Here is a 57671-nt window from a genome sequence, read left to right as displayed (position 1 = left end):
CCATACACAACCGAGGCCCAGAAGAAGCTAAAATCTGGGTAATGCCCACCCTTTGGTTTCGTAAAACTTGGTTTACCGGCAATGAGTCTTTCATGCCAAAGCTGAAAAAGGCAGATACCAACACCATAAATGCCTTCACGCCTAAACTTGGAAATTACACCATTACCTTTGATGGGGAACCTGAATTGAAGTTTTGTGACAACGAAACCAACCGAGAGCGGATTTACCATATTGGGAATGAAAAGAAATACCTCAAGGATGCCATCAATGATTATGTAATCTCAGGGGATGAGCAGCATCTGAACCCAAGAGACTTTGGCACTAAGGCATCGGCTATCTATCAAATCACCATCCCTGCAGGGGAAAGTCGAGCAGTGACCCTAAGACTTCAGCCGCAGACCAGGGACAATACTATAGCACAAAGTGATGACATTCTAGCGAAAGCAAAGCAGGAAGCGGATGTTTTCTATGCAAACCTGCAAGAAAGAGTGGTAGATGAAGACCTGAGAAACATCCAGCGTCAAGCCTATGCCGGCATGATGTGGTCCAAACAATTTTACTATTACGATGTGGAGCGCTGGCTGGAGGGCGATCCCGGAAGGTATGTGCCTCCTGTGGTGCGAAAAAAGGGCAGAAACAGCAACTGGAAACACCTGCAAAACTATGACATCATCTCCATGCCGGACAAGTGGGAATACCCTTGGTATGCAGCATGGGATTTGGCATTTCATTGTATACCCATCGCTAGGATAGATCCCGAATTTGCCAAGGACCAGCTCCTGCTCCTGCTCAATGAATGGTACATGCATCCAAATGGGCAGATCCCGGCCTACGAGTGGAACTTCTCCGATGTCAACCCGCCTGTACACGCCTATGCAGTACAGCGGGTGTACCAGATTGACAAAAAGGCCAATAACGGAGTAGGAGATCAGGAATTTCTGGAGCGTGCCCTCCACAAACTGATGCTGAATTTCACCTGGTGGGTCAATCAAAAAGACAGTGACGGCAAAAACATCTTTGAAGGTGGATTCCTGGGACTGGACAATATTTCCGTCTTTGACAGAAGTCACGCGCAGAAGTATCACGGCAAACTGGAGCAGGCAGATGCCACCTCCTGGATGGCCATGTTCTCCCTGAACTTGCTGAGAATTTCCCTGGATCTTTGCGAGTTCAATACAGTTTATCAGTTCACTGCCACCAAGTTTCTAGAGCATTTTCTGTACATCGCCGGGGCGATGAGCAATATATCTGAGGAGCACATTTCACTTTGGGATGATGAGGACAATTTCTTCTTCGATGTCTTTCACCTACCGGGCAAAGACCCGCGTAAGATGAAAGTGAGGTCTATAGTGGGTCTTATTCCACTTTTTGCTGTAGAACCGATCAGAGAGGATCTCTTTGCGAAGCTTCCTGAGTTCAAAAAGCGCCTGGATTTTTTCCTGAGAGAAAAGCCAAAACTGGCAGCTTTGGTGTCCAGCTGGATACAGCCAGGCTACGAAAAGCGTAGATTATTCTCTTTGCTCCGTGGTCACAGAATGAAAAGCGTACTTCAGAAAATGCTGGATTCTGATGAATTCTTAAGTGAGTACGGCATACGCTCTCTTTCAAAGTACCACGAGAAAAATCCATACACCATGCGAATAGGTGGAGATGTGCTGTCCATCAAATACACGCCTGGAGAATCAGACACAGTGATGTTTGGAGGCAATTCCAACTGGCGGGGTCCGATTTGGTTTCCCATCAACTTCCTGCTCATAGAATCACTCCGAAAATTTGATTTCTATTACGGAGGGGATTTTTCCATAGAATACCCAACTGGATCCGGACAGTACATGACTATGGATATAATCGCCAAAGAGCTGTCCCTCCGCTGCATGAAGATCTTTATGCGGGATGAAAATGGGAATAGACCGGTTTTCGGCCCAAATAAAAAGTATCAGGAGGATCCGCATTTCAAAGATCACATCTTATTCTATGAATATTTCCATGGAGACTCTGGCGTTGGGCTGGGAGCCTCCCATCAGACAGGATGGACGGGATTGGTAGCGGAGCTAATCCATAAATACTACAAAGTAAGAGAAGATAAACACCATGATTCTAAAACCCTTTTTAGAAGCTAGCAGAATAGAGGCTGGGTGTGATGAAGTAGGCCGAGGCTGTCTGGCTGGACCAGTGGTAGCAGCAGCGGTTATTTTGCCGCCAAACTATAGCAATGCCTGGATCAATGACTCCAAAAAACTGGGCAAAAGACAGCGCGAAGACCTGATCGAGGAGATCAAAGAAAAGTCACTGGCCTGGAAAGTAGCAGAAGCCAGCGTGGCAGAAATCGACCAGATCAATATTCTCAACGCTTCTTTTCTCGCCATGAGCAGAGCAGTCCAAGGACTGTCCATCCAGCCAGAGCATCTATTAATCGATGGCAACCGGTTCAGGTCTGACTTGCAGATCCCTTTTACCTGTGTCATTAAAGGTGATGGAAAGTTTGCCAGCATAGCAGCTGCATCTATTTTGGCAAAGGTGTACCGGGATAAATTCATGGAAAAGCTGGCCGAAGAGTTTCCCCATTATGGCTGGGAGAAAAACGCCGGCTACCCCACTAAAGCACATCGAACAGGCATAGAAACCCATGGGGATTGTATTTGGCACCGGAAGAGTTTTAAGCTGTTGAAAGACCAATTATCCTTGGATATTTGACAGTAGTAAAGGATTTCCCTACTCCCCAATCCCCTATCATAATCTTATAAAGCACAAAAGCAATGAACTGGATATTTTTGATCATAGGAGGCTTATTTGAAGTAGCCTTTGCCTTTTGCCTGGGACAAGCCAAGGAATCCATTGGCACTGCCAAAATTTGGTGGTATGCAGGCTTCGTGCTCTGCCTCGCGATTAGTATGAGCCTCTTGATCAAAGCTACCCAGACCCTGCCCTTAGGCACGGCTTACGCAGTATGGACTGGAATTGGCGCTGTAGGCACAGTCCTAGTGGGTATTTTTATTTTCAGGGAATCAGCCGAATTCTGGAGACTCTTTTTCCTGGCCACCTTGATCGGCTCTATTATTGGGTTGAAAGTAGTGAGTCATTAGACTCTTTTTCTTTATTTTCATCTATTAACTCTGCTCCTGGGTCTCCATCCACCCCATATTTCTTTTCCAAGTCGTATTTGGTACATAGCTCATCCAAATTGGTATTGACCAAAATATCAGAAGTCCCCGCTCCCATCCCCATAATCGTACGCATGGCATCCTGTGTGGTGGAACTTAGCGGAATCACATCATCCTTACGCACATGATAGATATTACCATTGGTAGGGTTTGGCGCAGTAGGCACAAAAACCGTTACATACCTATCCTGAATCTGATCTGTCACAAAGCCCGTCATCATCGTTCCTGTTTTGAATGGATCAATGAGCACTACTTCAGAAAAAGGCAGTTTTTTAACTCCAATGAATTGGTAAACGGTCTGATGAATCAGACTATAAAGGGGAATTCTTGAGAGGTATTTTCTTTCGAAAGTTTTGAAATACACCTTCCCTACCCTATTGCGCACCACCACACCGATTAGAAATATAAACGCACAGAAAATTCCAAATGACAGCACATTGATCAGCCAGTGTGGGCTGTCCGCACCACCATCTAGCAATGTGCTCAGCGGCGAAACTATTTTGAAAATAAAATTAAAAACTACCGAAAGCAGAATAAGGATAATCGTCAACGGAAGCAAAATCAAAAATCCCTGTATCAATGTATCCAGGAAAAAACCTCGTTGTTTTTTGGCTTGGGGAGTAGGTGCTAAGTTGGCTTCTGAGGGCATGGTCTAGTTTGGTTGGTATAGCTTTTCCACCATACAAACTGTGGAAGATTTAAGGTATAGGTTCAAAACCGTACCAACTCAGAAATCCCCTCTTGCTTCAAATTCAGGTGGAATCTTCTATCATTCCACTCTCCATTCGGGGATAAAAGACCTCAACTTTTGCACAAAAAAAGCTGACAGCAAACCGTCAGCTTTTTACTTTTATTGGTGATTGCACTACTTTTTCTTTTCTGGAATTATTCGCTCAAAGGTCAGTTTCCCAGCCCCCTCTCCATCACTGATAGGCTCTAAAACTAACTTATCCTCTTCCAAGGACACGATTTTTGCTTTTCGGCTGCTCTTCCCATCAAAAATGGTCAATACATTATCGGGACTGATTTCAATCTTGGCCCGCTTTTGTACCACATCCCGATTTTGGTAATCATTGTAAAACAAACTATCGCCTTCCACAAATTGGTACACGGTGTTTTCAAGCCTGTTTTTGATTTTGTAATCTAGATCAGCTTTCATGGCTGGGCTGGAATTCTGAAAGCGGGGAGAATTTTTAAGACGAGCTATAGCCTCAAAGTACACCAGCTGCCACTTGCCAAGTAATTCCTCAATTTGCACCGGATTTCCCTGAAGGGATATCGCCAAAAGTAAGGTCGGGATGATAGAAAGATTCATGATGGTGTTTTGGCAATTATTCTGCCAAAAAACAGAAACAGCCAGCTATTGAACCACTTTTGAATCTAAAAATGGCAACCACTCCTCAGCCTGTCTTTCCGCATAGTCCACTAGGAAGTAGGCAAGACTGGGCTTGAAGGGCTCCATCCGCAAAGTAAGCCCGGCCTGCTCAGGCGTCTTATCGCCTTTATTGACATTGCAGCGATGGCAGGCAGTGATCAGGTTCATCCAGTTGGTTTTGCCGCCCTTGGATCTGGGCACCACATGGTCTATGGTCAGTTGCTTTCTGCTGCCGCAATACTGGCACTCTCCCCCATCCCTTCGAAATAGGTTGTTTCTGTTGAGCAAGACGCCACGATAAGGAATATTTTTGTAGGCATTCAGGCGGATCACAGCAGGATAATCGAAACTCCGGCTGACGGTGCGGATCTGTAGCAGTTCATATACCGAAAGGCAGTTGGCTTTCTCCAAAAGTAATAGCACGATGGCTTTTTGTGGCGAAACCACTGCCACAGGAGAATGATCCAAATTCAACACCAATACCCGTTTTTCCATGGTTCAATTTAATATCGATCGAGTTTCCATCTCCACCTGTTTATCCCTGCTTCTTCGTAGAAATGATTCCCACTCACTCAGATCCGAAACTTTGATTTTATTATCCATCCAAAGCACTTCTTCAGCTCCTAAATACAACGCATACTTAATCCGCTGAGAATCTAATTGTTTGAAAATAAATAAATCACCCGGTAAAGCGAGTTCTGCTTCGATTTTTCTTCCAGGAATTTTTCCTGCCGGCAAAGAATAGCCTGCAATAGCAAACATCAGTTCAAACCCCTGATGCTCATCCAGCCCAAAAATACTCCGTCCTCCGGCCTGATAGGGAGCATTGATGTACTTGATGGCGATATCGAGCAGCTGGCTACGGTTGGCTCTCACGGCGTGGCTTCTCACCGAGCCGGTAAATCCTATGTGGTCTTGCCAGTTGAACAGCTCTAAATCTGAAAAATGCAGCCTACTGCCGGGGAGTAAATAAAGATTGGTCCCCATGTACTCAATCGCTGCAATGGGGCTGGTGACGATCTGAAAATCAGTGTTGAGGAAATTCTGGTAATCGGAAGCGGGGATTTCCTTCAGTGTCTGCGCACATATCCATCCACCTAAGCCCGTGTCTTCATGTAAAATCCTGAACCAACCCTGATCGGGAGTCACCGCTAAGACCTGGTAACACTCCCCAAAAAGTAACTGTGTAATCAGTGCGGAATCGAAGGTTGGCCGGCGATAGACGGGGAGCATAGTCTGCCGGCAGATCCCATAAGCATCAATCAAAGGCCATTCGCTGGATTTCTCTTTTTGCATCTTTTTCTTTCAGATCCTGTCGTTTATCGTGAGACTTTTTGCCTCTACCGAGAGCAATTTCCATTTTTGCCATTCCCCGGTCATTGATAAATATACGAACAGGAATGATAGTCAGCCCCTTTTCCTGCGACTTAGTTTGGAGTTTCTCCAGTTCCTTTTTATTCAAAAGCAGCTTTCTGTCCCGAATCGCCACATGATTATAGCTCGCAGCCATGGAGTATGGCGCAATATGCATTTGACGTACATACAACTCCCCTTGAAGGAAAATACAAAAAGCCTCAGTCAAAGACACTTTGGACTCTCGTATGGACTTAATTTCTGTGCCTTTCAGCACCATACCGGCCACGTAGGTGTCTACGAATTCAAACTGAAAACTAGCTTTCCTGTTTTTTATATTGATGACTTTGTCAAACTTATTATCCTTAGCCATTTTTAAAGTTTCATTTTAGCTAGGGGAGCGACATCCAAGGTCGAAAATTCCCCCTTTAAATATTTGTAATGTGCTGCCATGGCGATCATGGCCGCATTGTCTGTACAATACTCGAATTTTGGAATGTACAGGTTCCAACCTATTTGGGCTGCCAAAGTAGTCAGACTTTCTCTCAATCCTGAATTGGCGGAAACACCCCCGGCAATGGCAATCTCACTGACCCGGGTTTCCTTCACGGCCTTTTTCAGCTTAATCAGGAGCATTTCTATCAGGGAGTATTGTATGCTGGCGCAAAGGTCTGCCAGGTTTTCCTCAATGAATTTTGGGTTTTCCTGAAGCTGGTCACGCAGAAAATACAAAACCGCAGTTTTAATCCCGCTAAAGGAATAATCCAACTCTGGCATTCTGGTGATGGGAAAAGCAAAAGCCTTCGGATTACCATCTTTGGCATGCTTGTCTATCAGCGGACCACCCGGGTAAGGAAGCCCAAGCAATTTGGCCGTTTTGTCAAAAGCCTCACCCACAGCATCATCCCTGGTCTCTCCTATGACTTGCATATCCAGGTGGCTTTTTACCAATACCAACTGCGTATGTCCTCCACTTACAGTCAGGCAGATAAAAGGGAAGTTGGGTTTGGGATCATCTATGAAATGGGCCAAAATATGCGCCTGCATGTGGTTCACTTCTATCAGTGGAATTCCCAGCGAAAAAGCGAAAGATTTGGCAAAGCTGACCCCTACCAGTAGTGAGCCCAATAGACCTGGTCCTCTGGTAAATGCAACAGCGGAAAGCTGGTCTTTGGTAATCCCTGCGGACAAAATCGCCTCTTGCACCACCGGAATGATATTTTCCTGATGTGCTCTAGATGCAAGTTCAGGAACCACCCCTCCATATTTTTCGTGGACAGATTGTGTGGCGACGATATTATTAAGTACTTTGCCATCAGCTATCACAGACGCTGAGGTCTCGTCGCACGAGGATTCAATTGCTAGAATAAAGATATTGTTGGTACCCATTGGAAAAGAACGCGAAAGTTACGGATTTTTTGCACAAAGCGTTTCGGATTCTACTTTGGGTAGTCTTTTCCCTGCTCATGCTTTTGATTGTTTTGGCCTTGGCTCTCCAAGTCACTTGGGTTCAAAACAAGACCATTGATACCATAACAGGTATTCTGAACAAAGATTCCAAATTCCACACCGAAATTGGAAATATACGACTCACCTGGTGGGATGCGCTGGAGCTGAACGAGGTACAAATCCTTGATCACCGGGATAGCCTGATGATAGGGGCTCGAAAACTCACCGCGGATTTTGACCTGCTCTCTGTATTGCCACCGGGAGATCCCACTCTGAATGCAGTACGCGTGGAAGAAGCCCAGCTCCATCTGGCAGTGCATGAGGGGGATTCTGTCATGAACATCAATCTTTGGGTAGAGGAGCTCACCGACCTCTTCAGCACAGGGTCATCTAACCGAAAGGGAGCAAATTTCTACATCAATGAAGTGGCGCTTCGCAATTCGGAGGTAAATATTATCAATGAAAATACAGAGCCCATCACAGATGGTGTGGATTATGCAAAGCTGCGTTTTGGAAACATCACACTTAATGCCAATAATTTCAGCGTAGAGCAAGGAGAGATTGGTGCTGAAATCAAATTACTTACCGGCGTAGAGCAAAGTTCAGGACTGGAGATTCAGGAACTGGTGACCGATTTGACTTTTTCCCCAGAGTATTTGGAATTTGACCGACTTAGCCTGAAAACCAAAAAAAGTCACATCAAAGACTTTCTTCGATTTGAATATGCCTCAGTGGGTTCATTTTCCGATTTCGTAGATAAGGTGGTACTCATCGCCAATATGGATGAGTCTAAAATTGACCTGGGTGACCTCAAGCTTTTTGCCCCTAACCTCCCGGATATTGATGATCAGATTTACCTCTCTGGCAAAGTAACCGGGCCGGTTTCAGACTTTAAATCCGATGAGTTTTTAGTACGATTGGGTGAGAAAACTGCGCTTTTTGGCGCGTTTCAGTTAGATGGCCTGCCAGATGTAAATGACACTTACATCAACCTTTCCCTGAAAAACTCTACCATCCTGGCATCCGATCTAGGCCCTTATTTGAAACAGGAGCAAGAAGTACAAATCCAAAAGTTTAACACCATTCGACTTACCGCAGACTTTGCAGGCTACCTCCACCGGTTTGACACCAATGGAGAATTCAAAACGGCTATAGGGGATCTTATCGGAAGGCTGCGATTTGAAAAGGTAAACGAGCTACCTATCATCGTCTCAAACATTACCCTAAAAAACCTGGATCTGGGCGTATTGACCGGCAACAGGGAGCTTTTCCAAAAAGTAAGCCTTCAAGGAAGAGTGAATACAGAGGGAAATACACTTGAAAATATACTCGTAGATGTAGATGCCAACGTATCCAAATTTGGCTTTAATCACTACAACTACAGCAACATCGACACAGACGCCACCTATGGCCTGGATCTTTTCCGTGGCAATCTCAGTATCGCAGATCCCAACTTAAAAATGGACGCCAGAGGATCCGTAAATCTACGAGCATCTACAGACTCCGTTCGCTTAAACCTACAAATCGACACCGCCTTTTTGGACTCCTTGCATTTTGCTGAGCGTGCGTCATTTATCAGCGGAAAAATCGATGTCGACACCAAAGGCATAGATCTAGACGAAGTGCAGGGAATAGCTAGGTTTAGGGATGTCTCGGTAGGCTTTGAAGATCGCTTTCTAGAAGTGGGAGATTTTTACTTCCAATCCCTCTTTGCCGGAGGCACGCGGACCATGTCGGTGAATTCAGATTACCTGGTGGCAGCAGCATCTGGACAGTTTGACCTAAAGCAAATGGGAAGTGATCTGGAGATCCTTTTGCAACAGTACATTTCCATCATTATAAATGAAGAACAGCCCATTGCGGACCTGGAACGGAATTTTTCAGAAACCTACAATCTTGATTTAAATCTTCGGTTGATTGATATAAACCCCATCGTACAATTACTCGAACCTGATTTGTCATTTTCCAAAAACACCGTGCTGGAAGGGGCATTTTATCAAACAAAGGAGAATACTGTATTCAATTTCTTTACCAGCATAGACACCCTGATCTACCAGGGAAACACTGCTCGGGACATTAATATTGACTTCAACACCTCCAAACTGATCAACAGTCCGGATATTCTGGCTTCCTTCTACATCTATTCCAAAAACCAACAACTGGGTAAATCCCTGGAATTTACCAATCTGGGATTTGAAGCGATCTGGGATCAAAATGAGGTGGATATGAACTTTACCTTAGATCAGGATTCTACTCAAAGTGCGGCCAGAGTGGATGCATTTGCGCGGTTTTCCGCTAGTAATACGGAGCTGGTGTTTGAACCCTCTTCGCTGAAAGTTTTGAACAGAGAATGGCAATTTGATCCGTTGAACCAAATCACCATTACTCCAGGAGAAATAGCTGTGGATAGTTTGAAGCTATTCAGCGAAGGTCAGTCTATTTCCCTACAGGGGAAAATAAGTGAATCCCCGGAAGAAAAACTCATGCTGGCGATAAAGCATGTCAATCTCGACCTGCTAAATACGCTTTTGCCGCAGGACTTTGACGGAACTACGGATGGGCAAATCGTTTTTCAAAATTTATTCAATTCACCCAAAATCCAAGGCAACGTCAATCTAGATCAAGTAGCGATCAACGATTTCCCGATTGGAGACATGCAGGGAGATGTGGATCTGAATACCGATAGGCTTCAGCTTTCTCTAGTCAATAGAAATGAGGAGCGGGAATCCATCAGAGTAGAAGGCTACATCACCGTACCTGAGCAGGAAATATTCATAGATGCACACCTGAACGAGGCCAGCCTGGTCATAGCAGAGCCATTCCTGTCCAATTACATTTCCAATCTGGGTGGTACCATCAAGGGGGACATGGCCATCCGGGGTACTACTTCCAATCCGGAAATCGATGGCATAGGCACACTCAATCAAGGCAAGCTCACCGTCAATTACCTCAAAACCACCTACCTGCTAAATGGAAACATCCTTTTCAAGCCTCAGCAGATCAGTTTTCAGGAGGTGGATCTGCGAGATCTGTATAACAACCGAGCCACTCTTACCGGTGGAATCAACCATAATGGCTTCAACAATATCAGATTTGACATGAAAGCTGACATGGAAAATCTACAGGTGATGAACACATCTGAAAGAGACAACGAAACATTTTTTGGTACGGCCTTCGTCACCGGCAATGCAGAAGTAGTGGGCACTACTACAAATCTGGATATCAATGCCCGGGCTACCAGCCAGCCGAATACCCGGATTTTTATTCCTTTGACAGACAATAGTTCCCAAACCCAGGAGGACTTTATCCACATGATCAATGTGCAGGATACCGTGAGAATCCAGGAAATAGCGGATGAAATTAATCGCTTGGAAATAGAAAATGTACGGATGAATTTCGTCTTGGACATCACACCGGACGCCTATGCAGAAATCATCATTGACCCTAGAACTGAGGAGAAAATCTCCGGTCGTGGCCGTGGAGTTTTGACTATGAATGTAGATACCCAGGGCAACTTCACTTTGAACGGCACCTATGAAATCACGGAAGGACTCTATAACTTCTCACTTTACAATGTGCTCAAAAAGGAATTCAGGATCAAGCCCGGCGGCAGGATCACCTGGTATGGAGACCCGTATGAGGGCATCATGAATATCTCTGCCGAATACCAGGAATCCGTGTCCCTACAGCCTTTACTCGCGAGTACAGTGACCACCAATACAGATCAAAACACCGGTTCAAGTAGGCGCTACCCAGTCAAAGTCCTACTCAATCTAGAAGGTGAACTACTCTCTCCTGACATCACCTTTGGCTTTGATTTTACCGAATTCCCAAGTAGTGGTGAGGCTCAGACTACCATTTCCTCCTTTCAGAATAGAATAGCCAATGATGAGCAGGAAATGAACCGACAGGTATTCTCAGTCATCATGACTCGATCATTTTCGCCAGAGGGACAGTTTTCCGGTGTGTCCAACTTCTCTTCAAGTCTGGGCCAGCTGCTTTCTTCACAGCTCAATTCCTTTTTGGGACAGGTGGATAAAAACCTGGAAATAGACCTTGACGTGGCCAGTCTGGACCAAAACACCCTGGAAACCTTCCAGCTCAGCGTGGCCTATACCTTCTTGGATGGCCGATTGCGCGTATCACGGGATGGGGGATTTACAGACAATACCGGAAATGCCAGCGCTTCATCCATCATAGGAGACTGGCAGGCTGAGTACATGCTCACCGAAGAGGGCGTATACAGGATCCGGATTTTCAACAGAAACAATTTCAATACCTTCACCTCTCTTTCTCTCTCCGAAAATGTCTCTACCTACGGAGTTGCGCTTTCGCAGAATGTGTCCTTCAACTCATTTTCTGAGCTGTTTAACAAAATCACCCGTAAGAAAAATGAAAAGCTGATCATCAACGATTCAGATGACTACCTCAGGTATCAACGCAGTGAGGAAGACTGGAAGGAAATCAACTTGGACAATATAGAAAACAGACTTGATTCACTCAATCAAAACCGTCCCATAGAAATCCCTCAAAACCGAAGGGATTAGTCTCTAGAAACGGAAGGCAAAACCCTTGGATCAAGTAAACAATTTCATGCCGCGCAGACTTTTAACCCTATGGCGAAAAAACAAAAAATAATCCTATTCTGGTTTAGAAGAGATTTGAGACTCCAGGACAATACCGGACTGTCCCAAGCACTAAAACAACACGAAAATGTACTGCCCCTATTTATTTTTGACACAAATATTCTTTCCAAACTTGAAAGTAAAAAAGATGCTCGTGTTGCATTTATTCATGATCAAATCAAGGAAATCCACAATTCATTAGGAGAAAAAGGATCCTCGCTCTTAGTGAAAACCGGTGCTCCAATAGATATCTTCGATGAGCTGCTGGGGGCCTATGATATTCAAGCGGTATTTACCAATAGTGACTATGAGCCTTACGCTAAAAAAAGGGACGAGGAAGTTAAAAACAGGCTTGAAAACGAGTCCATTCCTTTTCACACCTTCAAGGACCAGCTAATATTCGAACCGGGTGAAATACTGAATGGATCCGGCGAATTTTACAAGGTCTTCACCCCTTTCAGCAAGGTTTGGCTGGACAAGTTCAACTCCACAACTATCCAGCTTTCTGATAACCCAAACTGGAAAAACCTTTTTAAAACCAAGCCCTTTGACTTACCAAGCTTAGGGGATATTGGTTTTGAAAAATCGGAGCTAGAAATCCCCAATAATAGCCTTGACAAAAACCTGATCAAGGAGTACGATCAGACCAGGGATTTCCCTGCCAAAAATGGTACTTCTAGACTAGGAGTTCATCTGCGCTTCGGTACCCTTTCCATTCGCAAACTGGCACTAGAGGCAGCAAAGCTGAACTCCACCTATCTGAATGAATTGATATGGAGGGAGTTTTACATGATGATTTTGGCCTACAATCCCCAGGTGGTAGATGAGGCATTTAAACCCGCTTATGACAGGATTCCATGGAGAAACAATGAGGAGGAATTTAAAGCCTGGTGCGATGGCAAAACAGGCTATCCCATAGTGGATGCTGGGATGCGTGAGCTCAATACCACAGGCTATATGCACAATCGGGTACGGATGGTGGTCGCTTCATTTCTCACCAAACATTTACTCATAGACTGGAGATGGGGAGAGGCCTATTTTGCCAGCAAACTACTGGACTACGAGCTGGCCAGCAACAATGGCGGATGGCAATGGGCTGCGGGAACAGGCACAGATGCCCAGCCCTATTTCCGTGTTTTCAACCCATACTCCCAGCAGGAGAAATTTGATAAAAACTGGAAGTACATCAAAAAATGGATTCCAGAAATAAATAGCGAGAAGTACCCAAAACCCATCGTAGATCATAAATTTGCAAGACAACGAGCAATCGACACCTATAAATCAGCCCTTGCAGAATGAACATCGGAGACAGAGTAAGATTATTACACGGGAAGGAAGAAGGAGTAATCCGCAAAATATCCTCCAGCGGAAGAATTGAGATAGAAATCGAAGACGGATTTATTATCCCGGCTCTCAAAGCCGAAGTCGTACTCATACACGAGACTGAAAAAAAGCACTTTGGCGAAAAGGAGAACCCCGAACCCGAGATCCCTTCCCCTACTCCCATATCGGCACCGAAGGACCAAGGGCTTTATCTGGCTTTTATCCCAATAAATGACCAAAACCTCAGCCTATACCTGATCAATGACAGCAAGCAAGCCTATCTCGCGCATGTATCTGAGGTATTTGGCGCAAATCAACGTACGCTCTTTGCGGCAGCTTTGAATGCCGGGGAAGCCAAGAAATTTGACGATAGATTACTAAAGGAAATGGACGAATGGCCAGCTTTTTTGCTTCGCTTCATCCCCATTCATAACAGATTGGAAAAAGCCATTCCTGCTTTTGAGCGGCAGCTGAAAATGAAGCCTACTCAGTTTTTCAGGCATTTGAGCAAGGCCCCTAGACTGGACAAGACGGCTTATTTATTTGCTCTAGAGCAAACTACCAAGGAACTGGACATCCGCGCGCTGAATCAGGAACTGGAAGAGCTTAACCCCAAATCTGCTCCCATCAAAACGGTCAAACCTGGTAGAAACATTGACCTGCATATAGAAAAACTGGTAAAAGACTCCCATGGAATGAGCAATTCGGAGATGCTGAGAATCCAACTGGACACCTTCGAAAAAAATCTCGACCAGGCCATGGCTTCCGGAATGGACGAAATCACTTTTATCCACGGACTGGGAAATGGCGTGCTGCGCAAAGAAATTCACAAGTGCCTAAGCCAAATGCAAAATATTAAGTACTTTCAAGATACTCAAAAAGACCAGTGGGGCTACGGTGCCACTTTGGTCAGAATCTCCTGATCCATGTCTACCCAAGTATCTCCCGTCTTCCACCTTTTCGAAAAGCAGCATTTGGAGGCTAAGGCTTTGTTTTTGGCCTTGGGAAAGCAAATCAAATCTAAGAAGGCCATTGAGCTTTCTGAGAAAATGGATTTTTTGGAGCTCTATGCTGAGTTGATGGCCAAAGTGCACTATGACAAAGAGGGGATGCAGTTTGAAATTCTTTCCGATTTCAAAAAACTGCAGCGAAGCCTCAAAAAAGTCCTGCACATTAAACTGGCCGAGCGAAATCTGGACGAAAGAGAACTGAAAACCGGCGTCAAATACAATAGCTATAGACTCCATCTGGACAAGTACAAGAAGCAGCTTTACACGCAGACCTTTGATCTGGTGGTAGGCTCTACCCTGAAAAGCTGGGAAGAGCTTTATCAAAAAACCAAAAGCGCCAGTAAGGGAATCACCCCGCTCACGATTAATACCTCTGTGAGCAAACTCATACAGGAAGAACTGGAATTTATCCAAATTGACCTGAAACAAAACATGGAAAGCAAGGTCTTCAAGGAGGTTTTTGAGGGATTGCGTACCATCATAATGCTGGAAAACCTGCTGATCTATTTAGGCTTCAATCCTATTTTTGTGGAAAGCATTCACCGGGAAATCCATCAACTCAAGGAAAACCTCAAACCATGGTATTCCAATCACCTCGCATTGCAATCACTAATGCACTTTATCAGCGGAAAGGAAAATCTCTCCAAAAAATATCAGGAGCTGGCAAAGACGCTAAGAGCCGACAAGAAAGCCCTTTCTGCTGATGTAGGAAAGCAGGCGCATGCACTTTTTGATAAGATTTTGGTCTGAAAAATCCTCAGAGCTCCATCACCTTATGCTCATCCCAATTCAAATAAACCCGATCCCCTATCTCATATTTTCGCTGGGGATCATCTACTTCCCAGACCAAATCGGAGTCTTTCAGTCGGATCTGTAAGGAATTAAAGTGAACCAAAAACCTGGAATCTACCACATGTCCCAGCAGTCCTCCTTTGGTTCTTAGCCTGATATCTGCCGGGCGGACATAGCTTCGGTCACGCTCTGGAATTCTATTGATCGCGCTGAAAAGCCTTGCGACATACTTTGATTTTGGAGCTTCGCAAAGCTCCCTGGAAGTACCTTTTTGTACCACTTTGCCCTTTTGTAGAATAATCAGATTGTCCGTCAAGCGCAGCGCATCGTCCAAATCATGAGTTACAAAAATCACCGTAGTCCCCATTTCCAGGAAAGTCTCCTTAAGCTCAGCAATCAATCCCTGCGTCTGTATGGTGTCCAATGAAGAAAAAGGCTCATCTAAAAGCAAAATATCCGGTTCCACACTCATTGCCTTGCCTATGGCTACTTTTTGCTGCTGCCCACCGGAGAGCTGTCTGGGCATCCTGTCCCTGTACTCTTTCAGGCCTAGTATTTTTAGGAGCTTTTCCACCCGGTTTTTGGCATAGCTTTTCTCGTAATGAAGCAAGGGACGTGACAGGTTTTCCTCCACGGTGGAATTAGGGTATAGGTGAAAATTCTGATGGATCAGTTTGATCTCATCGTACCCTGAAACGATTTTCTGATTGGGGTTTAGTACAGGATTCCCGTCCAAAAAAACCTCCCCTGAATCTTGTACTTCCAGACCAGCCATGATTCTGAGCAGGGAGCTTTTGCCTGAGCCGCTTTCCCCTACTATAGCCAGGAAATCCCCTTGATTTAACTCCAGTGAAAATGGATGTAAGGCCACTTGCTCATCGTAGGATTTACTGATTTTCTGTACTGAAAAATAGCTCATGAATTGATTTCTGCTTGGAGTTTTTTAGGAAGGGAGGCAAAGATAAGTTCATAAGAATGATCTGCCAATTCCATAATAAGCTGATCAGGCACATTCCCTAAGGTACTTACAGAGTTCCACAGCTTTTTATTCATATGAAATCCCGGCGTAATGCCATCATATTGCTCCCTAAGCTCCACCGCACGCTCCGGATCACACTTGAGGTTAATATATCCAAACTCAGTAATAGAACAAATGGAAAAGATTTTACTGCCCACACGAAAGCACAAAGCATCCTCATCAAAAGGTGTATCCTCGGTCACACCGGGCTTGGCCAGGCAGTACTCACGATAAAATTCTAAGGTCATATCAGAGGGGTAAAGACAGGATAAAGAAAGGACTTGAAAGATACTGAAAAAATGAGATCAGCTTTTGCCAGTTGCTTCATTTCATTAAATTCAGCCCAAATTCAACCTGCATTTCCCCATATGAGCTTACTGAGACGCCTTTGCTATGCTGTTTTTTTCATGGCCATTTTCTCCGCTTGCCAGTCTTCTTCAATCACCAAGCTTCGTAAAAGTGATTTCGAAAAAGACATAGAATTAGTCACCAGCAAGGGCAGCATAGTTTTGCGCTTATATGATGACACTCCGCTGAGTAGAAATAACTTTCTCACCTTAGTCAAAAACGGACTGTACGACAGCATACAATTTCACCGGGTAATCAAAAGCTTTATGATTCAAGCTGGTGAACCACTAAACGAGGAGGCTCTGGACAGCAAGAAAAAATCACATGGAATCCCTGAAGTAATCCCCGCGGAAATCACCTCTACGCATTTCCATAAGAGAGGAGCTCTCGGAGCCGCCAGAATGGGTGATGATGTGAACCCCAGCCGAAATGCCAGCTCCATTCAATTTTACATCGTTCAGGGGAAAAAATTCACCGATGGCAGCCTCGATCAAGCCGAAGAAAGGGTCAACAAGCAAATAGCTTACAATCAGGTAATCAATGATCCTGCAAATAAAGCCCTATTTGAGCAATTGCAGGAATCACAAAACAGCCGAACTACATCGAGCCAACAAACCTACACTGACCTAAAGAAAAATTTAGAAAGGCTTACAGAAGAGCGGCTCAAAACCATGGAGCATTTCACCTATTCCGCTGCTCAAAGAGAAACCTACAAAACCGAAGGTGGGGCTGCACATTTGGATCAAAATTATACCGTTTTTGGAGAAGTGATATCGGGGATGGAAATTGTAGATGAAATCGCCGCCGTTCCCACCAACTCACGAGATAAGCCTTTGGATGATATCCTGATTTTATCCACTCATTTGATCAAGAGACAAAACCCCTGAGGTGTTAATCCACGCTCTGGGTCTAGTTTTCTTGCCTAGGCCAACCCTGTAAACTGCTTTGCTATGAATACCAAACTAATCATGACTTCCAGTGCGATTTTGCTTTGGGCTGCAGGATTGATTTTGACATTTACACCTGACTTTGTGCTGAAACTATTATCTCTAGCAGAAAGTCCTGCTTCCATGGTGGCGTTTCAGGTTATCGGTGCACTTTATTTCGGTTTTGGAATGCTAAACTGGATGAGCAAGGGCGGGTTGATAGGAGGAATTTATAATAGACCCATAGCGATCGCCAACTTTAGCCACTTTATGATAGCTGGATTTGCGCTTATCAAAAACCTGTCTGCAAATCCTGAATCCTCTCCTGTGCTTTGGGGCGCAGGAATCATCTACAGCCTATACGCCGTATGTTTTGCCATAATAGTATTTAGGCATCCATTACCTAAACAAAGGTAATCCTTACCAAGTAAATCCCTTAGGCTCGCTACCAAACCTCAACACCACCTTCTTTGTTAGCCTTCTAATGTGACTTTCGGCACGGAAAGCCGTAGAAAAAAACCTCATATTTGCAGCATGGAAAAATACATCAAAGCGATTTCGGACGGCTACTATGGCTATTGGAATTACTTGATCAATGAAATCCTGAACCCTTCCTGGCACAACTATTTTTATTGGCTTGTAGGGGCTTCTCTGGTGATCTGGCTGATGGAGATTGTTTTTCCCTGGAGGAAAAACCAAGCCCTGATCCGGGAACATTTTTGGCTGGATATTTTCTACCTTTTTTGGAATTACTTTCTATTTGCGCTGGTCGCCTATAATGCACTTTCCATGGTAGCCGTGGAAGCTTTCAATGACTTCCTAGGGCTTTTTGGTATCACCAATATCGTAGCTATCAAGGTTGATCAGCTTCCGCACTGGGTGCAGCTCCTCATTATATTTGTGGTGCGGGATTTTATGCAATGGTCGATTCACTGCATGTATCACCATGTGGGCTGGATGTGGGAGTTCCACAAAGTCCATCACAGCACGCGGGAAATGGGGTTTGCCGCTTTGCTAAGGTACCACTGGATGGAAAATGTGATTTACCGGACATTGGAATACATTCCTCTGGCAATGATTGGCTTTGGGATTACAGACTTCTTTATTGTACACATTTTCACATTGGTATTGGGGCAGCTTGGGCATGCCAATCTGTACATTCCACTCGGCCCATTTCGCTATGTGATCAATGGCCCACAAATGCACCTTTGGCACCATGCCCGGGAGCTTCCAGAAAGCCATCCTCATGGGTTTAATTACGGGATTTCCCTCAGTCTCTGGGACTTCCTTTTCCGAACTAATTATTGGCCCTCTGACGATGAAAACCTTCCTGTAGGGCTACCAGACGAGGAGAAATTTCCAGAGGATTTTGTAGGACAAACCTTAGTCCCTTTCAAGCGTATTTTTGCCAAAGGCACAAAAAAAACCAGTGAGGAAAACCCCACTGGCTCTTTACCGAATCAGCCTATCAATTGATTTCTATATATTTAGAATCTACGGTTTCGTTGATGAAATAAACTTTCTTTCCCCCATAGGTGCCAGACTCATAGTTGTAAGCAGCTGCCTGAAGTATTCCTGTGGAAGTAGCTTTGATTCCGCTCAGATCGGATGCTGTAAATGTGACCGAAGTGGTTTTTGATTCCTTGGTTACCACGGTATTTCCGTCAGAAAACACCCAAAGTATGTTCTGGCAATTACTCGGCACAGACTGAATTGATACCGTGACATCCCCGCTTCTGCTGAAAGATTCACCCACGGTAGAAGCAAAAAGCACCTGTCCGGGCATTTTGGTAGAAGTGGTATGTGAGAAGGCAGCAAAGCCGTTACCACCGGCAACTTCCCAGGAATTATCCTGTCCTGAAACGATGTCGTAAGAGAAATCCGTAGGATCACTGATATAGGCATTTCCTCCAGGCACGGTCAGTGCTTTGGCATTAAGCTTCACCTCGCCTACGCTCACCAGGCTTCCTCCCACATTCCCATCAAAAAATGAGGCTGATGCCACATCTATTGCAATTCCACTTACGCCGGGCACAGAAACTCCCCCGGGCACATTAGAATTCACCTTTATAGCAGCCAAGACTGCATTTGCATCATTCGGCACATCAGGGGTAGGATTAGCTTGTGACTGCGTCTGAGGCTCATCATCACCGTCTGAGCTACATGCGGAGAAAAATAAGGATGCAACAATAGCAAGCATCCAGAAGTTTGGTTTAAATAGTTTCATAGCTTTTTTATTTAAAATTCTCTTCAAAACTACTTGCAAAGCAATGCTTTGACCATACGACATTTGGCGTATTTTAGATTCTCCTACTTTTCGCGCTAAGCTGCTAAATCCTGATTAGCATCGCTAATTTGCAGCAATTGTGGTTTTGGGTATATTCGTGTCCATGGAAAGTTTAGTCGCTTTTACCCTATCTGTGTTTACGGGATTTATCGCCATCATGAATCCCATCGCTAACGTGCCCATTTTCGCATCCCTAACTGATGATGCGGACAAGCAAACCAAAAAACAAATCAGTAAGATTGCCACAATCACAGCTTTCGGGATTGTAGTGGTTTTTGTGGTCCTGGGCAAATTCATTTTCGAGCTTTTCGGAATCACCATACCAGCTTTCCAGATTACCGGTGGTATTTTGATTTTTTATGTGGGTTTTGAAATGCTGCAATCCAAAAAATCCAGCGTCAAACATATCAAAGAGCCCAATGTGGACGAAAACATTGCCATTTCTCCCTTGGCTATTCCTATTCTATCTGGGCCGGGCACTATAGTCACTGCCATGAATTTCGCCTCCAAAGGGAATTACATCAATATTCTGATTGTAATCGGTGTATTTGCCATCATGTGTGTTTTGACGCATATAGCATTCACTCTGAGCAATTTGATCATGCGAAAGCTTGGCAAAAACCTCATCGTAGTGATTGGAAAAATCATGGGGCTGATCATCGCTATCATCGGCACGAACATGATCATCAATGGGATCAAGGGTGCTTTTTTAGCTTCATAAAAAAGTTTGATCTAAGTGAAAGAAATTCCTAGATAAAGCGTTTCACTATCCAAAATATCAATGCCAAAAGAAACACTACAATGGAGATCTTATTGATCCCCTGCATCATGCGCAGGTTGAAATTGGATTTTTGATTGGGGTCTGGCTTTTGAAACACCCTGGTGAAATAATGCCCAAATTCCCCTAATTTGAAGAAATCTTTGACTTTGTTCTTATCTGACATGGATGGAGTTTCTAGGTTAACAGATTGGACTAGCAAATGGTTTACTTAAACCTTTGAGGTCTTTTTTTGACCTCGAAGGTTTATTAATTTATCTAAACCTTCGGGGTTTCAGAAACCCCAAAGGTTAAATTGAATCCGGCTCGTTCCACATCCCGTCTTCTTTGATGATTTCTATCAGTTTGTCCACAGCTTTTTCGGAAGGAACAGATCGCTTCATGACTTCCTTGCCTTTGTAAAGGGTGATTTTTCCTTTGCCGGAACCTACATAGCCATAGTCTGCATCAGCCATTTCTCCAGGTCCATTCACGATACATCCCATAATCCCAATCTTCACACCTTTCAAATGATCGGTTCGCTTTCGGATCATTGCCGTAGTTTCTTGTAGGTCAAACAGGGTTCTCCCGCAGGACGGACAGGAAATGTATTCGGTCTTGGACATTCGAGTTCTTGCGGCTTGCAAAACCCCAAACCCCACTGAATTGTGCAGCTTTATCTGTGCCAAAACCTCTTCACGACTATGCTCCTGCTCCTTTTCCAAGGAAATAAAAATCCCATCACCCAAGCCATCTATCAACAAACCTCCTACATCTGAAGCGGCATAAAGCATGGTTTTATCCTCTGATTGATCCGGGTAACTGACTTTCACGATAACCGGAATTGCGCTCCCCGCTTCCAGCACACTGATCATAGCCCTTCGCAAAGCAGGCATAGCATGCTTGTTCTCAGTTTTGATAATCAAGACTGTGTCCTTCCGAGCCGAAGTCAAAGCTAGGGCCTCCCCAATCTGCGTGTCATAAATTTCCAGGAAATTCAGGGCTGAGTGGAACTTCTCTGCAGTGGAAAAACTGACCAAATCAAACAAAGGGAACTTGTTCGTCTGATCTCCACCCACCGTCCAGATCGCTGCATCTTGGATTTCCTTCATGCCGTTTGGCAGCATAAAAGGAATTGGATTCGCACCTGAATAAACGAAGTCGCAACCCTGATCATTCATTTTCCACTTGTCCAATTCTGGCAAATAGAAATGACCTACTGACTTCATTTCCTTTTCGGTGATCTTATCAATCTTGGAAATATCCGTGATTACTCGAGGTACATTTTGTCCACCAAAATTATAGATCTCCTCACTTTCTCTTTTGAAATGCTCGTATGGGTTTACAGGATAATTTTCAATAGGCTTGATCTCAGTATGTCCTGCTCTATGAGCATAGCGGTCAATTAATGCCTTAGCAACTGGTGCTTCAAACTCAGGATCTTCCGTTAGAGATACACGTACAGTGTCCCCTAGGCCATCTTCCAGCAAAGTTCCAATTCCAACCGCAGATTTAATTCTCCCGTCTTCGGCTTCACCAGCTTCTGTCACGCCCAGGTGCAACGGGTAGGGTTTAAACCCTCCTTCGTTAAGCTTTGCTACCAAAAGCCTGTACGCCTGCACCATCACTTGGGTATTGGATGACTTCATCGATATCACAATATCGAAGTAATTCTCATCCTCGCAGATTCTCAAAAACTCCAAAGCCGACTCCACCATTCCTAGGGGCGTATCGCCATACCTACTCATGATTCGATCAGAAAGAGAACCGTGATTGGTTCCGATTCGCATTGCGGTTCCGTTTTCTTTGCAGATTTTCACCAGAGGTAAAAAGCGCTCACGGATACGATCCAACTCTTCCTGATAGGTAGCATCGGTATATTCTATTACTTCAAATTTCTTTTTGTCCGCATAATTCCCCGGATTCACACGTACTTTTTCGACGATCCTGGCAGCTACTTCGGCGGCATTGGGAGTAAAGTGTATATCCGCAACCAACGGAGTAGTATACCCTCTTTTGCGAAGCCCGTCCTTAATGTGGCGTAGATTTTCTGCCTCTTTAATACTTGGAGCGGTGATCCTCACCAACTCGCAACCAGCCTCAATCATGCGGATACTTTGCTCGATAGAGCCTTCTGTATCCATGGTGTCCACTGTGGTCATCGATTGTACTACGATTGGATTATCTCCTCCAATTACCACATCTCCGATTTTCACCGGAATGGTTTTTCTCCTGGAATAACTCGTCAAGCTATCGCAATACAGCTGATCTAATGATTTGATAATTGGCTCCATGTGGGTTATATATCTCCTAATTGAGGTCGGATTACTAATTCTTCAACAACGGATTGGGGCGAAAGGTTATAAGCGGCCCAAACTGATTCGGCAACATCAGTCGCTTTCATGAATCTTTCTATTGGCAAATCCACTCCTTCCCAACTCGCAGTATAAGTCGCGCCGGCAAGGATGGAAGTTACTTTAATTTGATGCGGTTTCAATTCTTCCCGCAGGCATTTGGTCATTCCGAGCATTGCCCATTTGGAAACTGCATAGCTTCCTCCATTTGGATAGGCAGTCAAACCAGCTACAGAACCCATGCTGAAAATATGTCCGGATTTACGGGCGATCATATCTTCTGCAAATCCACGAGTCACATAATAAGCCGAGAAAAGATTCGTCTCCATCATCAACTCGAAATTTCCCTCAGGCTCGTTATGAATAGCTCCCGGTAAGAAAACGCCGGTATTATTTACCAAAACATCCGGGGTCGCCACCGCTTTGACTTCACTGATCAAGCGAGTTACATCTGACTTTTTCGAAAGGTCTGCCTGTATGGCCAGCACCTGGATATCTCTGTATTTTGCCTGCAGTTCCTCCTGAAGCGCCTTCAAATCAGCTGTATTTCTCGCACAGGTAAAGATATCAAAACCCTCACTTGCAAATCGTTCTATGATCGCTCTTCCTATTCCTTTGGTGCCTCCGGTGACGAGGATGCTTTTACTCATTTGGTTAGTGTTTTAATAGTTAGTATGACAACTATCCAGCTTGTGCAAAGTTACATTTTTTTATCAAAACAGTGCCGAAACTTGCATTCGCCCTACATGCACGATTCTATCCAGTCCCTGGGAATTTCTACCTTCATACACCAGATTCAATTGAAGCCCCTCTCCTATTTTCTGCAGCCAATTCACATTCCAAGTGACATTGGTACCCGGTGTCAAAGCCTGTAACATTTCGTAACCCACAGGGGAATTGGTCACTCCATTGTAATCGATCTGAATAAGCTTCAAGTTTCCGGTCAGCGTAGTTTTAATGGCTCGCGCAAAGCGAAGATCCAGCCCCACTTGATGCAGTTGGGCTTTCTCCTCAAACCCTTCATTGGCAGTATTGACTTTGCCCGTAAAAGAATAGCTGGCAGTGGTACGGAAAGTAGGGCTAGGCTGCCAGGAAAATTCAGGACCAATTTGATTCTGCGAAATGGTATAATTTCTATTATCCAAAAAGTCAGAAGCTGAAAGCCGATTGCCTGTTCCTGCAATAATCCTCAAAGTAGTTTGCCCATTGAAATTGTATCGAGTATTCAATTTCCAATCTTTCTGAATCAGATCTTCAAATCCTCCAGAAAGCAATTGCTTGAACTGAGAATCGAAATACGACAAATCAAATCCATACCTGGCAGAAGCACGGTTGAAGAAAAAACTGGACCGGATCACTTGCCTGAGTGACAACACATCTTCTCGATTTACACCCCCAACAAAGGGATTTATGCGATCTAAAAAGTCGTCAGAAGTCACCTTTTTCTCTACGCTTAGACTGGTTGTATTGGAGAACTTATGCAAAAATGTCTTCAGGCCGCCAGCCTCTTTCCAGGTTTCAGGAAACTTAGCCTGAAGTCTGTAATTCAAGATACTGGTGTAAGCCTGAATGTAGGTGTCTGTAGGTACAAAAATCTTGATGTATTGCTTTTCCTCTGGATTGATGGCTAGATAGAATTCGTTCAGCTGCTGCACTCCATCCCCGTTATCATCACGCCAGGTGTGCGTCCCATCACCATTTGGGGCTGGCAAAAACACAAATTCCCGCTGTAGCTCACGTCCATTTCCTATTGCATAGGAGACTTCATTACGTAAGAGGTTTTTGCCCAAGCTTCCCTGATAGTCCAGCTTTCCCATTACCGTAAGTTCGGATTGCAGATCCCGCTGCAAATACTCGATTTCCCGATAGGTAAATGTGCTACTCAAACTATGCTGGGTCCACTGCTTCCGAAAAGTGAAATTGGAGGTGAATGCTCTGGTGTCATTCAGCAATTCACCTGCAAATGGGGCTTTGTCCTCCCGCCAGGCTGCATCTGCCAAGAAGGAATAGCTGAGGGAATCATTGCTGCGCAGGTAAATCAAATGCTGCTTGAAGTTCATGGCAGTATTGACCACAGAGTCAGTTTCTGCGCTTGTCAAGGCATTCTGGTCAAGAGAAAACTGATAGCCGGGAATTAGGAATTTTGACCGATAACTTACATCACCAAGGTATCTGGTCCAATCAGAGCGTAAGGAATCCTGACCTGAATTTAAGCGGAAAAACTCTTGCCTAAGCTTAATTCTCTTCCCTAGTTCCAAATTCCAATGGGCGGAATGCTGCGTTCCGTTCAGCACATTGGCTCTATTTCTCAGGTAGAAAAGGTAATCAAAGCGATTCTGTGCATCCTTTTCAAAACTTACTCCGGCACGAAAAAACTGCTCAGACGCAGGGCTTTGCAAGGCTGCTTGACTTAAACCCCAATCCCGGTCAAATTCAATGTATCTAAAACGATCAATAAAGTTAAAATTAGTGGAATTGTATTCATATTCCGTTTGTCCTTTCATCGTATAGCCCTTGAAAAGCGAAGATTCCCGCCCCTCACTTTGCAAACCAACCTTCATTCCCAACCCCTGATTGTCCTCGTCATCCAAATCAGAAAAGAGATTTTGATCTTGAGATGAGAGCGCCAGTTCGGTGTAAACTTTTTCGTGGTCATTCAACCTAATCCGAGTTCCTGCCGTCACCATTCTCTTGCTATCCGGAAGTGGCAATTGGGATAAAATAGAATAATCTCCCTGTGGCTGACCATTCAGTCTTGGCACATATTCATAGACTGTTCCATTCGATAACTGGCTGGAACGTCGATAATCTCCAAGCCCAGCACCCACTTGTGAAAAGCCCAATTCATAATGAGCCAACTCAGGATCATTGGAATATTCGTAATAAACCAATGGATTTCCCAGATCGTCAAATTCGGTAACTTTCTCATACAAAATCCTATTCTGATCAAATGAAACACTGTCAATTCGTGGTATTCTTGCAAGCTCGGAACTATCTCCCACGGAAGCCAAAAGCCCTAGTTCTTGCTGGGAAAACTCTGTGAAAAGTGGCCTGTTTCTATTGTCCTTTTCTTGGTAATAATTCAGATACACATCCACCTTTCCGTTTGTTTGAGAATGATTCGCTCCAAGGATAGACCTGGAATAATTTCGCTCAGCATACTCAAAATCAACCCGTACACGGGAATACTGCGTGATCAGAACTTTGGGTGTAAAAGTGATTTCTGCCTGATTGTAATCAATCACATAATCCTCGTTGAAACCACGCTTGAGCTGCTTTCCATCGAGAAACACCCGCTCAGAATTTGCCATGATGATGGCAAATCGTTCATTATTTGGACCGCTAACTCGATACGGACCGAGCACACCCTCTAAAACCGGCAATTGAATCGAGGCGAATTTGCCTTTAGCAATGGAAGCAAACGCCTGCGAACTGGCCTTCCAATTTTCACTCATTTTGTAATTGGAGGTAAACTGCAAGCCCTGTACGTTTTTGTAATAGCGTAGAAACTCAGATTGCCTTTGCTGCAAAACCACATCCCCAGCGGCCAAGCTAAAATCATCGTTATACAGCTCAATCAGCACATTGTCAAAGTCCTGAATCTGCTGTGTATTTCCCTCAGGCTGAAAAGGCACATTCTGATCAGTGATACTTGCCCGGATTTTTAGATTTTCAGCGATATCACCTTCGAGCTGAAGGTTCAAGGCCGAGTTCACAAATACATTTTGTGTATTGCCAAAAGAAATGCCGCGGGTCAGGCTACCGGATTTATACAAATTGGTGCTGGGGAAAAGCTCTTCCCGAAAATCGAAGGCCGGCAATTCCTCCATCTCCTCGTCTTTGAATCTGGCCGTAGAGTCATAATCCGTCAGTAGCGTCCTCCTTGCCACCGGCTGATCGAAGCGAACCGCAAAAGTTCTGTAACAAAGCAAAATCGAATCAGGACTAGCTTCATCCTCAAAAAGAACCTGAAGTTGGTTATTGCTGAGTCCATAGGTAAACCCATAGGTTTCCCCATTTTTATCGGTGATTTTAATGGATTCTTCGATCAGAGACAGTGAGTCCGGAACTATGGGCTGGCGCAAAACCTCCGCACTGAGCCAAAGGCATTTCTCCTGGGCGTTCGTAGTAAAAATCAGTCCCAGCCAGCAAACCAAAGAAAATATCCAGACACGCGTGCTCAATCTTTATCGCCTTTTCTTTTGAAGGTACTAAAAAGAGGCATTTATCCGACTAAAGGAAATGTAAGGTAAAAGGTACTTCCTTTCCCCAGCTCAGTTTCAAACCAGATTTTCCCTCCTGCTGTTTCTACTCCGCTTTTTGCGATAGCTAAGCCTAAGCCTGAACCAGTGGACTTGGTAGAGAAATTAGGAATGAAAATCTTGTCTTTCAGCTCATCCGATATTCCCCTTCCATTGTCTGTGATTTCCAGAAACACCGCCTGCTCAGTCATCCAAAGCCATACTTTGATCACCGGTTTCACTCCAGGCTCCACGGCCTGAATCCCATTGATTATCAGATTGGAAATTACCCTTCCAAACAGCTTATCGTCCCCCATGATAGGGATGCTATCGGTAAAGGAATCGTCTTTGAAAACCAACTCAGCCTGCTCATTGCCAGTGAACAGTTCCAGCACTTTGTTCAGTACAGTTTTGAAATTCATCAGTTCATTATTCGGCAAAGGCATCTTTGCAAAAGTAGAAAAAGAAGATGCGATTCCGTTCAGCGCATCTACCTGATGGATCAAGGTCTCCAGTGACCTCTTTAGCTTTTCCGCATCATCCAGTCTTCCAGCATCCTGTAACCTGATCAGATGCTGCAAAGTCAGCTTCATAGGGGTAAGGGGATTCTTGATTTCGTGGGCAACCTGCTTAGCCATCTCCCGCCAAGCGGATTCCTTTTCTGTGGAAGCCAATACTTTCTTGGAGTTTTCCAGCTTGAAAAGCATGTTGTTATACTCATTCACCAGCAAGCCGATTTCATCTTTTGACCCCCAGTACATGGGTTCATTATCTTCCAGATTAGTTGCTTTTAGTTTTTGCGTGAGCAGCTTAAAAGGGAAAGTCAAATTGGTGGAAACGAAGTAGGATACAAATAAGAAAAGGATAAATATCACCACAAATGCATTGAAAATATTGCTCAGCACATCGGCAATGAGTGTATTCAACTCGGTTTCGGATTCGAAAAAGGGTACTGCTAAAATCCCAAGGTTCCCCTGGTTTCCGGTCGCCGGAATCGCCAGGTACACCGATTTATATTTTAGCTTTCCTATTTGCTCGTCAGCTAAATACTGACTTTGTCCCATTTCTTCTATCTCCGCCATAGCCCGGGGATTGATGAGCGGTGCCATTATCTTCTTATCAAAAATATTAGGTCGGTTGGTAGTCTTCAATTTACCATCAATAGTATAAAGATGGATGTCACTGGCGGTGGTATTGGCCAGCTCATTCACCTCCTCATTGAGCGCATCAGCATCTACACCTGAAGGAGCTTGGTTATTCAGAAAACTCCCTAAGTTACCTCTGATCAGTGCTGCTTTTTGGATGTATTGCCGGTCCAGGTCCTCACGGTAGCTGTTTGCCAGCAAACCTATGGTAATAATACTGATGATGATGATCGGGAAGAAAAAGGCAAAATTCAGATAAAGTTGCAGTTTAGAGGAATAGTTAAACTCAAACTTCCGGACTCCTGTCACTAAGGTATTGATGAGAATAGAGAGAAAAGTCATCAAAACAAACAGTACAAACAGTAAAGAAATATTGCCAAAGAAATGGGATACAGAAATGTTTTTGGAAGAGACAATAATAAGCTCATTGCCATTTTGAATTCCCAAGTGCTGGTAGCCTCCCTGATGTACCCCTTCGGTCAAAAGGGCTGCTTTGTCTAATACAGGAGCAAAGCTCCTACTGAGGTAATTGAAGGTTCCTGAATTTCGGATAAAATCGCCCTCTTTGAAAATAGCATAATCGTAAAGCACCGGGTCAAGTTTCTCAGCGTATTTCTTATCTAAAAGCAATTTGGGGTACACGCTGCTGGGTTGGATCCTCAGCTGCCTGAGTTCCAAAAAAATGGTACCCAGTGCAGTATTCTCTCTGCTGATGGGTATGAAGGCAAGAAATCTATTGCCTGTGTTGGATTCGTTGCCCCGGATAAAATAAAGTCCCTTCACACTGGTGGCATAATCACTTTTAATGTATGTCTGCCTCAGATCTCTGAGACTCCCCCCTTCTGAAGACCCTAAAAGCTGCTGTCCAGAAGCAGAAAAAATCCGAACCTGCACCTCGAATTGATCGAAATAATTGTCCAGGTAAATCCTCCTGATTTTGGTTTCTATAGGTTCCTTCGAGAACAAGGGGTCTGCTATTCTATTTTGGATAAATAAATCGTCATCCAGCCTACTGAAAATTTCCCCAAGGAAAAACTCTGTCATCACGTCGTTCTCGATGAGGTTTTGATTGGCAAAGCGGACCTTAGACTGAATCTGTTCCGCCTTTTCGGTTTGAAAAATACTGACACCACCTATAATCGCAGACATGAGGCAGGCAAAGAAAAACACCAGAAAGGTATCAAGCCCCAGTTTGAAGGCATACCTGAAAAGCTCCAAACGGATAATCGCCGCTAGCAATGTCAGATGCGCCAGCCAAACCACAGCCGACCAACTGGAAAAGAATGCCAGGATCAGCAAAATCGGAACGCCAAAAATAAAAAGACCCTTATAGTACATCCGCTTGCTCGCATTGACTTCCAGCAGCAAACTGAACAAAGTCAAGGTAAACAACACATAGATCCCTGCCCAAAGAAACAGAATCAGGTAGCTGATTCCTTTGAACCAACCGAAATCAGAAATCGCACTGATATCCATGCCCCATTGGGAATTGATAATAAGATCCCGCGGAAGACTCCAAAACATATACAAAAACCCGGTACTGACCAGTAATGCAAACCCATAGAAAACCCTGAATTCATTGGCTGACTTTAATATTTTGATTTTCTCATGTGTGGACCTGGAAGCCAGCTGATATATAATCAATGCAAAGATCAAAACCATGCAGATGGTATTGATCAAAAAATCCCCTAAGCTGGGATTGAGCCAAGAAGAGGCATAATTAGAAGAATCAAAAAGAGAAAGGTTTAGGTAATTGGCAGGAAAATCCAATACCAGCATCAGTAACCTAAACACCAAAAGTACCAAGATGGCATAAGCAATAGAAGACCAGCGTTTTCCCTGCTTCCACTTTTTCAATACAAAGTCTGAACTCAGCAGGAAGTACAAGAGAAAGACAGAGGTGAAAAATATTAAAATTGCCGGATTGACTACCCTTCCTGCTGGGCTGTACCCAAATTGAAAATTGATACCGAATAGCTCCTGTCCGGCAGGGTTTTTCACTTGGAATTCCCCTTCCTCAGGATCGGAGAAAAGCTCAAACCTATCGTTTCCAAAAAGCTCCGGATTAGGGCCGGTGATCAGGTAATTATTTTCAATATTTCCGGGCCAGAGCATCCTCAAGACGTGTAGCACCACATAATCTACCTCGTTGCGCTTCAACCTTCGGATTTTCAAAAACAGCGTGCCAAAAGGATCCTGTATCAATTGGTATTCCCGGGAAAGATCGACCTGCTCGAAATCCAAAGTCAGCGAAAAATCGGACCAGTAGAGCAGTTCCTTTTCTGGGGATAAAATGAAAAAAGGGTGATTATGTGCGGGGATGCTCACCTGACTAAAACTCAAGGAATCAGCAGGTCTGACATCCATGAGTATCTGTACAAAATCCTCATCAAATTCCTGATCCACTACTTGCACTCTACCACTAAGGTCACGCAAATAGGATTCTTGATCACTTTTCTGAAAGAAAAAGAAATTGAGAATCAGTACAGCGAGAAGTGATAAAATACTGATCAAAATGATCAGCGAACGGGAATCATGCTTCATTTAGGTGTAAAATAAAAAAAGCAAAGTCCTAGATCAAACTTTGCTCTTTTATCATTTAATGCATGGCTATTTTAGCTTTCTTCTTTTTGGCATTTTTGTACCAAAAATAGCCGATCACCATAGCGATCAAATAAGGCATAACGAATAAGTAAAGTATTCCTAGATTCAGTCCTGCACCTATACTGGTGTCACCATTGGCTACATTGTTTTCCACAGATGCCCTACACATTGCACACTGCGCAAAAGCAGCGCTTTGATAAAACAAAGCCAGCAGCGTGAATAGAGCTGTTTTGAATACTTTCTTCATAATACTTCCTACGCTTCTATTCCCCTAGGGTTAATGTAAATAATATGGGCTGATCATCAGGTAAACCACCACTCCGGTCACGGTCACATACAACCAGATAGGATAGGCAAATTTAACAACTTTTCTATGCTTTGCCCTCTGATCCGTCAAACCATAATAATAGGCAAACAAAATAGGGAAAAGCGCTACAGCTGCTAGTATTATATGTGTAATCAACAGGAAGTAATAGAGGATACGAATGCTCCCCTCGCCACCGAAGGTAGTGCTTTCTGCAGCAGCATGATAAACCACATAGGAAACCAAGAATATGGCACCCAGGATAAAGGCAACCGTCATGGAAGCCTTGTGATAAGCTATATTTCCCTGTTTAATAAAAACCAATCCAACGATGAGTGCAATGGTAGCTGCTGAATTGATCACCGCATTCAAATGTGGAAGAAAATAGACCCACTCTGCCCCCAGGTCAAGCTTGGCCGGCATAAATAGCAATACTGCCACTGCTAAAGGAATAATTACAGAAATAGCGATAATCCAAGATTTCACTTTCCCTTCATTTCCTAGAATTCCCTGATTATTTGCTTGCATTGAGTAGCACTTTAGTTTCTAATATCAATAAGTCAACATCCTCTCTGGAGGTACCGCTATAATAGCCACGGATACGCCCTAGTTCATCGATCAACATAAACTTATCACTATGCACAAAATTATCTGCGATCCCTTCACCATCGACTGTGGGGATAGCAAATCCACATTTTGCCAGCTGATAGGTCTCTGCCAATCCCCCAGTAAGAAAGTCCCACTTCCCCGCCTGGGCATTATGCTTTTCTGCATATTTTTTAAGCACCTCTGGACTATCATACTCTGGATCTATACTGATAGACATGATCTGCACTTTATCTTCATTTCTAAACATGTCGTTGACACGCTCCATTTCTGAGGACATCACCGGGCAGATATTTGGACATGAAGTAAAAAAGAAGTCTACAACGGTAATTTTACCGTTCATTTTCTCTCTTCCCACTTCCTTGCCTTCCTGATTGGTAAAACTGAATTCAGGGATATAATGTTGGGTGGTATCTGTAGGAGGACATTCCTGAAAAGGATTATCCATACCCTGCTCATAGTAAATCGGAAGGTCGTAGGAGTTGGTCCCAAACCCACGCAGAAACATAAATATCAGGACAGGAATCAGCAAGATGCAGACTAAAACCATACCCTGAAGTAATCTCAAACTTCTCATGCTAGTTGATTAACAAAAAAGAAGGTTGAAGTGTGCCACTTCAACCTAAATTTCTTTTTGCCTGTAAAAAACCGGTTAAAACCAGCGGAGGTTAAATATGTCTGAACCTTCTTTGATCAAGACAATGATCAGCCAGAACAGAAATACACAAGGAACCAAAATGGAATAAATCAAAGGCTTCACCTCGTCACCAAGGTGCATGAACTCCATCATGATATATTTTGCTTTCCATACAGTTAACCCCATAAACAGCAGGTAAAGTATTATCCCCCTAGGCATGGTAAATGCCATCACAAACTCAGCAGCTGTAATCAAAAGGAGAATTAGAGCTGTCTTCCAGATTTTCTTGATCTTCTGGTTGTTCTTAGGGACAACCGTGAGCGTAGATTTATTTTCTTGAATATCCATAATTCAGTTTTTTAAAGCTTAGATCAGATAGAAAAGGGTAAATACAAAGACCCATACCAAGTCTACAAAGTGCCAGTAAAGTCCGATTTTCTCTACCATCTCATAGTGACCTCTACGGTCATAAACGCCAACAGCAGCTTGATAGAAACAAAGGAACAACAAGATTACCCCTATAGTCACGTGGAATCCATGGAATCCAGTAATGAAGAAGAATAGGTTAGCAAAAGAGGCTGGACCGTATTCATTAACCAGTAGGTTTGCTCCAAATACAGTTTCAGTGACTGTGCGACCTAAATCATTTACATAGGTCAGAACTGTGCCTGCGTCAGAACCATGGATGAAGTGACTCCACTCCCATGCCTGACAGCTAAGGAAAGTGATCCCTCCAAGCAGGGTCCAAAGCATCCATTTGACCACATCATCGCGGTCATTTCTATGTCCTGCTTCCACAGCCAATACCATAGTCACCGAGCTGGCAATCAAAATAAAGGTCATGATTCCCACAAACACCAAAGGTGCATGCACACCATGTACTAGAGGAATGGCATCAAAAACCAATTCCGGAATAGGCCAATATTCATTGGATCCTACAAAGTCCGTAAGTGGTCCATCATAGGCAGGGTAACTTACCCGAATCGCTAAATAAGTGATCAAAAAGGCGGCAAAAGTGAAGATATCCGAAAGCAGGAAAAACCACATCATTAGTTTTCCATAGCTGGCTTTGAGAGGTTCGTTACCTCCATCCCAAACGCCTCTTTTCGAGCTTACTCCTATAGCAGTAGAATGCGCAGACATAAGATATTGATTTGTACTTAGTTAATTTTAATGATTCAAAAGCAAAAACATAAACAGATATAACCACAGTGCAGCAAGAAAATGCCAATAGGTAGTCGCCATCTCCAATGTATCCATAGATTGGGAATGGACCTTATATCTGAAAGTCGAAATTAATACAATAATCAGAAATATCACACCACTGATTAAGTGTACGGCATGAAGTCCGGTAAAAACGTAAAGAAAAGAGCCCGCAGGATTCCCTACGAAAAACACATTCCTGTCTACCAAAGCAACCCAACTGTACCACTGCCCTACCAAGAAAGCTATCCCTAGCACTACAGCTAGCGTAATTCCCAACCTTAACCCGGCGAGATTATCCTTTTTGGCAGCGGCGTAAGCCACCTGTAAGCAAACACTACTCAGGATTACTATTCCTGAAGTATACCAGAAAATCGAAGGTAGGTCATATTCCAACCAATTCCCTTCAGATTGACGTACGATATAAGCACTTGTCAATGCCGCAAATATCATCACCACTGTCACCAAGAAAAGCCATAAGGCAAACTTCTTCGGGTGCATGGCAATGGGCTGCTCTACCACATCTACATACTTCAATTCCTTCTCCATAGTTTAGGGTAGTTTATCCAGTAAATATGCAATTTGAACTATCGGCAAGTAAAGGAATGAACCGAACATGATTTTTAATGCTGATTTGCGCGAGCAATCTCTCATCAGTGAAAATGTCTGAGCTAAGAATAAAACTCCGCAAACCGTTGCTACTATTCCTGAGGTCATTCCCGTAAGCCCAAAGTAACTTGGCAATAAGCCAAGCGGCAACAAGAATAAGGTGTAAATCATGATTTGAATAGCCGTATTCAAATCCTTGGCCCCACCACTAGGCAATAATTTAAAGCCGGCAGCCTTATAATCCTCATCACTTACCCAGGCAATAGCCCAAAAGTGAGGAAACTGCCAGATAAACTGAATCCCAAAGATGATTAAAGCTTCATAAGTAATGGTTCCTGTAGCTGCAGTCCAACCCAGCAATGGAGGCAATGCCCCAGGAATGGCTCCAACAAATACTGCGATAGGCCCCACTCTCTTCATCGGAGTATAGACAAATGCATACAGTATCATGCTCAGCACCCCTAGCCCTGTGGTCAATGGATTGGTGAAAACCCAAAGAAGCATAACTCCTATAATAGCTACTATGCTCGTAAACCAATAAGCTTCTTTTACAGAAATTGTCTGAAGGGGAAGCGGACGGTTTTGGGTACGCTTCATCAGCTTGTCCAAATCCCGCTCCATGATCTCATTAGCAGCACAGGAAGCACCGCTGATCAAAAAGCCGCCTAAAACCAAACCTACAAATCCTGCCCAGCCAAAATTCACTCCACGATCGCCGAGTATATAGCCAAAAGCCGCAGAAAGCGTAACAAAAGCGGATAGCCTAAGCTTGATCAACTCCGAGTACGATTTGATTCTACTACTCCATCGAGTATGGATATGGTCAGTTAATTCAACTGTCCTCATGATTAATTGGTATTTAATCGAAATTGCTTGTGTTCCCTGATTTCAAGAAGCAAGAGGACCTGCACCCCGATAATCAATGAACCTACTAATAAATGGATAGGCTGGAGAAAAGCAGGGATACCAAAGTATGCCATTGCCATTCCTGTAGCTATTTCCAATATGATCAGAATCATTAAGACCTGAGACCAAAGATTTACTTGAGACCTTCTGAGGGTGTACTTAAACGCCCAAAAGAAATACAAGACATGAATACCTAGCAATACTAGGGAGAAGGACCGGTGAATTAGGAAATCAACCCCTACGCGTCCAACCCATTCCTCCCGAAGCATATTTCCAAGTGAATCAGAAATGATGTCGATCTGCTCCCGAACTTGAGTTCCCAGCACAACTTGTACAAACATTAGTAGTGTACCAATCAACAGCAGTACTTCCACCTTGCCCGGCACATCCATCTTCACGCCCTTTCTTGCCTGCAACCTGCCTGATCTATGATAGACATATATCAGCAGCGAAACCAATAGTAGCGCTAGGATCATATGAACTGTAATCATCCAGTGAAGAAGATTTGTCGATACGACTATAGATCCAATCCAACCGATGAAAATCACAAGCACTAGACTAAAAACAGATACAATGGGTAAGCATTTATCGGTTTTCCATAGCGGGAATGATTTCCAAACTGTCAGAATAATCAAGAAGCCAATTACAACACCAGCCAGTCGGTTGAGATACTCAATCCAAGTTTTAACAGGATTGAATTCCTCTTCGATTAGGATAGATTTATCATTGGCTATTTCTTCTGCCTTCTCAGTAAACCCCAGCTTTTCAAGTGTAGCTACGAATCGTTCATTCTTAGCCAGTCTTTTCTCTAAGTAAATCTCCTGGTAATTCTTAGGAAGTTGGTCAACGCTGGTAGGTGGAATCACACTCCCAAAGCACTTTGGCCAGTCTGGACAACCCATTCCTGACCCTGTGCTACGTACTATACCTCCTATTAATATCAGGATATAAACAGCTATCACCGTGATCAAACTCACACGGCGAAAGCTACTTACTGCATGTTTAGTGTTTTGCTTCATTTGCTGCCAAAACCTCTTCTTCCTCCTTCATAATCTCCAGTTCGGTTTTCACCAATTCTTGCTCATGCGGAAGGTTAGATTCTGGTGTAGCTGATAGAGGAACAGTCTGAGGAATGAAATCTTCCTCTGCTCCAGGCTTAGAGTAATCATAAGCCCATCTATATACTGCTGGGATCTCTCCAGGCCAGTTACCATGTCCAGGATTAACCGGTGTAGTCCACTCCAGTGTGGTTGATCTCCACGGGTTTTTGCTCGCTTTCTTACCTCTATACATAGAGTAGAAGAAGTTAAACAAAAAGATAAACTGAGCAGCAAATGTGATGATAGCAGCTACAGATACAAACATGTTCAAATCAGTGTACATGTTAGTGAACTCAAAGCTAGTCCAAGTGTAATATCTTCTAGGAAATCCAGCTATACCTATATAGTGCATTGGGAAGAATACCATGTAAACACCCACAAATGTCAACCAGAAGTGAAGGTATCCTAGCTTCGCATCCATCATTCGACCGAACATCTTTGGGAACCAATGGTAAACACCCGCCAACATTCCAAAGAATGAGGCTGATCCCATTACTAGGTGGAAGTGAGCTACCACAAAGTAAGTATCGTGAAGTTGGATATCAATTGCAGAGTTACCCAGGAAAATACCTGTCAAACCACCAGAGATAAAGAACGATACCAGGCCAATAGAGAACAACATCGCAGGGGTAAAGATCAGGTTACCCCTCCAAAGTGTGGTCAGGTAGTTGAAGACTTTTACCGCAGAAGGCACCGCAATAATCAAAGTCAGGAACATGAAGATAGATCCCAAGAATGGGTTCATACCCGACACAAACATGTGGTGTGCCCATACTACGAAGGATAAAACAGTAATACCCAACATAGACACGATCATGGCCTTGTATCCGAAAATCGGTTTTCTAGAATTCGTAGCGATTACTTCAGAAGTGATACCTAGTGCCGGTATCAAAACGATATATACTTCTGGGTGGCCTAGGAACCAGAACAAGTGCTGGTACAATACCGGGCTACCTCCAGTATTTGGAAGTGCTTCACCATTGATATAGATATCAGAAAGGTAGAAGGAAGTTCCAAAGCTTCTATCAAACACCAACAATAGTGCTGCTGCAAATAAAACCGGGAAGGATAACAAGCCGATCACTGCAGTTAGGAAGAAAGCCCATATGGTCAAAGGAAGTTTTGAAAAGGACATTCCTTTGGTACGAAGGTTAATGACGGTCGTGATATAATTGATCCCCCCCATTAAGGAGGAAGCAATAAAGAAAGTCATGGCAATCAACCACAAGGTCATCCCCAAACCTGAGCCTGGAATCGCCTGCTCCAGGGCAGATAGAGGAGGGTAAACTACCCATCCACCACCGGCAGGGCCGGTTTTCAAGAAAAGAGAAATAAACATGATCACTCCAGAAAGGAAGAACAGCCAATAAGAAAGCATGTTCATAAATCCTGAGGCCATATCTCTAGCTCCAATCTGAAGCGGAATCAAGAGGTTAGAAAAGGTACCACTCAAACCTGCAGTCAATACAAAGAATACCATGATGGTACCGTGCATAGTGACTAATGCCAGGTAAAAGGTAGGGTCCAACTTACCTGTTTCATCGATCCATCCACCCAGTAATGGTCTCAAAAAGGACATATCCATATCTGGAAAACCCAATTGAAGTCTAAATAGGATAGATAGGAATCCACCGATCAGTGCCCAGAACATACCTGTTACCAGGTATTGCTTGGCGATCATTTTATGATCAGTAGAGAAGATGTATTTTGTTACAAAATTATCATGATGCTCATGATCATGATGATCGTGGGCTGCGTCATGATGTGCGACAGATGCGGTAGACATAATCTATAATTTTGTTTATTACTTTTCGCTTAATTGAACCTCAGCAACCTCTTTCACATCTCCTTGTAGTCCTTCAGCAAGTGCAGGATTCATTTCGATGAAAGATTTTTGCGATGCAAACCATTTCTGGTACTCTTCAGGTTCTACAACCTCAATTACTTTTCTCATACCGAAATGACCACGTCCACAAATCTCCGTACAAGCGATTTCGTACTCGAATTCAGGATTACCAGTCTCTTCACGCATTTCTGCAGTAGTTTTGGTAGGAACAAACCAGAAACGGGTAGGCATACCCGGAACGGCATCCATTTTCAATCTCATATGAGGAGCAAACACAGAGTGCAATACATCCCGAGCTCTGATTTTGAAAAGAACCGGTTCTCCTTTTGGGATTACTATAACCTGTGCAGGAAAGTCATCTAGGGCATTCTTATCGGTATAATCAACACCACCCGAATTGGTAGCTGAAATCAACCTATAATCATAATCACCCAAAACCTTATCCTTACCAGGATACCTGGCTTCCCAAGCAAACTGATATCCCATGATCTCAACTACATGTGCATTTTCAGGAGCTGGTTCTGTAATATCAGACCAGGCCATCCATCCGGATATAACCAGTCCAGCTAGTACAATCGCAGGCACTACAGTCCACATCACCTCTAGTTTATTGTTGTCCGGGTAGAAAGTCGCTTTTCTATCTTCCTTGTATTGATACTTATATGGGAAAATGAACAACAACACATGAGTAATCAAGAAAACAACCCCAGTCACAGCCATGGAAATCCAGAACAATTTGTCTGTCACCGCCCCATGCTCTGAAGCGATAGGCAGCTGATAGTTATCAAACTCCTTAATAGAATACCAGAACATCAAAGCTCCAGCTCCTAGCAAGAACACAATAAATAAAATCGCATTCACCTTATTGCTCCCTGAAGCGATCTTCTTATCCGATCCTTTTACTACAGAGACTAAGGTTTGGATTCTATAAACCATCCAGATGATGGATAGCAACAATAGAACCCCTACTCCAATCAGAAATCCGTACATACCTTAATTATTTCGGCTGTTATTAAATATGATGATGATAACTCTCCTCTAGCATTGGGTGGTTCTTAGGAATCAGATTCCCCTTAGCCAATGCAGTAAGAACAACAAATATAAATGAAGCTCCATATACCAGGAACATTCCTACTTCCATTAGACCAACTCCACCATTGTGTCCTAATGTACCAGGCTGAACCATCAGGAAGAAATCCACCCAGTGGCCTACCACGATCAGTGTACATACCAGCTTCAAGAAAACACCATGTCTCTTAGAGTCTCTTGTCATCAGTAACAAGAATGGTAACACGAAATTGATCGCAAGGTTTACAAAAATGTATGGTCCATAGATATCACTGGTAAGTCTCTCCACGAAATACACTGATTCCTCAGGAATATTCGCATAGTAGATCAATAAGAACTGAGAGAACCAGAGGTAAGTCCAGAAGATCGTAAATCCAAATACAAATTTACCTAGGTCATGAACGTGATTTTCATTGACCATTTCCAGGTAGCCTAGCCCCTTTAAGAAAATGGTAAGCAGGGTGATTACTGCTAGCCCTGACACAAACCATGAGGAGAATACATACCAACCAAATAAGGTAGAGAACCAGTGTGTGTCAATAGACATCACCCAGTCCCAAGCTGCAATAGAAGAAGACACAGCAAAGAATACTAGGAAGTATGCTGACCAGCTTCTCAATTTATACCAAGTGGCAGTTCCACCAATTTGATCTTCATTATAAGTGAACTGCTGGAATTTCTTGAAAAAGAAGACCCAGAAACCAAAGAACAGGAACATTCTCACAATATAGAATACTGGGAAAGTCCCTTTCTCCATTGGCCAGTAAAAGAAAGCTCCTTTACCGTCAATAATAGAATCGTATTCTGGAGAGGTAGTATCAAATAAATAACTGTGGGTCCAGTGGAATAAACTATGATTTGCTACGAAGAAAGTGGCAATAAGTAAAACTCCAGCTATAGGCAACCAGCTTCCCATAGAAAGCATCACCCGAAGTATGGCGGTAGACCAACCTGCTTGGGCAGCATATTGAATTGCGAAGAAGAAAACACCTACTATGGCTATGCCGGTAAAGTACACGTTGTTGATCCATAGGTTAGCATAAAGGCGCTCATACCAATGAAACGCATGACCTTCAGCTTCTGCGGCTCCTTCATGGTGTCCTCCAAACATGGACATGATTATGCCAATGACTAATAATACTGCGCCTATACCCAATACTGTAAACACAGTCTTTTTTAGAGCGCCTGTAAAATCAAATTTTTGATCCAGATTGTAATGTTGTACGTCGTGAGCCATAGTTAATTAGCTGGAGTTTCTACTTGTGTTTCTTGATCTACTACTGCTTCTGCTACAGCATTGTCAGCATTTTGACCACCCTGGAGTTCTTGTTTCACATAGTGAACAATTTTCCATCTGTTTTCTGGAGTGATCTGAGAACCATGAGCCCCCATTCTTCCTTTACCTTTGGTGATTACGTGGAAAATATGTCCTTCGGAAAGTCCGGTGTAGGCGCCACCTGTAAGGTTAGCTACACCACCTATAATATTTCCTACAGGGCCATCACCTTGTCCACCTGCACCATGACAAGGAGTACAATACAATTGATACAATCTCTTCCCCTCGTCTACAACTGCATCATCCAGTTTGATTGGATTTTTCATGGCAGCACCTGCTTCTTCTATTTCGAAAGCCTTGTACCGATAAGGAAGGTATCCGTTTTTATTTCTTGGGACTGTGTTAGGAGCAGGCTCCCTCATATTCATCCCATGGGGATTGTGCACGTTACTGTTGAAGTATTCCCCCTTACCATCTTCTCTGGTAGAGATCAAGTCTCCCTTGGTCTCAGCATCCTGAATCTGTGTTAAAGGTTCGTAGGCTACAGAGTGATACATCTGGGGCGCATATTCCAAGCCTTGATTTTCTCCTCCGGCTCTACAGCCAGCCAGGGTAATCCCTGCCACTGCAATCCCTAAAATACTTAGTGTTTTAGCAATCTTCATTTTTCCAGATTTACTATTCAAAACTTTTTTTATTAACCTCAGAAGCTCCTGAAGCCTTCAAAATCTCCTCGATTTTTGAAAGTTCAATAGCCGAATTATTTGCAATATCCACTGCCAGCACATGCTTGTCATCAGTAATTCTGATGTCCATGATTCTGGGCTGAGCCCAAGGCTTCAAGTTAGTGCTCACCATGAATACTCCCACCATGCCAAATGATGCCAGCAATACTGTCAATTCGAAAGTCACAGGGATAAAATCCGGGAACGCAGCATGGTCTTTACCACCAATAATCATAGGCCAGTCAAACTTCAGCATGTAAAACTGCATAGTCAAAGCCAGACAGGTACCTAGCAGTCCAAACAAGAAAGCTGCAATCGGCAACTTACTTCTTTTGTAACCCAGGTAATCGTCTATGCCGTGCACCGGATAAGGTGAGTACACCTCATGAATTTTAACACCAGAGGATCTTACCTCTTGGATCGCGTGGAGTAATACGTCTTCGTCCTCGTACACTCCCATTACAAAATGTGTATCTTTTTCCATGATTATTTTTTCACATTATCAGATGAAGACTTCAATACAGATTTTACTTCAGCCATGTTGATTACCGGGAAGAATTTGGCAAATAAGAAGAACAAAGTGAAGAACAAGCCGAAGGTGAAAAGGTAAACTCCCACATCAGCCCAGGTAGGGTAGAACATCGCCCAAGAAGATGGGAGGAAATCTCTGTGAAGAGAAGTCACAATAATTACAAATCGCTCAAACCACATCCCGATGTTCACTACTATAGACAATGCAAACGTAGCGACGATGGAAGTACGGATTTTCTTGAACCAGAATAGCTGTGGGGAGATCACATTACAGGTCATCATAGACCAGTACGCCCACCAGTAAGGCCCTGTAGCTCTGTTGATGAAAGCATACTGCTCTGCTTCTACACCAGAATACCAGGCAATGAAAAACTCAGTGATATAGGCAATACCCACAATAGACCCGGTGATGATGATTACTATATTCATCAACTCAATGTGCCCCATAGTGATGTAATCCTCCAGTTTGTACACCTTTCTGGTAATGATCATCAAGGTCAATACCATGGCAAAACCAGAGAAAATCGCACCTGCCACAAAGTATGGAGGGAAGATCGTGGTATGCCAACCCGGGATTACCGAAGTAGCAAAGTCCATGGATACAATGGTGTGTACAGAAAGTACCAGAGGAGTAGCCAAACCTGCCAAAATCAAGGAAACTGACTCGTATCTGCTCCAAGCCTTGGCTGCGCCATCCCAACCAAATGAAAGTGCTCCGTAAATGATTTTTCTAAGGCCAGTAGCTCTATCTCTTATCGTAGCGAAATCCGGGATCAAACCTATATACCAGAACACCAGGGATACTGAGAAATAAGTAGAGATCGCAAAAACGTCCCAAAGAAGCGGTGAATTAAAGTTTACCCAAAGCGAACCAAAGACGTTAGGTAGTGGAAGCGCCCAATAGGCTCCCAACCAAGGGCGTCCCATGTGCAAAACCGGGAACATCGCTGCACAGATAACCGCAAAGATGGTCATCGCTTCTGCAGCCCTGTTGATGGATGTTCTCCACTTCTGTCTGAAAAGTAACAATACTGCTGAAATAAGTGTACCGGCGTGACCGATACCTACCCACCAAACGAAGTTGGTGATATCCCAAGCCCAGCCGACAGTCTTGTTCAGACCCCACATACCTATTCCTTCCCAAACGGTGGCAATAACGGCTATAGATCCAATAGCCAGGACACCTGCTGAGGTAAGAAAAGCCAGAAACCATCTGATATTTGGCTTCGCTTCTACATGGCGTGCCACGTCATGTGTCACGTCATGGTAGGATTTCCCCCCGGTAACTAACGGCTCGCGTACGGATGAAGTAACCTGCATAGTTTAATAATTTTTGATTACGCTTCGTTTTTGTCTTTATTTCTGATTTTGGTAAAGTACCAAATGTTTGGACTTACGTTGATCTCTTCCAATACATGGTAAGCTCTTTCCTCATTTACCTCCTTGGTAGCAGAGTCGGTTTCTTCGATTTTCAGCATCTTAGAAACTCTACTGTTAGGATCATTGAGATCACCGAATACCAAAGCGTCAGTGGAGCAAGCTACCGCACAAGCCACATTGATATCTCCATCCTTCACTTTACGCTTCTCACGCTTAGCCTCTAGTTTGCCAGCTTGGATTCTCTGCACACACATGGAGCATTTTTCCATTACACCACGTGCCCTTACAGTTACATCTGGATTCAGTACCATCTTGCCCAAATCATCGTTCTGTGCGACGTTAACTCCGGCAAAATCCTTGTTGTCGTGATATTTAAACCAGTTGAATCTACGTACTTTATACGGGCAGTTGTTGGCACAATACCTGGTACCTATACATCTGTTATAAGTCATTTGGTTTAGCCCCTCAGAAGAGTGGGTAGTAGCTGCTACAGGACAAACCGTCTCACATGGAGCGTTGTTACACTGCTGACACATCATAGGCTGGAAGGTCACCTCAGGATTCTGAGCCGCTACTTCCATTCCACTCAAGTCATCTGCTGGAGCATCGGAAGAATAATAGCGGTCAATTCGGATCCAGGCCATTTCTCTTCTATTCAACACTTCCTGCTTTCCTACTACTGCCACGTTGTTTTCAACCTGACAGGCAACAGTACAGGCTCCACAGCCAATACAGGAGTTCATATCGATGGCCAAGCCCCAGTGGTGCTGAGAATACTTGTGTCCTGACCAAAGCGAAATCTTGGATGGTTTTACAAATTCCCCATCCTTATAGATTTCGGGCTTATATCTTCCTGCCGAAGCGTCTTCCTTATATTCTCCCAGTGTAGCTTCCTGGATCACGTTTTCACGTCCCATGAAGGTCTGGTGCGTTTGCGTACGTGCGATTTTGTAAGCATCTCCGGTAGCCTGAACTTCTACTCCAAAAGTCAAGTCTGTGCTCACATAACCTTTTGTGATGTCTAATAAAGTATAAGCATTTACTCCCACACCATTACCTACACGACCAGCTTTGGTTCTACCATAGCCTAGTGCCAATCCGAAAGTACCTTCTGCCTGTCCAGGCTGGATCAGGATAGGGACGATCAGAGACTTGCCATTTACAGAAACAGAAGCTTTGGTAGTATGCTCCTCAGACATTTTCACCCCATTATCGTTTGCCCATTTCTGAGAAACTGTCAGGTAATTGTCCCAAGTAGCTTTGGTGATAGGGTCAGACATTTCCTGAAGCCAAGGGTTATTGGCATAGGTTCCGTCTCCCAAACCTATCTTCTGATAGATCACCAATTCAGCTCCTTCACCAGTGGCAGAATATGCCTTGTTTACAGCAGCAGCTGCACTGCTCACATCCCCGACTACAGCTACGCTGCTTTCAGTAGATACAGGTGAAGAATAGAATCCATTATAAAGTGCTTTGTCCCAAAACTCCTGGAAATTAGCAGTTTCTGTCTGTCCAGCGAAGAAAGGCTGCCAGTTGGACTGAAGGAAATCATAATAATTCGTGTCTGATCCGGACCAGCTTAGGAATGAATCCTGAGCCTGACGGGTATCAAACAATGGAGAAATAGCTGGCTGGGATAAGCTGAACTCTCCTACTTGAGGATTGAAATCATTCCAAGACTCCAAGTAGTGATGGTCCGGAGCTACATACTGTACCAAGGAAGCAGTTTCGTCCATGGTGAGATTAGTAGACACAGACACTTTTGCTTTCGCAATATTCTGTCCCAGAGCTACTCCCTGTGCATGATCATATACCGGGTTACAGTTGTAGAAGATCACTCCACCTACTTTGCCTCCGGCAAGGTCTGCGATGAATTGGTTCATCGCACGGTCATTCCCTTTTTTATAATTGCTGGACTTCACTAGGTCTATGGTAGTACCTGTGTTTCCTAGCAACTCATTGATTGCATTGATGAGAATCTGAACATTTGGGTCATTCGAACCAGACACTACCAGTGACTTGCCTCTTTTAGCCCAAAGATCATCAGCGGCCTTAGCTAGATGAGCCACTTCCACAGCTGAAGCTGTTACCGATGCTGCACCGGCTTTTTTAGCCAATAAGTTATATAGCCCCAAAATGGCCAGACCACTCTGAGAAGCTTTAATAGGAGTGCGGTAATCCGCGTTGGCTCCTGAAAGCGTCATGTTGGATTCAAACTGATAATGTCTGGACATTTCAGGTTTTTCCTTGGTCACTTTTCTACCTACACCATATTGCTTGGCATATTCAATCGGTGCAATCCAAGTCCCCAAGAAGTCAGCACCGAAACTCACGATGGTTTCAGCCTTGTCAAATCTATAAGTAGGAAGGATAGCCTGACCGTAGTAAAGTTCATTGGCACGGGTGATTCCGTAAGCGGAAGAAGTATCGTAAGTCACTACCTCTACTCCACCCAATGACTCAGAAAGTGCCTGAATGGCCTTTTCTGTAGAAGGAGAAAGAATAGTATTCGTTACCAGTTTGACATTTCCTGCTGCCTTTAACTTAGCGGTCACTTCTGCATCAAGCGTAGCCCAATCAGACTTTTGACCACCTACGTAAGGCCCGGTTAATCTTTCTTTGTCATATAAGGAAAGAACAGAAGCTTCTACAATTGCGCTGGTTCCCCCTTTGGTAACTGGAGAAAGGGTGTTTCCATCCACTTTGATAGGTCGGCCTTCGCGGGTTTTCACCACTACAGAAGCGTATTCCCCACCAGAGAAATAACTGGAAGCGTAATAATTAGGAATGGAAGGGTTCACATCCACCGGCTTATTCACATATGGAATAGCTTTTCGGATAGGAGCCTCACAGGCCGCTAAAGATGCTGCTGCCAAGCTGAATCCCATCACCTTCAGAAAGTCTCTTCTGGAAGCATTGCCGTCCTCATTGAGTGTGGAAGGAAGCTCAGGGAATTCCCTGTCTGCGTTCTTTACAAACTCTGGATCGTTGTTGAGCTGCTCAAGCCCTTTCCAGTATGTTTTTTTATTTTCCTTCATTTTATGATATAAGAATGAATTTGCGAAAAGAATAAATTAATAGTGGCACTTAGCGCACTCCAAACCTCCGATGTCCTTCACTTTCAGGGCATCTTTGGAGTCAGTGTGAATCTGCACCAGCTTATCGTAGTAGGCATTACCCTTGGTGGTAATCTCTGTCTCTCTGTGACAGTCAATACACCAACCCATGGTCAGTGCACTGTGCTGACCAACTACTTCCATTTCCTGTATAGGGCCGTGGCAGGTCTGACACTCAATCTCACCCACTACCACGTGCTGGGAGTGGTTGAAATAAGCAAGGTCAGGAAGGTTGTGAACCCTCACCCACTCAATCGGCTTATTGTTATCTACCGCATCGTAGATTTTCTGGATTTCCGGGGAAACCCCTTCTTTACCCTGTACATTCTGCACATGCGTGTGGCAGTTCATACAAATATTTGGTGAAGGGATATTAGCAGATCTTCCGATCTCCACGCCGGTATGACAGTACTGACATTCTATTTCAAGTGTACCCGCGTGCAATGCGTGAGAATAAGCTATAGGCTGCTTAGGAGCATATCCCTGCTGCACCCCTACTGAGAAGAGCCCGTCCAAAGCTGTCTTGGCCACCAAAGCCACTACTAAGGCAGTGACAATCAGCACAAAGCCATCACTTTTTATGATTTTACCCAGGTTGAATTTCTGGGAAACAAACTCCTTGTCATCTTCATCCAGCTCCTGCTTGTTGAGGTACTTGCTCAGTACAGAGATAATCAATCCCAATACTACTAGAATGAGTAGAAGAACCACTACCAAAACCACAAGGATTACTGTAAGATACTCATCAGGAATACCTCCGCCAGCGCCGCTCGCAGCGGCACCATCAGCACCTGCGGCTGCAGCTTCAGCTGCCGGATCTGCTACGTCTCCATACTCGATGTAAGAAATCAGATTGTTCAGTTCATCATCACTCAAAAATTCGTGCTGAGGCATCTGAAGATTATATTCATCATAGATTTCATTTGCCTGCTTATCTCCTGAAGCAATCAAAACGGTAGAATTCTTGATGAAGGCCTTGATCCAAGAGATTTCTCTTCTATCGGATACACCTCTCAATGCCGGACCTACTAACTTGGAATCTAATTGGTGGCATGTTTTACAATTCGCATTGAACACAGCCTTACCTGCTGCTACTGCTTCGTCGCTGCCATCAACCTCTGGATCTACGGCAAAAGCCTGCGTCCCGATCAGCATGAAAAACAGCACTGCCAGTGTGTGGAAATTCAATCGAACCCCTACTAACGAGCGTTTGGATAACATATTATAGCTAATTAAATAGTTTATGCGGTTTTATATAACCCCTGCAAAGGTACTACCCGAAGCCTATTTTTCAAACACGACTTGACAGGTGGTCATTGAGCGCAGCTAGAATGCTTTAAAGCCCTATATAATTGCTATTCAGTTAATTATAATTAAAAAATCAAGGTTTGATTAATTTAGAACCTTTATAAATAGAATGTATTTTGCAACCTTTTGCAAGGGGGGCTAATATCCCTTCATGGAAGCTGGATGAATATTGAAATGACTTCAATTCTAAGATCAAAAAATAATTTAATCCATAAAATAATGGGCTGCTTTTTTGCTTGGTATTCGAATATAACTACATTTGCATTCCAATTCTGAATTGGTCGAGTGGCCGAGTGGCTAGGCAGAGGTCTGCAAAACCTTGTACAGCGGTTCGAATCCGCTCTCGACCTCAATAAAAGCATCCCGAATACGGGATGCTTTTTTGCTTTTATCCCACTTTCATTTCTTAGTGATTTCGGACTTACCTTGATGTGTACAGGTCCGGTACGCAGGACTGCATTACAGCAAGCAGCCAAGCAACATATCATTAAGTAAGTCGAAACGCAGGTTTCAATAGCCTACAGTTACAAGGAAAGGAATTTCAGAAACTAAATCCTACACCAAGCTGAACGCCCAGCTCTTGCAAAATTTGTTTGTAATTGCCCAGCTCCTCAAAAGGAATGACATTATGCCTTTTGTAATTGGGGAAAATGGAGAAGGAAAGTTTTTCGGTTTGCAATTTGGCCCCAACTCCGACCAAATACCCAAGCCCACTCTGATCAGAAAAATTATTCCCCTCAGATAGCTGAATATCTACGATGGGTCCGGCTGCTGCGTAAAATAATTTCCCGAATTTATATTCAGCGTAAACAGGGATAGAGAGCATTTTAAAATCAGGATTATGATTATAAGCGATGCTGAGACAATTAACGCAGGAAGGAATATTAGGATAGTAACTTACCTGTGCAAAGCCATAATTCACCCCTCCCGTGAGTGCGATTTTCTCAGTAATACTTTTCGACAGTAAAACACCTACCTCTATTAAACTCTCAATATCCGCAGAACTGGCTCCATCGAGATCCTTGTTCCAATTGATCTGTGCTCCAGAAACGCCAAAATAGCCACGCACCTCTAACCCAGATTGTGCGGTAACCGAAAGACTTATTAAAAGAATGAATGATAGTAAAAGTGCACTTTTCATACAATCGAATTTAATGATAAAACTAGTTAAGCCAATACGGGAATAAGGAAGAAAGTGCTACAACTCACGCCCCATCTTTCCCTTCCTAAACTAAAGTCCAGCTTCTGGAGAAGCAGGACAACTTTAGAATCGAAAAACTGGAGGATAAAAAACAAGCTAGTAGCAATATATTTTTCATAGGATCGAAATTAATGATAAAAATAGTTTAGCCAAGACGGAAGTAAGAACTGAAATGCTACAATCAAATTCAAAGGTTGCGTATCAACGTTTTTCAAAAACCAGTCCTGCTTCTGGAGAAGCAGGACAACTAATCAACAACTGCGCTCTCCGCGTAACCTTCACGATCTCGGCGGTTAACAAAAAACTACCAAACGTTCCGATGGAACCATAACTACATATTGCTAATCTCCGGCTACCAACCAGTCGTTCCTCTGGAACGATAATGTAATAAAAGCTGCCAATCAAGAAAAAGACATAAGTCCAGCTTTTGGAGAAGCAGGACAACAAATAGTGACAGCGCCCTCTGCGTGACCTCTGTGTACTCTGTGGTTAAAAACAAAAAAACGCCGACTTCTCAGCCGGCGTTTCCATTATAATAAGTAAGTATTGATTCTAATTTCTAGAATCTAAGGTCTTACTTCTTTCCTTCCATTTGCTCTTTCAATTGAGTCAAGGCATCCAAGTCACCTAGGGTAGACTTCTCAGCTGGAGCAGAAGTTGAAGATCCTGAATCAGACTTCTTCTTCGCATCTTTCTTGGCCGGCTTAGCAGCAGCGGCAGCATCTTCTCTGAACATAGCAGTATGAGAAAGTACGATTCTCTTATCGTCTTTAGAGAATTCGGTTACTTTGAAGTCCAAAGCCTCACCTACCTCTACTTGAGATCCGTCTTCTTTTTCCAAGTTTTTCACTGTAGCGAATCCTTCCAATCCGTAAGGCAATTCAAGAACTGCTCCTTTGTCGTTTTTAGAAACTACAGTACACTTGTGAGTAGATCCGATTGGGAATACACCTTCGAAAGTGTCCCAAGGATTCTCTTCCAACTGCTTATGACCAAGAGCCAATCTTCTGTTGTCTACGTCAAGCTCAAGAACAGCTACTTCTAGCTCGTCTCCTACTTTCACAAACTCAGATGGGTGCTTGATTTTCTTAGTCCAAGAAAGGTCAGATACGTGAACCAAACCGTCGATACCTTCTTCCAATTCAAGGAATAGGCCGAAGTTAGTCAAGTTTCTTACCACTCCTTTGTGCTTAGAACCTACAGCGTACTTAGTACCCATATCGTTCTTAGTCCAAGGATCCTCAGTCAATTGCTTGATACCCAAAGACATTTTTCTATCATCTTTGTCCAAAGTCAATACTACAGCTTCGATTTCGTCACCTACTTTCACAAAGTCAGCAGGGTTTCTCAAATGCTGAGACCAGCTCATTTCAGATACGTGGATCAAACCTTCCACACCTGGAGCAAGCTCAAGGAACGCACCGTAGTCAGCTACGTTTACGATCTTACCTTTCACTCTAGATCCGATTTCAAGGCTAGATGCCAAAGAATCCCAAGGATGAGCAGTCAGCTGCTTCATACCCAAAGAAATTCTCTTCTTGTCATCATCAAAGTCAAGAACCACAATCTGAACTTTCTGGTCAAGCTGCAATACTTCTTCTGGATGATTGATACGTCCCCAAGAGATATCTGTAATGTGAAGTAGACCATCCACACCACCAAGGTCGATGAATACACCGAAGTTGGTCATGTTCTTGATCACACCTTCCAATACCTGACCTTTCTCAAGGTTGTTTAGGATCTCAGCTTTCTGCTTCTCAAGATCTTTCTCGATCAACACTTTGTGAGATACTACTACGTTATCGTTAGCGTGGTTGATTTTCACCACTTTCACTTCCATTTTCTTACCTACATAGATATCGAAATCTCTGATAGGCTTCACGTCGATCTGAGAACCTGGCAAGAAGGCTTCTACACCGTAGATATCTACGATTAGACCACCTTTGGTCCTTCTTTTTACCAAACCTTCGATCACGTTGTCATGCTCAAGGGCATCTTCGATGTCCTGCCATGCACGTACGATTTTGGCTTTCTTACGGGAAAGGATCAACTGACCCAGCGCGTTTTCCTGCTCTTCGATGAATACTTCTACTTCATCGCCTGGCTGGATAGATTCTAGATCTCTGAATTCAGAAAGAGGAACCAATCCATCAGATTTGAAACCGATGTTGATGATAACGTCCTTTTCATTGACACCTACTATAGTGCCTTTGATTACTTCCTTCTCAGTGATTTCGTTCAATGTACCTTCGTACATTGCCGCCATCTGCTCGCGCTGATCTTTGGAATATCCTTCTCCAAAACCTTTGGTTTCGAAGTTGTCCCAGTTAAAATCTTCTTGTTTTGACATAATAGTGCTAACCCTGAATAGCAATAGCCCTCGGGTCAAGAGGCTACCGTTTTTAGTTGTAAATCAATGTGTTAAGCAAGCCCAGCACACTCCGCTCACTCGAACGGACTGCAAAGGTATGGAATTATTAGGAAATGAGGAATTTACTGGGAAAAATTACCTTCAAATAGGCTTTTGGTTTTACTTCAATTTCCCACCCTATATCAGGGCAAATAAAAAAACAGAGCCCCCGAACGCTCGGAGGCTCCTGCAAGCAAAGAGTTAATATTAAATTTATACCCAAATTTAAGCATTCTACTGAATGATGAAAATCTTACAAGTAATCTTTACCATTTATTCCATTCTGGTCTTCTTTGCGCTTCTACTCCTATTGGGACTGTTCATAGTCATCCCAGTGAGCATTAGCCCTGCTGCCGGTAAACTTTCCTTCTTTTTCATCAGAGTCTGGGCCAAAACCTGGTCATTCCTCAGCGGAATACGCTATGAGATCCACGGTAAGGAATTCATTGAACCCCACAAACCCTACATTTACATATTTAACCATCGCTCTTTTCTGGATGCAGCAGTTATCCCCATTTCCACCCCTCAGCAAATTCGAGCCATAGGAAAAAAAGAACTGGCCAAAATCCCCCTGTTTGGATGGGTAGTCGGAAAGGTGGCAATCTGGGTCGATAGAACCGACGCAGAATCCCGAAGAAAAAGCATAGCTAAACTCGTCACCTTCTTAAACCAGGGAATCTCCGCTGCGGTAGCTCCGGAGGGAACCCGAAATGACAGTGATGCTATTCTGCTACCATTCAAAACCGGGGCATTCCGTCTTGCTGTAGAAACAGGGATACCTATCCTGCCTATGGCAATATTGGGAGCGGATAAAATTATGAAAAGAGGGTCTTTACTACTCCGTCCAGGCAAAGTGCATATTCATTTTTCTACTCCCATTTATCCCCCAGGGCCATCAGGCAGCGCTGTGCCAAATTTGGCGGAAAAATGCAGATCCAGACTGGAAGGGATGATTCTAACATTTCAATAAAAATCACTTAAAGTCAGCTAGCATCGCTTCTATGGCTTGGGCCGTCAGCAACTGCTTTTCACGCTCTTTTTTAGGAAAAATCCCTGACCCGACCCCCATCCATACTATGTCATTTGATTTTGTGTCCTGAATGAGAAAAATCAACCTACCGGCTTCAAAGCTATTGATAATAAAATCGCTATATCCCACGCTTGGAGTTGTAACGGTCCCGCTGCTGGAAGGATCACTGATATAGGAACCTACTTCCTGCACGAAGTCCTTTGAAACTTTCAAGGATTGCACCAAAAAATCCGGGTTTTCAGCCTCTTCTTTAAATCCCATCCCCTCTAATTTCTCTTTAAAAGATGCATCGAATTCTATAAGCTCATCCGAATGCAATGCTTTTTCTACAAAGTAAAAAGTCCTATAGTTTTTTAATGCATCAGATTTCCCTATGGTTTGCACAGCGAGCTGGTCTGAAGATTTACAACTTGCAAGTGAAATGAAGAATACACAAATGCAGAGAATCCTCGATACAACCCCCATAGTTAAGCCTTTAAAATTGAACACCTTAACATAATACGGGTGATTTTAAAAAATTGTTCTCGATCAAAAACTAATTTCGATTTAACACCTATTCACCTTCATATAATTAGGTTCAGGATATAACCTGAGGATGCTCTTCCTCTGGTACTGCGTCAATGGTCAATTCCTCGAAAAGCACATATACCGCCAAATAAGTCATGGGAATGCTTACCAGAAGGCCTACAATAAGGCACAAAACCCCAGCAATGTTCATAGCCAATAACACCAGTCCAAAAGTGAAAAATTTCCACCAGTTGGTGGTCACCAGCTTTCTGCTCAGCTCCATGGAAGTCCAAAAATCAAACCCACCAAAAATCACAAACAACAAACAGAACATATACCCTACTAGCAGGTAAACACCTGGAACAATCAAAAGAATAATTCCAAGTACAGCCAGTATCGAGCTGATCAGGTTTGCAATCACCAGATTCCACCAATACTTGAATCCATCAAAGAAATTCTGAAACTCCAGGTATTCCTTTTGGCTTTGCCTATTGGCTACCATATAAAAGCCACAGATCAGCGGTGGGGAAATAAAGATGGTATAAATAGGTGTAAAACTTTCTGCATATTCAGCAAAAGCCGCCTGCACACACACGATAATCACCATGAAACCTATGTGAAAAAGCGCCTTTTCTTTAAACATCTCCCAGGCTTTGGAGAGTATTTGATTGATATTAAAATCTACTCCGGACTCGATGATCCGGTGAATTTTATGCTGATCCATTAATTCAATTTACTTGGTGAAAGCCTCTAAAATATCGTGCTTGGTGATGATATGAATCTGGTTTTGTGCATCTCGTACCAGAACGGCCTTTTCCTTTTCCACCATAGAAGAAAGCACATCCAAAGTACTGTCCAAGGCCACAAAGTGCATGGAATCCTCCATTACATCAGAGACTTTTGCGTCTTTCAAAGTTGGATTATCAATGATCTTTGCCAGGAGCTTATTATCTGTCAGACAGCCAACTACCTCGTCATTTTCCATCACAGGAATCTGAGACACACTGGTTTTGTTCATCAGCGCAATCGCATCCCGTACAGAATCAGTTTTAAGCGAAGAAACCAATGTATAGGCCCCATTGCGCTGTGCAATAATATCTCTGGCGGTAGAGAAGGTCCTATCTTCAAGGAAACCATGATTTCTCATCCATTCGTCGTTATAGACTTTTCCCAAATAACGGGTCCCATGATCCGGCAAAATGATCACCATCTGGTCACCTTCTTTCAGGTTATCCTTGGCCCACTCCAAAGCACCATGAACGGCTGAGCCACATGACCAGCCCACGAATAGACCTTCCTCTCTGGCAAGTCTTCGGGTCATCACAGCAGAATCCTTGTCCGTTACTTTCACGAAGTGATCTATCATGTCAAAATTGACATTCTTTGGGAGTATATCCTCACCAATCCCCTCAGTGAGGTATGGGTAAACCTCCTTCTCATCAAAAACCCCTGTTTCCTTGTACTTCTTGAAAACCGATCCGTAAGTATCTATCCCCACAGTCACTATGGCTGGGTTTTGTTCTTTGAGATATTGGGAAGTCCCGCACATAGAGCCCCCTGTGCCTACCCCTGCTGCATAATGCGTGATCTTACCTTGTGTATCAGCCCAAATCTCAGGCCCGGTGGTTTCATAATGCGCCGCGGTGTTGGATAAGTTATCGTATTGGTTGGGGTAAAAAGAATTCGGAATATCCTGATTTAGCTTTCTGGCAATGGAATAATAGGAACGAGGATCCTCTGGCGAAACATTGGTAGGGCAGACAATTACCTCAGCACCTACTGCTTTTAGAATATCGATTTTCTCTTTGGACTGCTTATCCGCCATAGTGAAAATGCACTTGTACCCTTTGGCCACGGCAGCTAGCGCCAGGCCCATCCCCGTATTACCGGAAGTCCCTTCTATGATGGTACCACCTGGCTTGAGGATTCCGGCTTTTTCCGCATCCTCCACCATTTTGATGGCCATTCTATCCTTCATAGAATTTCCCGGATTGAAGTATTCTACTTTCACCAAAACCTCTCCTTTGATGTGTTTGGCGAGTTTATTCAAACGGATCATCGGCGTGTTTCCGATGGTGTCAATGATGGAATTGTAGATCATAGTTGGTCTTATTTGGTAACTGAAACCTGAATTATGCAGGAGTAAAGCCTGTATGCCTTTAGGATAAAAGGACTTGTTCATAACCCAGCTTAAAAATAAAGGAATTTTCCCGGCTAAGCGAGTTTGGGAAAGTTAATGCGGAATAAAATTCGGTTTCCCTCCCAGCAATTTCTGAATGCGCAGGCTATCCTAAACCTCTTTAAACTCTAATCGCTTCAAGACATCCAGACTAACGTGAAGCAAAATGGCCGCCACAAAGCACATCCCCATGGTCGCAACCCCTAATGCCCACACAAACTGCTTGGACACCACTATAGCAATAATGGTAAAAGCCAAGGTGGGAAGTAATCCAAAAAGCAATACGCCCCCAATCATAAAAGGCTTGATCAATTTCCTGTCCCAGCCCTCGTCCAAAGCCACTTGGGGGATCAAATTAATCCCAAATCCCACCAGATAAACCGCAGGAACGGCAATCAGAAACAAAGGAATGACCATGAGATTCAGCTGCGCCAATAGCACAGAAGGAACAATCAGTGCTGCCGCAAATAAGCTGATTTGCACTAAATCCAGCTTGATCATATTCCAAAACTTGGAAGACCAACTGGCAGGCACCAAAATGAAAAAAGGTTTCTTCAGGTCTCCTACATTTGCCCGGCCGATTCCGGCCATAAAATAGATGAAAAACAAAATCAATAAATATCCATAAAACACCCAATGAGAAAACCAATCAAAAATGGATAATCCAGCCAGAATTACCCCCACCCCTACCATGATCAGGGAGTAAATCCCAAATAAAGGATGGTAATCCTGGCGGGAACTGTGTACGTAATTTCTCCAGTAAAAAGCTTTGGCACCAGTGCCAAAGTCCGGTAAGGCAAGCTGCTTTTTGGTATTGAGGCTAAAGGAGCTTTCGCTCTGCTTTTTGCCGCGTACCTTCTCAATCTTCTCCTCGTTGGACTTAGTCGCTTCCAGTACATCTTCATAGTAATATCCTGCAAAGCGGATCACCAATTTCAGCACTATGAAATATGCTACTCCATACAGGACTATAAAAGCCAAAGAAAGGATGACATTGCCATGCGAGAGGTAACTGATAATGCCCCTGCTCCAGCCCACCATGGGAAAGAAATCAAACCAAGGCGAACTGATCCAGGCAAACATGCCTTGCCAAAACTTATCGGCCATCATCCCTGGGATAATCACCATAGCTCCCAGTAAAACGGCTAGAACCACCACTCCATTTCGGATATACTCCATGATACCGTATTTGGTATGAAGGGTGTACACCAGAAACTTAATCGGGGAAATCATAAAGAAGAATAAGGCAAAACCAAGAATTAGAAACAGGGCATTGCCAAAGGTCAATTCCCACTGCTCGGCCATCTGGCTGGCTCCGTAAGCCATAAACAGAATACTTCCCCCCAGAGCAGGCAAAATCGACCTTCCCATATAATAAATCAGGATATTCTCAGGCTTCACCGGGGCGGTGAAGAGCAGATTTACATCAGCCATTTTGAAAAAGCTGACATTGTTTTTGGTTGCCCGGAAAAGCTGGTATATCAACAAAACCAAAGCTAGCAAAGTCACTGCACCGACTATATTCTGCACGGCAAAATCCACTTGGGGAACCCCATCCATATCCGGCATTTCCTGAGGAGCTTCATCCTCATCTCTGCCCTTTAATCTGAGGTAATAAATAAAGAAAAAGTACCCCAAAATCCCAGCATACGGCAGTAGCCTCAGCGGATTTTTCAAAATCAACTTAATATTATTGATCAGGATGAGTATATCCTTGCGGAAAAGCAGAGAGATTTCATTCATCTTTGGTCAGTTCTAAAAATAGATCTTCCAGGGTGCCCCCTTCTTCCTGTGCCACCTGAATTTTCAGATTGGCTATGGTGTCATTTCCTACAATATTTCCATCCTTCAAGATCATAATGCGGTCCGCAATGGACTCCACACTATCGATCAGGTGGGTACTGACCAAAATGGTCTTGCCCGCCTCTTTTAATTCCCGGAAAATACGTTTGGTATTCTTGATGGCCTTGGGATCTAGACCTATCATAGGCTCGTCAAAAAACAAGACTTTGGGATCGGTCAATAGAGCACAGCAAATAGATACTTTCTGCCGCATTCCCTTGGAGAGATCCCTACCGAGCTTGTCTGCTTTATCATCCAACTCATAGATTTCCAGCAGTTCCCTGGCCTTATCTTTCCATTCTTTGATGCCATAGGCCTGTGCTATAAACTGCATGTGTTCCTGTACGGTAAGGAGGTCGTACACATAGGGTGTCTCCGGGATATAACTGAAAAGCCGCTTGGCCTCCACACTCAGGTGATCCTCACCTCCAATCAAGATTTCCCCGGATGTCTTGCGAAGCAATCCCACGATACATTTCATCGTGGTGCTTTTCCCTGCGCCATTTGGACCTAGCAGTCCTACTACCTCTCCGCCTTGCAATTCAAATGAAATGTCGTTGACAGCATTCTGCTTGCCATAAGTTTTTACCAAGTTGGTTACGCTAAGCATAGACGTGAGATTGATAGTGAGTGGATCAGAAATCCCAAAGTAGAAATTTCAAAGTAATTACCCTTTGGCTCCGGCTAGCAAATAAAGTACAGCCATGCGAACCGCCACCCCATTTTGCACCTGCTCCAAAATAATAGCCTGCTTGGAATCCGCTACATCTGAGCTAAGTTCCACTCCTCGATTGATAGGCCCCGGGTGCATCACTACGATTTCCTTATCCAACTCGTTTAGAAGCTTTTTGTTGATTCCGTAATAAAGTGAATATTCCCTCAGGCTGGGGAAGTATTTGATCTGCTGCCGCTCTAGTTGGATCCTGAGTACATTAGCCACATCGCACCATTGCAGGGCTTTTTTGACATCAAGTTCCACTTTCACACCCAGACTTTCTATATGCTTGGGCAAAAGGGTGATAGGTCCACAAACCATAACTTCAGCGCCCAATTTCTGAAGGCAGAATATATTGGACAAAGCCACCCTGGAGTGGAGTATATCACCTATGATTGCCACCT

At 43.7% G+C, this 57671-nt stretch carries 50 protein-coding genes and 1 tRNA gene (2 of these 51 cut by a window edge); 13 read left to right on the top strand and 38 right to left on the bottom strand.

The features are described from left to right. The 3 genes from PBT90_RS02920 to PBT90_RS02910 form a co-directional block, all read left to right on the top strand. Window positions 1–2120 carry the 3' portion of an MGH1-like glycoside hydrolase domain-containing protein gene (locus tag PBT90_RS02920; protein WP_264808850.1) on the top strand. Its footprint begins 553 nt before the window's first position, so only the last 2120 of its 2673 coding nucleotides appear in the window; its start codon lies beyond the left edge, outside the window; it ends in the stop codon at window positions 2118–2120. Further along, window positions 2092–2694 (top strand): ribonuclease HII, encoded by a 603-nt coding sequence (locus PBT90_RS02915; protein WP_264808849.1) that lies wholly within the window; start codon window positions 2092–2094, stop codon window positions 2692–2694. Before PBT90_RS02920 ends, PBT90_RS02915 begins: the two co-directional genes overlap by 29 nt. A gap of 62 nt (window positions 2695–2756) precedes the next feature. Beyond that, window positions 2757–3083: a DMT family transporter gene (locus PBT90_RS02910; RefSeq protein WP_264808848.1), complete on the top strand. Its 327-nt coding sequence runs from the start codon at window positions 2757–2759 to the stop codon at window positions 3081–3083. Here the strand turns inward: PBT90_RS02910 and PBT90_RS02905 are convergent. From PBT90_RS02905 to tsaD, 6 genes are all read right to left on the bottom strand, one after another. Then, the gene (locus PBT90_RS02905) at window positions 3055–3810 is read right to left on the bottom strand and encodes a DUF502 domain-containing protein (RefSeq protein WP_264808847.1); all 756 of its coding nucleotides are present in this window, start codon (window positions 3808–3810) and stop codon (window positions 3055–3057) included. The genes PBT90_RS02910 and PBT90_RS02905 overlap by 29 nt on opposite strands. 216 nt (window positions 3811–4026) lie before the next feature. Beyond that, the gene (locus tag PBT90_RS02900) at window positions 4027–4476 is read right to left on the bottom strand and encodes a hypothetical protein (protein WP_264808846.1); all 450 of its coding nucleotides are present in this window, start codon (window positions 4474–4476) and stop codon (window positions 4027–4029) included. 45 nt (window positions 4477–4521) lie between these two features. Further along, a complete protein-coding gene (locus PBT90_RS02895) occupies window positions 4522–5031 on the bottom strand; it encodes an HNH endonuclease (RefSeq protein ID WP_264808845.1) in 510 nt (169 codons plus the stop codon). Between the two features lie 3 nt (window positions 5032–5034). Next, entirely contained in the window at window positions 5035–5832 is a 798-nt protein-coding gene (locus PBT90_RS02890) for a hypothetical protein (RefSeq protein ID WP_264808844.1), read from the bottom strand. Further along, the gene (gene smpB, locus PBT90_RS02885; RefSeq protein ID WP_264808842.1) at window positions 5795–6262 is read right to left on the bottom strand and encodes an SsrA-binding protein; all 468 of its coding nucleotides are present in this window, start codon (window positions 6260–6262) and stop codon (window positions 5795–5797) included. The genes PBT90_RS02890 and smpB overlap by 38 nt, the downstream gene beginning before the upstream one ends. 2 nt (window positions 6263–6264) lie before the next feature. After that, the gene (tsaD, locus tag PBT90_RS02880; RefSeq protein WP_264808841.1) at window positions 6265–7278 is read right to left on the bottom strand and encodes a tRNA (adenosine(37)-N6)-threonylcarbamoyltransferase complex transferase subunit TsaD; all 1014 of its coding nucleotides are present in this window, start codon (window positions 7276–7278) and stop codon (window positions 6265–6267) included. Here tsaD and PBT90_RS02875 point away from each other — a divergent pair. From PBT90_RS02875 to PBT90_RS02860, 4 genes are all read left to right on the top strand, one after another. Next, on the top strand, window positions 7278–11885 hold the full coding sequence (locus PBT90_RS02875; RefSeq protein ID WP_270131500.1) for a translocation/assembly module TamB domain-containing protein: 4608 nt from the start codon (window positions 7278–7280) through the stop codon (window positions 11883–11885). The genes tsaD and PBT90_RS02875 overlap by 1 nt on opposite strands. Window positions 11886–11954: 69 nt before the next feature. Beyond that, on the top strand, window positions 11955–13262 hold the full coding sequence (locus PBT90_RS02870) for a cryptochrome/photolyase family protein (protein ID WP_270131498.1): 1308 nt from the start codon (window positions 11955–11957) through the stop codon (window positions 13260–13262). Continuing rightward, window positions 13259–14209, top strand: coding sequence for a Smr/MutS family protein (locus tag PBT90_RS02865; RefSeq protein ID WP_270131496.1), 951 nt, complete (start codon window positions 13259–13261; stop codon window positions 14207–14209). The genes PBT90_RS02870 and PBT90_RS02865 overlap by 4 nt, the downstream gene beginning before the upstream one ends. Window positions 14210–14212: 3 nt before the next feature. Further along, entirely contained in the window at window positions 14213–15046 is an 834-nt protein-coding gene (locus PBT90_RS02860) for a hypothetical protein (RefSeq protein ID WP_270131494.1), read from the top strand. Window positions 15047–15053: 7 nt separating this feature from the next. Here PBT90_RS02860 and PBT90_RS02855 read toward each other — a convergent pair whose 3' ends face one another. Both PBT90_RS02855 and PBT90_RS02850 read right to left on the bottom strand, forming a co-directional pair. After that, entirely contained in the window at window positions 15054–16007 is a 954-nt protein-coding gene (locus tag PBT90_RS02855; RefSeq protein WP_264808835.1) for an ABC transporter ATP-binding protein, read from the bottom strand. Beyond that, window positions 16004–16354: an MmcQ/YjbR family DNA-binding protein gene (locus tag PBT90_RS02850; protein WP_270131491.1), complete on the bottom strand. Its 351-nt coding sequence runs from the start codon at window positions 16352–16354 to the stop codon at window positions 16004–16006. Before PBT90_RS02850 ends, PBT90_RS02855 begins: the two co-directional genes overlap by 4 nt. Window positions 16355–16474: 120 nt before the next feature. On the opposite strand from PBT90_RS02850, the gene PBT90_RS02845 reads away from it, so the two are divergent. From PBT90_RS02845 to PBT90_RS02835, 3 genes are all read left to right on the top strand, one after another. Then, window positions 16475–17341, top strand: a complete 867-nt coding sequence (locus PBT90_RS02845) for a peptidylprolyl isomerase (RefSeq protein ID WP_270131489.1) — start codon at window positions 16475–16477, stop codon at window positions 17339–17341. A gap of 63 nt (window positions 17342–17404) precedes the next feature. Next, a complete protein-coding gene (locus PBT90_RS02840; RefSeq protein WP_270131487.1) occupies window positions 17405–17797 on the top strand; it encodes a hypothetical protein in 393 nt (130 codons plus the stop codon). A gap of 117 nt (window positions 17798–17914) precedes the next feature. Continuing rightward, window positions 17915–18856, top strand: a complete 942-nt coding sequence (locus PBT90_RS02835) for a sterol desaturase family protein (RefSeq protein WP_270131485.1) — start codon at window positions 17915–17917, stop codon at window positions 18854–18856. Here the strand turns inward: PBT90_RS02835 and PBT90_RS02830 are convergent. Further along, window positions 18849–19607 (bottom strand): hypothetical protein, encoded by a 759-nt coding sequence (locus PBT90_RS02830; RefSeq protein ID WP_264808829.1) that lies wholly within the window; start codon window positions 19605–19607, stop codon window positions 18849–18851. The genes PBT90_RS02835 and PBT90_RS02830 overlap by 8 nt on opposite strands. Before the next feature lie 163 nt (window positions 19608–19770). On the opposite strand from PBT90_RS02830, the gene PBT90_RS02825 reads away from it, so the two are divergent. Then, window positions 19771–20388, top strand: coding sequence for a MarC family protein (locus PBT90_RS02825; protein WP_270131482.1), 618 nt, complete (start codon window positions 19771–19773; stop codon window positions 20386–20388). Window positions 20389–20416: 28 nt separating this feature from the next. Here the strand turns inward: PBT90_RS02825 and PBT90_RS02820 are convergent, their stop codons facing one another. The 21 genes from PBT90_RS02820 to PBT90_RS02720 all read right to left on the bottom strand — a co-directional run bounded on the left by PBT90_RS02820 (window position 20417) and on the right by PBT90_RS02720 (window position 47296). Beyond that, window positions 20417–20611 carry a DUF6728 family protein gene (locus PBT90_RS02820; protein ID WP_270131480.1) on the bottom strand — a complete coding sequence of 65 codons (195 nt, stop codon included), beginning with the start codon at window positions 20609–20611 and terminating at the stop codon, window positions 20417–20419. 124 nt (window positions 20612–20735) lie between these two features. Next, window positions 20736–22718, bottom strand: coding sequence for a (E)-4-hydroxy-3-methylbut-2-enyl-diphosphate synthase (gene ispG, locus PBT90_RS02815; protein WP_264808826.1), 1983 nt, complete (start codon window positions 22716–22718; stop codon window positions 20736–20738). 5 nt (window positions 22719–22723) lie between these two features. Beyond that, on the bottom strand, window positions 22724–23428 hold the full coding sequence (locus PBT90_RS02810; protein WP_270131477.1) for an SDR family oxidoreductase: 705 nt from the start codon (window positions 23426–23428) through the stop codon (window positions 22724–22726). Window positions 23429–23491: 63 nt separating this feature from the next. Then, window positions 23492–26962: a hypothetical protein gene (locus PBT90_RS02805; protein ID WP_270131475.1), complete on the bottom strand. Its 3471-nt coding sequence runs from the start codon at window positions 26960–26962 to the stop codon at window positions 23492–23494. A 41-nt stretch (window positions 26963–27003) separates the two neighbouring features. After that, the gene (locus tag PBT90_RS02800) at window positions 27004–30708 is read right to left on the bottom strand and encodes an ATP-binding protein (RefSeq protein ID WP_270131473.1); all 3705 of its coding nucleotides are present in this window, start codon (window positions 30706–30708) and stop codon (window positions 27004–27006) included. A 55-nt stretch (window positions 30709–30763) separates the two neighbouring features. Then, window positions 30764–31015 carry a hypothetical protein gene (locus PBT90_RS02795; RefSeq protein ID WP_270131471.1) on the bottom strand — a complete coding sequence of 84 codons (252 nt, stop codon included), beginning with the start codon at window positions 31013–31015 and terminating at the stop codon, window positions 30764–30766. A 30-nt stretch (window positions 31016–31045) separates the two neighbouring features. Next, window positions 31046–31600, bottom strand: a complete 555-nt coding sequence (locus PBT90_RS02790; protein WP_264808819.1) for a DUF420 domain-containing protein — start codon at window positions 31598–31600, stop codon at window positions 31046–31048. Beyond that, window positions 31587–32255 carry an SCO family protein gene (locus PBT90_RS02785; RefSeq protein WP_264808818.1) on the bottom strand — a complete coding sequence of 223 codons (669 nt, stop codon included), beginning with the start codon at window positions 32253–32255 and terminating at the stop codon, window positions 31587–31589. The genes PBT90_RS02790 and PBT90_RS02785 overlap by 14 nt, the downstream gene beginning before the upstream one ends. A 75-nt stretch (window positions 32256–32330) precedes the next feature. Further along, entirely contained in the window at window positions 32331–32663 is a 333-nt protein-coding gene (locus PBT90_RS02780) for a cytochrome C oxidase subunit IV family protein (RefSeq protein ID WP_264808817.1), read from the bottom strand. 18 nt (window positions 32664–32681) lie between these two features. Then, window positions 32682–33458, bottom strand: coding sequence for a cytochrome c oxidase subunit 3 (locus tag PBT90_RS02775; RefSeq protein WP_264808816.1), 777 nt, complete (start codon window positions 33456–33458; stop codon window positions 32682–32684). A gap of 27 nt (window positions 33459–33485) precedes the next feature. After that, window positions 33486–34067, bottom strand: coding sequence for a cytochrome c oxidase subunit 3 (locus tag PBT90_RS02770; protein WP_264808815.1), 582 nt, complete (start codon window positions 34065–34067; stop codon window positions 33486–33488). A gap of 3 nt (window positions 34068–34070) precedes the next feature. Then, window positions 34071–34973, bottom strand: coding sequence for a heme o synthase (cyoE, locus tag PBT90_RS02765; RefSeq protein ID WP_270131466.1), 903 nt, complete (start codon window positions 34971–34973; stop codon window positions 34071–34073). A gap of 2 nt (window positions 34974–34975) precedes the next feature. Continuing rightward, on the bottom strand, window positions 34976–36052 hold the full coding sequence (locus PBT90_RS02760) for a COX15/CtaA family protein (protein WP_270131464.1): 1077 nt from the start codon (window positions 36050–36052) through the stop codon (window positions 34976–34978). Continuing rightward, entirely contained in the window at window positions 36036–37919 is a 1884-nt protein-coding gene (locus PBT90_RS02755; protein ID WP_270131462.1) for a cytochrome c oxidase subunit I, read from the bottom strand. The genes PBT90_RS02760 and PBT90_RS02755 overlap by 17 nt, the downstream gene beginning before the upstream one ends. Before the next feature lie 18 nt (window positions 37920–37937). Beyond that, window positions 37938–38969: a cytochrome c oxidase subunit II gene (locus PBT90_RS02750; protein ID WP_270131460.1), complete on the bottom strand. Its 1032-nt coding sequence runs from the start codon at window positions 38967–38969 to the stop codon at window positions 37938–37940. Between the two features lie 22 nt (window positions 38970–38991). After that, window positions 38992–40284 (bottom strand): quinol:cytochrome C oxidoreductase, encoded by a 1293-nt coding sequence (locus tag PBT90_RS02745; RefSeq protein WP_270131458.1) that lies wholly within the window; start codon window positions 40282–40284, stop codon window positions 38992–38994. Window positions 40285–40286: 2 nt separating this feature from the next. After that, window positions 40287–40988, bottom strand: coding sequence for a c-type cytochrome (locus tag PBT90_RS02740; protein ID WP_264808807.1), 702 nt, complete (start codon window positions 40986–40988; stop codon window positions 40287–40289). 13 nt (window positions 40989–41001) lie between these two features. Then, window positions 41002–41532, bottom strand: a complete 531-nt coding sequence (locus tag PBT90_RS02735; protein WP_264808806.1) for a DUF3341 domain-containing protein — start codon at window positions 41530–41532, stop codon at window positions 41002–41004. Between the two features lie 2 nt (window positions 41533–41534). Further along, window positions 41535–42899, bottom strand: coding sequence for an NrfD/PsrC family molybdoenzyme membrane anchor subunit (gene nrfD, locus PBT90_RS02730; protein WP_264808804.1), 1365 nt, complete (start codon window positions 42897–42899; stop codon window positions 41535–41537). 17 nt (window positions 42900–42916) lie between these two features. After that, window positions 42917–45997, bottom strand: a complete 3081-nt coding sequence (locus PBT90_RS02725) for a TAT-variant-translocated molybdopterin oxidoreductase (protein WP_270131455.1) — start codon at window positions 45995–45997, stop codon at window positions 42917–42919. A 36-nt stretch (window positions 45998–46033) separates the two neighbouring features. Then, the gene (locus tag PBT90_RS02720) at window positions 46034–47296 is read right to left on the bottom strand and encodes a c-type cytochrome (protein ID WP_264808802.1); all 1263 of its coding nucleotides are present in this window, start codon (window positions 47294–47296) and stop codon (window positions 46034–46036) included. Between the two features lie 366 nt (window positions 47297–47662). Here PBT90_RS02720 and PBT90_RS02715 point away from each other — a divergent pair. After that, window positions 47663–47733 (top strand) — tRNA-Cys (locus tag PBT90_RS02715). Window positions 47734–47924: 191 nt separating this feature from the next. On the opposite strand, the gene PBT90_RS02710 is transcribed toward PBT90_RS02715, so the two are convergent. Then, the gene (locus tag PBT90_RS02710; protein ID WP_264808801.1) at window positions 47925–48524 is read right to left on the bottom strand and encodes a hypothetical protein; all 600 of its coding nucleotides are present in this window, start codon (window positions 48522–48524) and stop codon (window positions 47925–47927) included. A gap of 634 nt (window positions 48525–49158) precedes the next feature. Next, on the bottom strand, window positions 49159–50934 hold the full coding sequence (rpsA, locus tag PBT90_RS02705) for a 30S ribosomal protein S1 (RefSeq protein ID WP_264808800.1): 1776 nt from the start codon (window positions 50932–50934) through the stop codon (window positions 49159–49161). A gap of 301 nt (window positions 50935–51235) precedes the next feature. Between rpsA and PBT90_RS02700 the strand changes: the two genes are divergently transcribed. Continuing rightward, the gene (locus tag PBT90_RS02700; protein ID WP_333482156.1) at window positions 51236–51964 is read left to right on the top strand and encodes a lysophospholipid acyltransferase family protein; all 729 of its coding nucleotides are present in this window, start codon (window positions 51236–51238) and stop codon (window positions 51962–51964) included. A gap of 3 nt (window positions 51965–51967) precedes the next feature. Here PBT90_RS02700 and PBT90_RS02695 read toward each other — a convergent pair whose 3' ends face one another. From PBT90_RS02695 to PBT90_RS02670, 6 genes are all read right to left on the bottom strand, one after another. Further along, complete coding sequence (locus PBT90_RS02695) at window positions 51968–52408, bottom strand: DUF4136 domain-containing protein (protein WP_270131451.1); 441 nt, start codon at window positions 52406–52408, stop codon at window positions 51968–51970. A 193-nt stretch (window positions 52409–52601) separates the two neighbouring features. After that, window positions 52602–53255, bottom strand: a complete 654-nt coding sequence (locus PBT90_RS02690; RefSeq protein ID WP_270131449.1) for a hypothetical protein — start codon at window positions 53253–53255, stop codon at window positions 52602–52604. 9 nt (window positions 53256–53264) lie between these two features. Continuing rightward, complete coding sequence (locus PBT90_RS02685) at window positions 53265–54632, bottom strand: pyridoxal-phosphate dependent enzyme (protein ID WP_270133124.1); 1368 nt, start codon at window positions 54630–54632, stop codon at window positions 53265–53267. Window positions 54633–54821: 189 nt separating this feature from the next. Next, complete coding sequence (locus PBT90_RS02680; protein ID WP_270131447.1) at window positions 54822–56453, bottom strand: putative ABC exporter domain-containing protein; 1632 nt, start codon at window positions 56451–56453, stop codon at window positions 54822–54824. Further along, window positions 56446–57162: an ABC transporter ATP-binding protein gene (locus PBT90_RS02675; protein WP_270131445.1), complete on the bottom strand. Its 717-nt coding sequence runs from the start codon at window positions 57160–57162 to the stop codon at window positions 56446–56448. Before PBT90_RS02675 ends, PBT90_RS02680 begins: the two co-directional genes overlap by 8 nt. Window positions 57163–57219: 57 nt before the next feature. Continuing rightward, on the bottom strand, window positions 57220–57671 hold the 3' portion of the coding sequence (locus PBT90_RS02670; RefSeq protein WP_264808794.1) for an aspartate carbamoyltransferase catalytic subunit. It continues 475 nt past the right edge of the window; 452 of the gene's 927 nt are visible here — the last part of the coding sequence; its start codon lies off the right edge, out of view; it ends in the stop codon at window positions 57220–57222.

Source organism: Algoriphagus sp. TR-M9 (genome assembly GCF_027594545.1).
Classification (GTDB): Bacteria; Bacteroidota; Bacteroidia; order Cytophagales; family Cyclobacteriaceae; genus Algoriphagus; species Algoriphagus halophytocola.
This window is presented reverse-complemented; position numbering and strand designations above follow the sequence as displayed.

Bases quoted from the DNA above. Each gene is read 5' to 3' on its own strand.
- PBT90_RS02700 (WP_333482156.1), top strand. From the start codon at position 51,236: ATGATGAAAATCTTACAAGTAATCTTTACCATTTATTCCATTCTGGTC.
- tsaD (WP_264808841.1), bottom strand. From the start codon at position 7,278: ATGGGTACCAACAATATCTTTATTCTAGCAATTGAATCCTCGTGCGAC.
- smpB (WP_264808842.1), bottom strand. From the start codon at position 6,262: ATGGCTAAGGATAATAAGTTTGACAAAGTCATCAATATAAAAAACAGG.
- PBT90_RS02775 (WP_264808816.1), bottom strand. From the start codon at position 33,458: ATGTCTGCGCATTCTACTGCTATAGGAGTAAGCTCGAAAAGAGGCGTT.
- PBT90_RS02895 (WP_264808845.1), bottom strand. From the start codon at position 5,031: ATGGAAAAACGGGTATTGGTGTTGAATTTGGATCATTCTCCTGTGGCA.
- PBT90_RS02890 (WP_264808844.1), bottom strand. From the start codon at position 5,832: ATGCAAAAAGAGAAATCCAGCGAATGGCCTTTGATTGATGCTTATGGG.
- PBT90_RS02750 (WP_270131460.1), bottom strand. From the start codon at position 38,969: ATGTACGGATTTCTGATTGGAGTAGGGGTTCTATTGTTGCTATCCATC.
- PBT90_RS02720 (WP_264808802.1), bottom strand. From the start codon at position 47,296: ATGTTATCCAAACGCTCGTTAGTAGGGGTTCGATTGAATTTCCACACA.
- PBT90_RS02840 (WP_270131487.1), top strand. From the start codon at position 17,405: ATGAATACCAAACTAATCATGACTTCCAGTGCGATTTTGCTTTGGGCT.
- PBT90_RS02915 (WP_264808849.1), top strand. From the start codon at position 2,092: ATGATTCTAAAACCCTTTTTAGAAGCTAGCAGAATAGAGGCTGGGTGT.
- PBT90_RS02710 (WP_264808801.1), bottom strand. From the start codon at position 48,524: ATGAAAAGTGCACTTTTACTATCATTCATTCTTTTAATAAGTCTTTCG.
- PBT90_RS02865 (WP_270131496.1), top strand. From the start codon at position 13,259: ATGAACATCGGAGACAGAGTAAGATTATTACACGGGAAGGAAGAAGGA.
- PBT90_RS02740 (WP_264808807.1), bottom strand. From the start codon at position 40,988: ATGAAGATTGCTAAAACACTAAGTATTTTAGGGATTGCAGTGGCAGGG.
- PBT90_RS02850 (WP_270131491.1), bottom strand. From the start codon at position 16,354: ATGACCTTAGAATTTTATCGTGAGTACTGCCTGGCCAAGCCCGGTGTG.
- PBT90_RS02900 (WP_264808846.1), bottom strand. From the start codon at position 4,476: ATGAATCTTTCTATCATCCCGACCTTACTTTTGGCGATATCCCTTCAG.
- PBT90_RS02780 (WP_264808817.1), bottom strand. From the start codon at position 32,663: ATGGATATTCAAGAAAATAAATCTACGCTCACGGTTGTCCCTAAGAAC.
- PBT90_RS02820 (WP_270131480.1), bottom strand. From the start codon at position 20,611: ATGTCAGATAAGAACAAAGTCAAAGATTTCTTCAAATTAGGGGAATTT.
- cyoE (WP_270131466.1), bottom strand. From the start codon at position 34,973: ATGAGGACAGTTGAATTAACTGACCATATCCATACTCGATGGAGTAGT.
- PBT90_RS02905 (WP_264808847.1), bottom strand. From the start codon at position 3,810: ATGCCCTCAGAAGCCAACTTAGCACCTACTCCCCAAGCCAAAAAACAA.
- PBT90_RS02725 (WP_270131455.1), bottom strand. From the start codon at position 45,997: ATGAAGGAAAATAAAAAAACATACTGGAAAGGGCTTGAGCAGCTCAAC.
- PBT90_RS02800 (WP_270131473.1), bottom strand. From the start codon at position 30,708: ATGAAGCATGATTCCCGTTCGCTGATCATTTTGATCAGTATTTTATCA.
- PBT90_RS02785 (WP_264808818.1), bottom strand. From the start codon at position 32,255: ATGAGAAGTTTGAGATTACTTCAGGGTATGGTTTTAGTCTGCATCTTG.
- PBT90_RS02835 (WP_270131485.1), top strand. From the start codon at position 17,915: ATGGAAAAATACATCAAAGCGATTTCGGACGGCTACTATGGCTATTGG.
- PBT90_RS02685 (WP_270133124.1), bottom strand. From the start codon at position 54,632: ATGATCTACAATTCCATCATTGACACCATCGGAAACACGCCGATGATC.
- PBT90_RS02810 (WP_270131477.1), bottom strand. From the start codon at position 23,428: ATGAGTAAAAGCATCCTCGTCACCGGAGGCACCAAAGGAATAGGAAGA.
- rpsA (WP_264808800.1), bottom strand. From the start codon at position 50,934: ATGTCAAAACAAGAAGATTTTAACTGGGACAACTTCGAAACCAAAGGT.
- PBT90_RS02745 (WP_270131458.1), bottom strand. From the start codon at position 40,284: ATGGCTCACGACGTACAACATTACAATCTGGATCAAAAATTTGATTTT.
- PBT90_RS02690 (WP_270131449.1), bottom strand. From the start codon at position 53,255: ATGGATCAGCATAAAATTCACCGGATCATCGAGTCCGGAGTAGATTTT.
- PBT90_RS02760 (WP_270131464.1), bottom strand. From the start codon at position 36,052: ATGAAGCAAAACACTAAACATGCAGTAAGTAGCTTTCGCCGTGTGAGT.
- nrfD (WP_264808804.1), bottom strand. From the start codon at position 42,899: ATGCAGGTTACTTCATCCGTACGCGAGCCGTTAGTTACCGGGGGGAAA.
- PBT90_RS02790 (WP_264808819.1), bottom strand. From the start codon at position 31,600: ATGCAAGCAAATAATCAGGGAATTCTAGGAAATGAAGGGAAAGTGAAA.
- PBT90_RS02910 (WP_264808848.1), top strand. From the start codon at position 2,757: ATGAACTGGATATTTTTGATCATAGGAGGCTTATTTGAAGTAGCCTTT.
- PBT90_RS02825 (WP_270131482.1), top strand. From the start codon at position 19,771: ATGGAAAGTTTAGTCGCTTTTACCCTATCTGTGTTTACGGGATTTATC.
- PBT90_RS02830 (WP_264808829.1), bottom strand. From the start codon at position 19,607: ATGAAACTATTTAAACCAAACTTCTGGATGCTTGCTATTGTTGCATCC.
- PBT90_RS02770 (WP_264808815.1), bottom strand. From the start codon at position 34,067: ATGGAGAAGGAATTGAAGTATGTAGATGTGGTAGAGCAGCCCATTGCC.
- PBT90_RS02845 (WP_270131489.1), top strand. From the start codon at position 16,475: ATGAGCTTACTGAGACGCCTTTGCTATGCTGTTTTTTTCATGGCCATT.
- PBT90_RS02675 (WP_270131445.1), bottom strand. From the start codon at position 57,162: ATGCTTAGCGTAACCAACTTGGTAAAAACTTATGGCAAGCAGAATGCT.
- PBT90_RS02735 (WP_264808806.1), bottom strand. From the start codon at position 41,532: ATGGAAAAAGATACACATTTTGTAATGGGAGTGTACGAGGACGAAGAC.
- ispG (WP_264808826.1), bottom strand. From the start codon at position 22,718: ATGGAGCCAATTATCAAATCATTAGATCAGCTGTATTGCGATAGCTTG.
- PBT90_RS02860 (WP_270131494.1), top strand. From the start codon at position 14,213: ATGTCTACCCAAGTATCTCCCGTCTTCCACCTTTTCGAAAAGCAGCAT.
- PBT90_RS02795 (WP_270131471.1), bottom strand. From the start codon at position 31,015: ATGAAGAAAGTATTCAAAACAGCTCTATTCACGCTGCTGGCTTTGTTT.
- PBT90_RS02870 (WP_270131498.1), top strand. From the start codon at position 11,955: ATGGCGAAAAAACAAAAAATAATCCTATTCTGGTTTAGAAGAGATTTG.
- PBT90_RS02755 (WP_270131462.1), bottom strand. From the start codon at position 37,919: ATGTCTACCGCATCTGTCGCACATCATGACGCAGCCCACGATCATCAT.
- PBT90_RS02680 (WP_270131447.1), bottom strand. From the start codon at position 56,453: ATGAATGAAATCTCTCTGCTTTTCCGCAAGGATATACTCATCCTGATC.
- PBT90_RS02855 (WP_264808835.1), bottom strand. From the start codon at position 16,007: ATGAGCTATTTTTCAGTACAGAAAATCAGTAAATCCTACGATGAGCAA.